This window comes from Burkholderia sp. E168m15 (assembly GCF_016586105.1).
GTDB classification, from domain to species: domain Bacteria; phylum Pseudomonadota; class Gammaproteobacteria; order Burkholderiales; family Burkholderiaceae; genus Burkholderia; species Burkholderia orbicola.
Genome location: NZ_BCPO01000015.1, coordinates 1 through 55,516 on the forward strand (window position 1 = coordinate 1; position 55,516 = coordinate 55,516).

Consider the following 55,516-nt stretch of genomic DNA (forward strand, 5'->3'; position numbering starts at 1 on the left):
AGATTCGGTCCCTGACCGAAGACCGCGTGGCCGCGATCCATGAAACAATTCGCCACGAACTCTGGAGGGCGGTCCGATGCGGGAAGTTCGACGTGATCTCGAATGTCGGTATTGCATCCGTTCACTGACCGACAGCGACCACCGACCCAGCCTAACGTGTCCGAAATTGGCATAATCGCGGCTCCCTTACGCGAGCGCTGTGGCAACGCAGGCACATTCGGGGCCTGCGACATTACCGCTCCTGCATTGACTTCAGTCCAGTTATAACCGCAATACCCCATGTCGACCACCCCCGCGACCATCGCGTCGCTGCAGCACATTCTCGAACATCCGGGCGACTTTTCCGGATGGCTTTGCCTGCCATCAACGCCATGGACGCTAGATACAGAGGGCGTATTCACCGAAGGCGCTGACAACACTGAAGTCGACACGCCGCCCGCCGCCGCCCCACAACCCGGCTGGCGCGTCACGCTGAACAGCGCGACGATCGAAGACATCGTGATCAACGCGCATGACCAGGTCGACGAACCGACCGTCGCGCAATTGTTCGACGCATTCGTGTTCTACGTCGACAACGACGAGTTCATTCTGCTCTGACGAGGCACGCGCCCCACGCCACAGCAAAAAAGGACCGCCGGTGCGGTCCTTTTTCATCAAGCGGCATTCGAAAAAAACACGCGCCTCTTACGGCAACGAAATCGTCAAATTAGCCGATTCCGGCCCGACCTTGATCACCTGCGAATACGGCGCCAACGCCTGCAGCGTCTTGTCCTTGAGATAGGTATTGAGCCCGAGATACCCAAGCAACGCAACGAGCGCGAACACGGTCCCGATCGCCCAAACCGGCACCTCCCGCTTCAACCGGTGCGCGATCTGATCCGGCAGCGGCCAATGTGGCGCAAACGCAGCCCGCTTGCCCTTCATATGCGCGATCTCGTCCCCAAGCCGCGCGGTCAGATACGCGAGCTTCTCCGGCCCTTCGAGCAGATACTTGCCCTGGAACCCGAGCAGCAGGCACATATGAAACACCTCGAGCGACTGCAGCCGCGCCGCACCCTGCGCACGACACTCCTCGAGATACTGGAAGAACTTCTCGCCCGCGAGTTGCTCGCCGAACAGTACGAGCTGCAGCGGCCGGCGTTCCCAATCCGCGCGGATCTTGAACTGCGACGACAGCACCATTTCGTCGATGGCCGCGCAGAACGCGAATTTCGCGCCGTACACGTCCTCGGCGGCGATATTCAGCTTCTTCGCGCCGCGCTCGAAATCCGACAGGAATTCCTGGATTCGCGTGCTGAACTCGCTGGCGCTGTCCGGCTCCCGCTTGTTCTTGAGCAGGAACAGCATGAAGAACCCGTCGTACAGCAAATCGAGCAGCGAGCGGGCCTGGAACGCGGCGTCCGTCGACGCCGGGCTATGCGAGGGCGGCGGCACGTTGTCGCCGAACAGGGAAGGCGCGTAGCTCATGATGTGACCGCGATCAGTTCGAATTTCAGGTCATTGATGCCAGTCGGCGCGTAGATCATCGCGGACTGGGCCTGCAGCATGCGCTCGTACAGCGGGCTGCGTGAATCGAGCGCGAAGTAGCACGCGCCGGGGCGCACCGGAATCGCGGGCGGCACCTGCGGCGTGTACGACAGCCGCACGCCGGGCATCGCCGACAGCACGAGCTTGTCGACGTCGTCAGGCGCGCCGACCTTGAAGCGGGCCGGCACCGCATCGACGAGCTCGACGCTCGGCATGTCCGCGGACACCGCGAGGTAGAACTCGGTCTTGTCGTCGATCTTGCCGGAATCGAGGCGGCCAAGGTGGAACGACGGGCGCACTTCGTCGAGCGTGATCGCGAAATAGCGCGTCGAGATCACGGTGTCGAGCAGTTCGCGCAGCATCAGGTCGAGGCGCGCGAAGCTCGGGCCCGGATCGTCGTGGCGGTACACGGGCAGGTCGGCGAGCGTATAGCCCTTCGAGAACGTCATCAACTGGCCCGCGAGGCGCAGCAGTTCCTGGAACAGCCGCTCCGGATGCAGCGCCGCGTGCTGGTGCAGGTGCGCGAGCGTCGCGAATGCGGCGTTCGCCGTATGCAGCAGCCAGAACGACGCGATGTCGCCCGAGCGGAATTCGATGATGTTCTTCGACGGCTCGCGGTGGAAGCCGTACAGCGCGTTCACTTTTGCCTGTAGTGCGTCGACCAGCTGGCGCAGCCGCTGGTGCAGGATCGGCGACGCTTCGATCGCGAGGCACGGTGGCACGAAGCTGTCGTCGATCTCGAAGCCGGACGTCGCGGTGCGGCGCACGCGTACGAGCGGCACCGACAGCAGCTGGTCGCGCGGCTCGCTGTGCGCGATCAGCTTGACCTGCGTCTTCAGGAACGTGATGTCGGCTTCGGCGGCGTCGGTGAAGTTGTCGGCGACGCTCGTCTGCTCGCTGACGAACCGCGTCATGAAGCCGGCGGCCGGATCGTCGCTGTAGTTGGTGCCGTTCTCGCGCAGCGGGTGCAGCGCGAGATAGAACACGAATTCGTTGATGCCGTCGGGCAACGTATCCAGCGCGATCGGCGGCGGCAGATCGTCTGCCTGCGGCGCGGCATACAGCGCGCCGTCCGGGAACACGAGCGCGAGCTCGGCGACCCGCAGCACGTTGCTGCCGAGCGCGTCGCGGTCGATGCGCACCGAGCGCACGCCCCAGTTGTACGGCTGGATCGCCTGGATGGACTCGAACAGGCGCGCCTCGTGGTACGCGTCCTGCCGTTGAAAGTGTTGAGGCCGGAGGAACAGCCCTTCCCCCCACAGCACCTTGGCCGAATAACTCATGTCAAATCCGGTTAATGTGGCGTTGCGATGTAATCGATTTGTTCGTGCCCGAATTAAATCGCCAAGTGTTAACTCTTGTTAATTGACATCCGTGCGTCATGTTTAACCGCAAGAGACCGAAGACAGCAAATTCAGCGGTTGCGAAGGCGCACCTTGTTGCGGTGCGATGACCGTGCCGTCGGTGACCGTCATCGCGCAATTATGCAGGCCGATGATTATGCCGGATTTCTCCGATTTCGCCGGATCGAATGTCAGTTTCCATCGTTGCAGTGCGGGATCGCGGAACAGCGCGACGATGCCGAATGCCTGGGCCTCGCGCGATACCTTCTCGGTTGCCGTATAGCGCTGGCCCGGAATCAGCGTGATTTCGCGCACATTCAGCAGATCGGCGCCGAGTGCGGCTTTTTCCTTGGTCGGATCGGTAAATGCGTCGAACGGCGCCTGCTGGAACGAGGTCGGGTCCTTCAGCGCATAAAGCCGGACGACGAGCGCGAGCGGCTTGTGGTCGGTCGCGGCATTCAGGTTCGGCGCGGCGGCCAGCGTGAGCCCGATGTTGCGCGGCGGCTTCTGCGCGTCGGGCACCTCGGGCTTGCCGATACCGGCCGCGGACATCACGGCGCTCGCGGCCGAGCCGAGCAGCGGGGCGGCCGCGCATCCGGCCAGAAGGGCGCAGGCAACCAGCGGCAGCGCGTAGCGAATCATGGACGATCTCATCGTTTTTCCGGCGTGCCGCCTTTATCCCTGTCAAAACTGCCGGGTATTGCCGCGTTCGCTGCGCCTCCCCGACATTGCACCGTTCAACTATTAAGCACGCCCGCGTCAGGCGAGCGCCCGGAAATTTTTTCCGCCGTCCGGGCGGCGCGTCGTGCGACCAGTAAAACTTGCGCATTCCGGCCCGAGGAAAAACCGCGGCGAGCCCGCAGCGATCGGCCATTCGAGGGGGTAGCGCCCGGTTTTAAAAGGAATTACTCTTCACACGACGATTGAATTATGAAAAATTGATCGGTACTATACCCGCGCGCTTCTTGCAAAGCAAAAGAACCAGATTCTCAACGATTTAAAACTCACGCGCCGGTGGATATAACGATGAAAGACCGTCTGTTCGCAAAACTGTCTGGGGTAGTGGTGGCTTGCGGCGTGATCGCCGGCTGTGCGAGCCAGCCTCCCGCGCCGCCGACTGCGGAAGTGTTCAACAAGTCGCTGGCCGATGCGGACGCCGTCGCGAAGGCGGGGGACCAGGACAAGGCGCTCGGCCTGTACCAGCAGCTCGCGAAGTCGGATCCGACGCGCGAGGAACCGTGGTCGCGCATCGCGCAAATCCAGTTCGCGCAAAACCATTACGGGCAGGCGATCGTCGCCGCCCAGGAAGCGCTGCAGCGCGACGCGACCGATCGTCAGGCGAAGAGCGTGCTGGCCGTCGCCGGCCTGCGGATCGCGACGCAGTCGCTCGGCGAGCTGCGCCAGGACGCATCGCTCGCGGGCGATGCGAAGTCCGACGCGCAGGCGCTCGCGAAGCAACTGCGCGATACGCTCGGCGAATCGGCGCTGTTTCCGCCGGAAACCAAGACCGTGAAACCGCGCCCGCCGCGCCGCGTCGTCCATCGCCCGAAGGGCGGGGCCGCACCGGCTGCCGATGCGGCTGCGCCGGCCGCACCGAGCGCGCCGACGCCGCCTGTGGCGCAAAAGGGCAGCGCGGACCCGTTCGGCGCACTGCGCAACTGAAACCGCAACTGACGCGATAACCACAACTAACCTGGGAGCCGTCGAGATGGCCAAGAAAGAAAGCATTCAGAAAAGCTTGCAGAAAATACGGCCGCCGCGCGTCCAGCTGACCTACGAGGTCGAGAAGGGCGATGCGATCGAGGTGAAGGAGCTGCCGTTCGTCGTCGGGGTCGTCGGCGATCTGGCGGGCCAGTCCGAGATCGAGCAGCCGAAGCTGCGCGATCGTAAATTCGTCAATATCGACCGCGATAATTTCGACGACGTGATGAAGGCGATCGAGCCGCGTGCCGCGTTCCAGGTGGAAAACCGCCTGAGCCCGGAAGGCGGCAAGTTCGCGGTCGACCTGAAGTTCCGCTCGCTGTCGGATTTCAGCCCGGACGAAGTCGTCGAACAGGTCGAGCCGCTGCGCCGCCTGCTCGAGGCGCGCTCGAAGCTCGCCGACCTGCGCAACAAGCTCGCCGGCAACGACAAGCTCGAGGATCTGCTGTCCGAGGTGCTGAAGAACACGCAGCAGCTGCAGGAGCTCGCGAAGGGCACCGGCGGCGACAAAGACGGCGAATGACGACGGAGTGTTGAGATGAACCAGCAAACGGCTGCGGCCCAAGCGAGCGGCGCGGAATACGCCGCGGGGACTTCGCTGCTCGACGACATCGTCGAGAAGAGCAAGGTCGCGAAATCCGATTCCGAGCATGCGCGTGCGAAGGACCTGATCGGCGAACTCGTGCACCAGGTGCTCGATGGCACGGTGATCGTGTCGGACAACCTGTCGGCCACGATCGACGCGCGCGTCGCGGAACTCGACCGCCTGATTTCCACGCAGCTTTCCGCCGTGATGCACGCGCCGGAATTCCAGCGCCTCGAAAGCACGTGGCGCGGGATGGATTATCTGGTCAAGGAAAGCAACACGGGCCAGACGATCAAGATCAAGGCGCTGCACGCGCCGAAGCGCGATCTCGTGCGCGATTTCAAGGGCGCGAGCGAGTTCGACCAGAGCGCGCTGTTCAAGAAGGTCTACGAAGAGGAATTCGGCACGTTCGGCGGCTCGCCGTTCGGTGCGCTGATCGGCGATTACGAGATCTCGCGCCAGCCGGAAGACATGTACTTCATCGAGCAGATGTCGCACGTCGCGGCGGCCGCGCATGCGCCGTTCATCGCGTCGGCGTCGCCGGAGCTGCTCGGCCTCGAGTCGTTCTCCGACCTCGGCAAGCCGCGCGACCTCGGCAAGGTGTTCGACACCGTCGAATACGCGAAGTGGAAGTCGTTCCGCGACGCCGAGGATTCGCGCTACGTCGGCCTGACGCTGCCGCGCTTTCTCGGCCGCTTGCCGTTCAATCCGAAGGACGGCCAGACCGCGGAGAACTTCAACTTCGTCGAGGACGTCGACGGCACCGATCACGACAAGTACCTGTGGTGCAACGCGGCATGGGCCTTCGCGGCCCGCCTGACGGCCGCGTTCGACGACTTCGGCTGGTGCGCGGCGATCCGCGGCGTCGAAGGCGGCGGCCTCGTCGAGGATCTGCCGACCCACACGTTCAAGACCGACGACGGTGAAGTCGCGCTGAAGTGCCCGACCGAAATCGCGATCACCGATCGCCGCGAGAAGGAGCTGAGCGATCTCGGCTTCATCCCGCTCGTCCATTGCAAGAACTCAGATTACGCCGCGTTCTTCGCTGCGCAGTCGGTGCAGAAGCCCAAGAAATACAGCACCGACAGCGCGAACGCGAACGCCGTCCTGTCCGCCCAGCTTCAGTACATCTTCTCGGTATCGCGCGTCGCGCACTACCTGAAGGCGATGATGCGGGACAAGATCGGCAGCTTCGCATCGGCGCAGAACGTGGAGACTTTCCTCAACCGGTGGATTTCGCAGTACGTCCTGCTCGACGACAACGCCTCGCAGGAACAGAAAGCGCAATTTCCGCTGCGCGAGGCATCCATACAAGTGTCGGAGATTCCGGGCAAGCCGGGCTCGTATCGTTCGGTCGCGTTCCTGCGCCCGCACTTTCAGCTCGACGAACTCTCGATTTCTCTGCGACTTGTCGCTGATCTGCCCAAACCGGCAAATTCATAAGCGAGTAAATCGCCCGGGCGGGCCGCCTGGGTAGGACGTTAAAACCACCTCTTTGGGGAGTCGAAGGGCCATGTTACATATGCACTTGCAGTTTGGTAGTCCCGCGGTGAAGGGCGAATCCGCGGATAAAGACCACCAGGGCTGGATCGAACTGAAATCGTGGGATCACTCGATCGTTCAGCCGCGTTCGGCAACCGCATCGACCGCTGGCGGTCACACGATGACGCGTTGCGAGCACGGCGACATGATCTTCACGAAGGAAATCGATTCGTCGAGCCCGCTGCTGTATCAGCACGCTTCGGGCGGTACCACGTTCGACGAAGTGACGGTCCATTTCTCGCGCGCTGACGGTGAAGGCAAGCGCGTGCAGTATCTGGAAGTCAAGCTCAAGTACGTGATCATCTCGAGCATCGCGCCGAGCGTTCGCGAGGAAGGTCTGCCGCTCGAGACGTTCTCGCTGAAGTACGCAGCCGTGCAGTGGAAGCAAACCCAGCAGAAGATCGGCGGCAACCAGGGCGGCAACACGCAAGGCGCCTGGAGTCTGACGAAGAACGACAAGACCTACGCGGTCTAAGGTCGGTTGCGGCAACGGGGCGCGTCGCGTCCCGTTGTCGTTTTCGCTGTCAACACCGGCCGATGAAACGATTCGAACCCAGTTTTCTCGACAAGCTGTTCGACGACGAACCGCATCTGCCGGCCTCGGCTGCGATGCGGCAATTGTCGCTGGACGAGCTCAAGAACACGGTCGCCCGCGACGTCGAGGCGATCCTCAACACCCGTATCGCGCACACCGAGAACGAACTGGCGGCGCTGCCGGAATGCCAGAAGTCGGTGCTGACCTACGGGCTGAACGATTTCGCGGGGTTGAGCCTCGCGAGCCACTACGACCGCGCATTCATCTGCAAGTCGATCCAGCAGGCCATCGCGCGCCACGAGCCGCGCCTGCAGCAGGTGCAGGTGACGTTCGAGTTGAACGAGCAAGCCACCAACGCGCTGTACTTCGCGATCCAGGCGCTGCTCGTCGTGCACCCGGCCGAGGAGCCGGTCAGTTTCGACGCGATGCTGCAACCGTCGACGCTGCAGTATTCGGTCACGCGCGCACGCGCGGCACGCATGCAGTAAATCAAGCCGCCGAGCGGGCCGGACCGCCCGGTGGTCAATCAGGTCCGGCAGGAAATATTGAGGTTCGGGGTCGTCGATGGAAGAATTGCTGCCGTATTACGAACGCGAATTATCGTTTTTGCGGCGCTATTCGCGAGATTTCGCCGAACGCTATCCGAAGATCGCCGCGCGTCTCGCGCTGTCCGGCGAGCATTGCGAGGATCCGCACGTCGAGCGGATGATCGAGTCGTTCGCGCTACTCGGCGCGCGCATCAACAAGAAGCTCGACGACGATTACCCGGAATTCACCGAAGCGCTGCTGGAAGTGCTGTATCCGCACTACCTGCGGCCGTTCCCGTCGTGCTCGATCGCGCAGTTCACGCCGGCTTCGCCCGGCCAGCAGACCGAACCGGTCGTGATCGATCGCGGCACCGAGCTGAAAAGCCGTCCGATCCGCGGCGTGCAATGCCGGTTCCGTACCGCCTACGACGTGACGCTTGCGCCGATCCGCATCTCGGAGGCGCGCTATACGCCGGTCGCGCTCGCGCCGAGCGCGACGGTGCTGCCGTCGAACGCGACGGGCGTGATCTCGATCACGTTCGAATCGCTCGCCGCGCAGCTCGATCTCGGCGCGCTGAAGCTGTCGACGCTGCGCGCGCACCTGCACGGCGAGCAGTCGTTCGTCGCCGCGCTGACCGACTGCCTGTTCGTCAACGTGCTCGGCGCGTACGTCGAGCCCGAACGCAACGGCCGCTGGACCGCGCTGCGCAAGCTGCCGATCGCGCAGGCCGGCTTCGCCGAGGACGACGCGCTGATCGACTATCCGGCGAAATCGCACCCCGCGTACCGGTTGCTCACCGAATACTTCGCGTTCCCCGACAAGTTCGATTTCGTCGACTTCGACCTTGCGGCGATCGCACGCGCGTCGGGCCGCTGCCAGCGCGCGACGCTGCATCTGGTGCTGCAGGACGTGCGCAGCGATTCGCATATCGCGCGCCTGCTCGAATTGCTGACGGCGAGCCATTTCCGGCTGTTCTGCACGCCGATCGTCAACCTGTTCCGCCAGCACGGCGAACCGATCCGCATCACGCACCGCGCGGTGTCGTATCCGGTGATCGCCGAGGCGCGGCGTGCGTTCGCGTACGAGGTGTACTCGATCGACTCGGTGAAGCTCGTCCGGCAGCAGGCGCACGAGGAATCGGTGATCGAGTTCCGGCCGTTTTATTCGCTGCATCACGGCGAATCGGCGCGCATCGGCCATTACTGGTTCGCGCGCCGCAACGACTGGGTCGCGCAGAAGAGCCCCGGCTATGAAACCGAGATCTCGATCGTCGACATCGACTTCGAGCCGACGTCGCCGCAGACCGACACGCTGAGCCTCGACCTCACCTGCACGAACCGCGACCTGCCTTCGATGCTGGCGTTCGGCCTCGAAGGCGGCGACCTGTTCCAGGAAGGCGGGGCGCAGACGAGCGGCATCTCGCTGCTGCGCCGCCCGACGCAGAGCGTGCGCTTCGAGCGCGGCCGCGCCGCGCACTGGCGGCTCGTGTCGCATCTCGCGCTCAACCACGTGTCGCTCGTCGCGCACGGCCTCGCGCCGCTGAAGGAAATGCTGACGCTGTACGACCTGCGGCGCACGGCCGTGTCGATGCGCCAGATCGACGGGCTGGCCGGCGTCGAGCAGCGCGGCGCCGTGCAGTGGCTGCCCGGCAAGCCGTTCGCGACCTTCGTGCGCGGCATCGAGATCCGGCTGACGATCGACGAGGAGCACTTCGTCGGCGCGAGCCTTGCGTCGTTCGTGCGCGTGCTCGACAGCTTCTTCGGGTTGTACGTCCACCTCAACAGTTTCGTTCAATTGGTCGTCGTGTCGAAGCGCACCGGCGAGGAGATCATCCGATGCAAGCCCCGAACCGGCGAATCGATCCTGGCGTAGTCGACGCGCTGCTCGACGAGCCGCATCGCTTCGAGTTCTTCCAGGCGGTGCGGGTGCTCGAAGGGTTGTTCGCGCGGCAGGCGTCGGATGCGCCCGGCGCGTGGCGGCAGGGCGACGTGGTCGCGCAGCACATCGCATTCCGCAACACGCTGTCGCTCGGCTTCCCGCCGAGCGAGATCGAAGGCGCGCGTTCGTTCGACGACGACGGCGCGCCGCTGAACTCGGACGAGCAGCGCGACACCGCGCTCGCTGCGGGCGAGCTCGGCCGCGTCGAGCTGACGCCCGCGTTCTTCGGGCTGCTCGGCGGGCAGGGCGCGCTGCCGCTGCACTACACCGAGCAGATCGTCGCGCGCGAGCACCTGCGGCGCGACCACGCGGCGCGCGCGTTCTTCGACGTGTTCTCGAACCGCGCGACCGCACTGTTCTATGCGGCGTGGAAGAAATACCGGCTGCCGTTCCATTACGAGCTCGACCGCGACGAGCGCTACCTGCCGCTGTTGCTCGCGATCGCGGGCGTGCCGAGCGACGAGGTGCGCGACAGCCTCGCGGCCGGCCCGGGCGGCGTGCTCGACGAAGCCGTGGCCGGCTATGCGCTCGCGGCGCGGCACCGGCCGATGTCGGCCGCCTACCTGCAACGCACGCTGTCCGATTACTTCCGCGTGCCGGTGAAGATCGACCAGTTCGTCGGCAAGTGGTACGACGTGCCGCCCGATCAGCTGAGCGTGCTCGGCGAAGTCAACGCGGTGCTCGGCGCGACGGCGCTCGTCGGCGAGCGCGTGTGGCAGCGCGACATGCGCGCGCGGATCGTCGTCGGCCCGCTGTCCAAGCGCGACTACGAGGCGTTCCTGCCCGGCGGCGCGCACGCCGTCGCGCTCGAGCGGATGCTGACGCTGCTCGCCGGCGTCACGCTCGAGTACGAGGTGAAGCTCGTGCTCAAGCGCACCGAGGTCGGCGCGAGCGTGCTCGGCGCGGGCTCGCGGCTCGGCTGGGATGCGTTCCTGTGCACGCGCGATGCGCTGGAGGATCGCTCGGACGCCCGCTACGAACTGCACGTGATTCACTGAGACCCTAACAACAACACGCAATCGAACCTGAGATCGACGCCATGAGCACGCCTCTGAAGACCCTGATCACGAAACTGAACCCGCTGTGCCGCCACGCGACCGAGCGTGCGGCGAGCGCGTGCCTGGCGCGCGGCCACTACGAGGTCGATCTGGAGCACCTGTTCCTCGCGTTGCTCGACGAAGCGACGGGCGATCTGCCGCTCGCCTTGCGCGCGAGCCGCGTCGATCCGCATGCGCTGCACGCCGATCTCGAACGCGAGCTCACGCGCCTGAAGACGGGCAACACGCGCACGCCGGTGTTCTCCGTGCACCTGATCGCGCTGTTCGAGCAGGCGTGGCTGATCGCGTCGCTCGATTCGCAGCTCGGCCGCATCCGTTCCGGGCACCTGCTGCTCGCGCTGCTGACCGCGCCGGATCTCGCGCAGTTCGCGCAACGGATGTCGTCGCGCTTCGCGGAAATGAACGTGACGGACCTGAAGCACAAGTTCGACGAAATCATGGCCGGTTCGAGCGAAGCCGAGCCGCGCCAGGCGGACGACGAAGGCAGCGACGTCGCGCCGGCCGCCGACGGCTTTGCGCCCGCGGCCGGCCCGTCGAAGACGCCCGCGCTCGACACCTATACGACCAACCTCACGCAGCGTGCGCGCGACGGCAAGATCGACCCGGTGATCGGCCGCGAGGCGGAGATCCGCCAGGCGATCGACATCCTGATGCGCCGCCGCCAGAACAACCCGATCATGACCGGCGAGGCCGGCGTCGGCAAAACGGCGGTCGTCGAAGGGCTCGCGCTGCGGATCGCGGCCGACGACGTGCCGCCGCCGTTGCGCGGCGTCGCGCTGCACGTGCTCGACATGGGGCTGCTGCAGGCCGGCGCGAGCGTGAAGGGCGAGTTCGAGAACCGGCTGAAGAGCGTGATCGACGAGGTGAAGAAGAGCGCGCACCCGATCATCCTGTTCATCGACGAGGCGCACACGATCATCGGCGCGGGCGGCCAGGCCGGCCAGAACGACGCGGCGAACCTGCTGAAGCCCGCACTCGCGCGCGGCGAACTGCGCACGATCGCCGCGACGACGTGGAGCGAATACAAGAAGTACTTCGAGAAGGATGCGGCGCTCGCGCGACGCTTCCAGGTCGTGAAGGTCGAGGAGCCGAGCGAGCCGCTGGCCGCCGCGATGCTGCGCGGGATGTCGGGCCTGATGGAGAAGCACTTCAACGTGCGGATTCTCGACGATGCGATCACGGAGGCCGTGCGCCTGTCGCACCGCTACATCAGCGGCCGCCAGCTGCCGGACAAGGCGATCAGCGTGCTCGACACCGCATGTGCGAAGGTCGCGCTCGCGCACAGCGCGACGCCGGCCGCGATCGACGATACGAAGAAGCGCATCGAGCGCATCGATGCGGAAATCGCGTCGCTGGAGCGCGAGGCGGCGGGCGGCGCGGCGCACGACGAGCGGCTCGGCGAGCTGCGCGGCGCGCGCGACACGGCGCTCGAACAACTGGCGAAGGATGAGGAACGCTACGAAGCCGAGCGCGTGATCGTCGCCGAGATCACCGAGCTGCGCGACGCGCTTGACAAGGCACGCGGCCCGTCGGAAGACGGCCAGCCGGTCGACGTGCAGGCCACCCGCGAGAAGCTCGCCGAACGCGTCGCGGCGCTGCATGCGCTGCAGGGCGGCGAGCCGATGGTGCCGCTGCAGGTCGACGGTCACGTCGTCGCGGAGATCGTCGCCGCGTGGACGGGCATTCCGCTCGGCCGGATGGTGAAGGACGAGATCGACACCGTGCTGAACCTGCAGCCGCTGCTGACCGCGCGCGTGATCGGCCAGGATCATGCGCTGGAGGCGATCGCCCAGCGTGTGCGTACCGCGACCGCGAACCTCGAGGACCCGAACAAGCCGCGCGGCGTGTTCATGTTCGTCGGGCCGTCGGGCGTCGGCAAGACCGAGACGGCGCTGGCGCTGGCCGACATCCTGTACGGCGGCGAGCGCAAGATGGTCACGATCAACATGAGCGAGTACCAGGAAGCGCACAGCGTGTCGGGCCTGAAAGGTTCGCCGCCGGGCTACGTCGGTTACGGCGAGGGCGGCGTGCTGACCGAGGCCGTGCGCCGCAACCCGTATTCCGTCGTGCTGCTCGACGAGGTCGAGAAGGCGCACCCGGACGTGCTCGAGATGTTCTTCCAGGTGTTCGACAAGGGCACGATGGACGATGCCGAAGGGCGCGAGATCGACTTCCGCAACACGCTGATCATCCTGACGTCCAACGTCGGCTCGGCCGCGGTGATGCAGGCCTGCCTGAACAAGCCGGCCGAGGAACTGCCCGATCCGGACGCGCTCGCCGAGACGCTGCGTCCGCAGCTGTACAAGACCTTCAAGCCGGCGTTCCTCGGCCGGATGAAGGTCGTGCCGTATTACCCGATTTCCGACGACGTGCTGGCCGAGATCATCGAGCTGAAGCTCGAACGCATCCGCCGCCGGATCGAGGCGAACCACAAAGCCGCGTTCGAATGGGACGAATCGCTTGTCGACGCGGTGCTCGCGCGCTGCACCGAGGTCGACTCGGGCGCCCGCAACGTCGACCACATCCTGAACGGCACGCTGCTGCCGGAGATCGCGGGCCACGTGCTCGGCCGGATCGCCGACGGCGCGGCGATCGCGCGCATCGCGGTGCGCGCGGACGAGGCCGGCGAATTTGCGTACACCGTCGAATGAGCCCCCGCACGCGACATCTGATGCATCAACGGATTCACTGAACCATGCCGATCAATCTCCCCGAGCTGCTGACGCCGATCAGCGATGCGTCGCCCAGCGGCGACGACCTGCTGTTTTCGAACGAATTCGACGCGATCCAGGACGCGCGGCGCTACGACGATCCGACGCTCGACCAGGGCGAATGGGTAACCGAGATCAAGGAGGCCGACTGGGGCTTCGTCGTCGACCATGCGGGCGAGCTGCTGCGCACGCGCACCAAGGACCTGCGGCTCGCCGTGTGGCTGACCGAGGCGCTCGCGCTCGAGGACGGCATCACGGGCCTCACCGAAGGCTATGCGCTGCTCGAAGGCCTGTGCCGCGACTTCTGGGACACCTTCCACCCGCTGCCCGAGGACGACGACATCGAGCACCGGCTCGGCAACGTCGCGTGGCTGTCCGGCCGCACGGCCGAGCTGCTGCGCGCGGTGCCGCTGACGGACGGCGCATCGAATGCGTTCAGCACGCTCGATTGGGAGGTCGCGCAGCACGTCGCGCAGTCGATCAAGCGCGACCCCGAACATGCCGACGACATCGCGCGCGGCAAGCCGTCAATCGACCAGATCGACGCGTCGCGGCGCGTGACGTCGATCGCGTTCTACACGGCGCTGCTGGCGAACCTGAAGGCGTTCGAATTCGCGCTCGATGCGTTCGAGGAGCGGCTCGTCGAGCGCGCGGGCGATTCGGCGCCGAGCTTCCGGCAGGCGCGCGACGCGTTCGAGACCGTGTACCGGCTCGCCGAGCGCTTTGCGCGCGAACAGGGCTATACGGGCAGCGCGCCGCACGCGCAGACGGCGCCGCAGGCCCAGCCCGAACGCATCGAGCCGGTATTCGGCCAGCCGATCCAGACCGAGGAGACTCACGTGCAGCAGCAGACCGCTTCGCGTCCGCCGGTGACGCAGATGATCGCCGGCATCCAGAACCGTGCGCAGGCCGTCGACCAGTTGCGCGCGGTGGCGCGCTATTTCCGTCAGACCGAGCCGCACAGCCCGGTCGCGTATCTTGCCGACAAGGCGGCCGAGTGGGCCGACATGCCGCTGCACAAGTGGCTCGAGAGCGTCGTGAAGGACGACGGCTCGCTGTCGCACATTCGCGAGCTGCTGGGGGTGAGGCCCGACGAGCAGGCGTGAACGATTGTTTTTTGACCTGAGAGCGCGGGCCCGGCGGGCTCGCGATGAACAAGAAGAAGGTGACGCATGAACGTGACCGAACTGGCCCAGGCGATTCGTGGCGGCCTGATCCAGCAGGATCGGCTGCTGAAGACGGACATCCCGTCGCTGCCGAACAATGCGCTCGTGCCGCGTCGCGCCGTAACCCGCTCGGAGCTCGGCCGTGATTTCAGCGTAACGCTCGATCTGGTGTCCACCGCGAGCGACGTCGAGCTCAAGACGCTGATCGCGCAGCCGATCACGCTGTGGATTCAGCAGGCGGACAGGTCGTATCAGCCGATCAACGGCTATATCCACACGGCGCGGCGGCTCGGTGCCGACGGCGGCCTGTCGAGTTACCAGCTGCGCTTCGCGTCGTGGATGCACTTCCTCAAGTTCCGTAGCGACATGCGGTACTGGCAGGACCAGCCGGTCGACGCGATCCTTGCCGACGTGTTCGACAGGCATCCGCAGGCCAGGGGCCAATACCGGTTCGCGCTGTCGAAGCCGCTGCCGTCCCGTTCGTACTGTCGCCAAAGCGAGACCGACTGGAACTTCGTGCACCGGCTGATGGAGGACGAAGGGCTGTTCGGCTTCTGGCGGCACAGTGAAGACGGGAAGGCGCACACGTTCGTCATCACCGACGATCTGCATACCGTCGACGCGCTGTCGCCGAATACCGTCAGGTTCGATCGCTCGGGCAGCGGCACCGAAACCGCCGGTTTCACGCAATGGACCGCGTCGCGGACCTTGCAAAGCACGCTGCATACGACGCGCACGTTCGACTACAAGTCGCCGTCGTCGGCGGGCAATCCGAACGGCACGTCGCTGCCGACGAAAAGCGGGCAGGGCGAGCTGCCCGATCAGGCGGAAATTTACGAATACACCGGCGCTTACACGTATCCGGCGCAGGACCGCGGCGAACACCTGTCGAAGATTCGCCTCGAGGAATGGGAGTCGCGTGCGAAGCGTTTCTTCGGCGTGGGCGGCGTGCGTTCGATCGACGCCGGCCGGCGTTTCACCCTCGTGGACCATCCGGAGCACGATCGCGATGCGGCGAGCGACCGCGAGTTCGCGGCCATCGGCGTCACGCGTTACATCGAGAACAATCTGCCGGCCTCTGACCACGAAGCAAGTTTCCCGCATAGCCTGCAGGACGCGCTGGCGCAGGTGAAGGCCGGGCACGGGAAAGGGGGCGCGTTCGAGGTCGGGCACGACGACGGCTCGGCCGGGTTCTATCTCGTCGCGGTCGAGGCGCAGCGCGCGAGCGTGCCGTATCGCAGCCCGTTCGAGCACCGCAAGCCCGCGATGCAGCTCGAGACGGCCGTCGTGGTCGGTCCGAAGGGCGAGGAGGTCTATACCGACGCGCTGAACCGGATCAAGGTCATGTTCGTGTGGGACCGCCAGAGCGAAGGCCGCGAGACGGCATCGTGCTGGATGCGCGTCGTGCAATCGGATACCGGCGGCGGTTACGGCGCGGTGCATATTCCGCGCGTCGGCGAGGAAGTGCTGATCGGCTACATCGGCGGCGACTGCGATCGGCCGATCGTCATGCATCGTGTCTACAACGGGGCGGCCAAGCCGCAATGGCATAGCGACGGGATACTGTCGGGCTTCCGGTCGAAGGAATATGCGGGATCGGGGCACAACGAGATGGTGCTCGACGACGCGACCGGGCAGAACCGCGCGCGCCTGTTCAGCAGCAGCGCGAATTCGCTGCTTCATCTCGGCTATCTGATCGAGCAGAACGGCAACACGCGTGGTGCGTATCTCGGCTCGGGTTTCGATCTGCGCACGGATGCGTACGGCGCGCTGCGTGCGGGCCAGGGCTTGTACGTGACGACGCATCCGAAGCAGGCGAACAGCCAGCCGCTCGACGCGAGCGAGGCAAAGCAGCAGCTTGGCAGTGCGGACGGGTTGATCGAGTCGATGTCGCAGGTCAGCGAGATGCATCAGGCGGAGAGTCTCGGTGCCGGTCGCGATGCGCTGAAGCAGTTCGCCGATGCGACGCAGAACAGCGTGGCGGGGGCGGCCTCGGGGGGCGGCAGGACGGCCGGCGGCGGAACGGGGAATGCCAATGCGTTCAAGGAACCCGTGATGCTGTTCGCGAGCCCGGCGGGGATCGGGATGGCTTCGCAGCAGTCGGTGCATCTGGCGAGCGAGCAGCAGACCAATATCGCCAGCGGGCAAAGCACGTTCGTGACCAGTGGGAAATCGCTGATCGCCGGCATCCGGGATCGCATCAGCCTGTTCGCGCAGAACGCCGGGATGAAGCTGTTTGCCGGGAAGGGCAAGGTCGAGGTCCAGGCGCACGCGGACAACGTCGAACTCACCGCGCAAAAGGCCGTGAAGATGGTGGCGGCGACCGAGGCTGTCGACGTGGCCGCGAAGCAGGAGATATTGCTGACGTCGGGCGGCGCTTACATCCGGATCAAGGGCGGCAAAATCGAGCTTCACGCACCTGGGAAAGTCGATTTCAAGGGGGCGCAGCACCAGTTCAGCGGACCGACGAGCATGCAGTATCCATTGCCCGCGATGCCGGGCGGCACGTGCAAGCAATGCGTGCTGAACGCGCACAGCGGTCGTGAGTCGATGGTCGAGGCGGATTGATGGATGAAGTCAACGATACGGTCGACCGGAACAACGCGGTCGGCGCGAGCGAAGCGGTTGACGCAGAACCGAATCCACGCGAGCCGAAGTGGCCGGCGTTTCTCGAGACGCTGAAGGCTTCGGTCACGCGTACGGACGATGCGGGCAGTGCGATGCGGCTTTACGCACTCGTCGATACGCGCGGCTATCAGGAGCTGGACGTGCAGCTCGCGGCGGTGCCCCGCCTGCGCTGTGCGTCGCTCTGGGCGGATACCGGGCTCGACGCTTATACGGATATTGCGCCGTACTTGATCGCGTTCGATCACGATGCGATCAACGACGAGAACGCCGAACAGCATCGGCTGCTGCGCCAGCTGTGGTTGGAGGCGGTCGACCTGCATGCGGTGACGTGGCTGTGGTCGACTTGGTCGTTCGATGCGCTCGATCAGCATTTGCGCCAATACGTGCAGTACAAGCTGCCCAACGGCCGCGCGTACTACCTGTTTTTTTCGACAACCATGTATTGGGGCGACTTCGACAGGTGTGGAGCGATACGCAGGCGCAGCAGTTCGTTGCGCCGTTCGGCGAGATCCGATATCGCGACAGGCGGCTCGACGAGGTCGTGTGGCGCAATGACATGCCGGCGAGTGAAGGTGCGGTACCGGTGGGTGATGCGCCGGGTCTCAGCGAGCGACAGCATGCGCAACTGATCGAGCTCGGATATCCGGACAAGCTCGTGCTGAAGTTCCGCGAGACGATGGGGGCGATGGTCGATCACCTGTCCGATGTGGGGCTGCATGATCTGGTTGTCGAGCAACTCGCTCGAGCGACGGCACACGGGATCGTCGAGGAAGCGGAATTGCAGTGCTACGTGGTGACGGCTGTGCTGGTTTCGCCGCGGTTCGACGAGCATCCGGTCGTGAAGCCGTGGCTCGAGGCGGCTTCGCGAGGAGAAACGAGCGTCGATGCGGCACTGGCCTCTATCGACGATGCGACGTGGGACACGATTCGCGATGCACACGAGCGGGAATTGCTGGAGGCGCGTAGTGACGTGGCGTAGATCCGGGCTCGTGGTGGGGCTGCTCGCGGTCGCTTTCAGCTTGAGCGCGTGCGGCAAGTCGGAGCCGGTGTATAGCGGAATTTCCGTGATGGGCCGGAATTATCTGCCGTACAACATGAGTGGTTTCACCATTACCGACGCATACGGGAATAAGGCGAGTGGCGGTGGCGATGATCCACCGGGAGCGGGTGGCGGGAGCTTGAGATGTTGCTACAAGCTCAAGGGGACGGAATTCACGGTCAGGTGGGAGTACTACGATGTCGACCAGTGGCACAAAGGGGACAAGCAGACGTTCCGTGCCGAGGCGAAGGTGTCGATGCCGCCGTCCCGGTCGCCGGACGATGTGGGTTCCCGGATTTTCGAAGCGCACTTCTTTCCGGACCGGCATGTCGAGTTCCAGTTTCCCGGCCAGATGCTTGATGATGCACGGCTACCGATCATCGAAGTCGTGAAATGGGTGAAGCAGTATCAAGGGCAACTGGACAAGCGATACGACGAGCGCGAGGACCAGCAGTTTCGTCGTGTTGCCCGGATCGTGGCGTCTGCATGGTTGAAATATCGTCTGACCGACCGTAACGATTTGGAGCAGTACGCCTACTTCAGTTTGCTCATCAACAGCCAATTCGATACGCATCCGGACGCTCAGCGCATATTGAAGACCGCAGCCAGCCAGCCGGGTGCATTTGCAAAGTGGGCTCTGTCGCTTTCGAATCAGGTGCGCTCCGAGATGGCAAGCGGGAAATTCGTGGCGGTAGCTGCACCGCCGATAGCTGACGGTTTGCTGCCGTTAGCGCGTGTGGACGAGGCTCTGCATGGTTGATTGTGCGGAGAACTGCTCGCGGAATGAAAGAAGGGCGGCTTGCGTGGCAGACGGAACAATACCGATGCGCCGATATGTCGGTAACGCATGCTGGACAATCTTCGGAAGGAAAATGTCAGTGAATAGAGCGACGAGATTTTCAGGTCTAGCGAACCGTGTTCTGGCAGGGTGTCTGCTCGTGACGGCCATGGCGGCGTGCGGCAAGTCAGAGCCGACATATAGTGGCGTTTCGGTTATCGCCCACAACTATCTGCCGTACAACCTGGACGGGTTTACCATCACCGATGCCCACGGAAACAAGGCAGGCGGAGGGAATAGTTTGCCGGGCGGTGGCGGCGGCGTGACGTGTTGCTACAAGCTCCAGGGAACCGAGTTCACGGTCAAATGGAATTATGTCGACGTCGACCAGTGGCACAAAGGCAACGAGGAAACGCTTCACGGAGAGGCAAAAGCGACGTTGTCTCCGTCACCGGTTCCCGAGAAGATAGGTGATCGAATTCTCGAGGTTCACTTCTATCCGGATCGCCACGTCGAGCTTCAGTTTCCCGGCGCGCTGATAGATGAATCGCGTGTTCCGATGATCGATGTGTCGCGCTGGATGGCGAGCCGGTATCAGGCGCAATTGAGCAAGCGGTACGACGAGCGTGAAGACCAGCAGTTTCGCCGTGTTGCGCGAGTTGTCGCAATGGCATGGCTGAAATACCGCCTCACCGATCTCGACGATCTGAAACAGTACGCTTACTACAATCTGCTCGTGAATAGTCGCTTTGACTCGCATCCGGAGATCCAGCGCATGTTGCAAGCGGATGCGGGCAAGCCGGGGGCCTTCGCGAAGTCTATGCAATCGTTGCCGAAAAACATCCAGGCCGAATTGACGAGTGACAAGTTCGAACCGGTTGCGGTGCCACCCATCCCTGATGGGCTGATTCCGCCGGCACGCGTGGAGGAGAAAAAGCATGGCTGATAAAGTCAAACTTGATCCAGATGATGCAACGCCGACCTCCGTCTACGCACAAATCGCCAAGCAGAACGCAACGATGTACCCGAAGGGTGATTGCATGCCGTGCGGGGCGACGATTCGGATGGGCTTTTTCTTCGATGCATTCGGACGCCATCGCGATATCGACGATCAGTCGAGTTCGCAGTATTCCAATATCGCCCGGCTTTGGGAGGCGCATCGGGACCTTGAGGATCCGAGGCGGCCCGCGAATCAGTTCTGGTTCCGCTTCTATTATTCCGGATTGGGCACGCCGCTCAACGAGTCAGCTAAAGCCAATGAATGGATCAATGCAGGCGTAGCCGCATGCAAGATGGCCGGCAAGAAGGCATTGAGCGGAGCGGAGTCGGCTGCCAAGTTGTTCACTCGTGTCAACACACCGATCGAACAGGCGAACGTAAAAAAGCGCGTCGACGGCGTCAAGAAGCAACTCCTTGATGGATTTCTGGATGGCGATTTTTCGCTTCGACCGATTGATAAGGCATTCCAGGATCTCAGGAAGGATATCGAGCACATTCCCGCTCAGGCGCGGCGTGTGATGAATGTGTTGAATGCATCGCAGGAGCGCTACTGGGAACGAACCAAGGCGATGGGAACGCTGCTGTGGCGCAACGCGAAAAACGACTTCAAGAACAATGTCAAAGGCGCTCCGATGAAGGCAGGCTGGGCGGTTGCGCGCAGTCTTTTTGTCGGTATAGCGATGGAAAATGTGCCGATCGTGCGCGACAATTCCGTCATGGCCAAGGCGTTTGGAACGGGTGTCGATACCCGGTTGATCGCAGCGAAGGACCAGTTCAAAGCCGCGTACGAGGCCGTGAAGAACCAGATGCCGAACGTTCGGGCCATCGAGGTATCGGTGTTCGGTGCGGACCGAGGGTGCGTGCTTGCACGCGCGTTCATCAACGATCTGGCTGAGAAGTACAAGCGTAGGGACGATACGGATCTCGCTATTGAAGGCGTGTCGATCCAGATCAAGTTCGTCGGATTGCTCGATGCCGTTTCGTCCGTCATGTCGGAGGAAGCCGGGGAACTGATCGGTATGGTGCCTTATCTGGGTATGCTGAAGACCAGCTTCAAGGATCGTCCTCTCGCGATACCGGCCAGCGTGCAGCGCTGCGTTCATTTCGCCGCAGCGCATGAGATGCGCTTCTATCAGCGTCTCGACAGTCTTGAGAAGACCCGTGGCGAGCAGTATCTCTACCCGGGTACGAGCTGCGATGTCGTCGGTGGCGCGCCGAGCGGGTCCCTGGGGGTCAACGCGGAGCTGATGCGAGTTCCGCTGCAAGACATGTTGCTGGAGGCGATCAAGGCGGGCGCCGCCATGGACACCATGGAAGATTTGTACCTGTACAACGCGCCGGTGTTCAAGCGCTTCAAACTCTCGGATCCGATCAAGTACGGTGGTAAGGAATTTCGAATCAAAGCGCTGGTCAATGCCTACCGCACGCTCGTCCCGCGCAAGTCCGGTGCCGATTTCATGGAACATTCGAAAGTCTTCATGCGCTGGATTGCAGCCCGCTACATGGATCCCGAATTCCGTCGCACGATTTCCGATCCCGTCGCCGACTGGAAGCGCAACATGGCCGACGCCGACCTGCAGCGCAAGACCGCGAAGTCGCAACTCGACTGGGAGCTTCAGCGAGAAGGCATCAATATGAGCATGCTGGCCAGCCGCAGCCAGGACGAGCAGGCGAAGCTTCGGGGCATGAAGGCGGCGAGCGACGCAGCGCAAAAGCGTTATGAGAAATTGATCGCGGAGGCACCGAAGGACTATTCGACGGTCTGGGAGCGTCTTGAGAAGGAAGCGGAAAAGAAGCTGCGCAGCGCGTCGTATCAGGAGGGCCTGAAGCAGTCCGTCGAGCGCATCCGCAACATGCCGGATTCGTGGGATTCCGATAACAAGGTCAGCGCGGATGCGGTCGAGGTAGCCATGCTTCCTGAAGCCGAGATGGAACTCGTGTCGGCCTGGAAAGAAGGGATCGAGGGCAAGCACCCGTTGCCGCCGGACGTGATGGCGCTGTTCGACATGCTCGTTCACGACACGTTGCTGACGAGCTGGCAGGACCATGTGCTCGCTCCGTCGCTGTACTTCCGCACGCGAGACAAGGACGAGTTCGGTTCGACCGATCTCGCCAAGGAAGCGAAGCAACGCCAGAAGGACGATCGCGTTGCTGCACGTATCGACCAGGCCGCCAAGCAGAGCCAGGAATGGGCGAAAAGCTATAAGGGTGGCGCGACGCCTCCCGTTCACTGACAACCAGCAGCCGCGCATGAAAAACGGGCGGTGACACGCGTGCCACCGCCCGTCGTGTGCCGCGCCGCTTCGCCGTTGAGCGAGCGACCGGCCGATTTCCCGCTACACCCGTTACTGCCCCACCCGGAACTCGATCCGCCGATTCCTAGCCCGCCCATCCGCCGTATCGTTCGGCGCAATAGGCTGATCCGGGCCCACCCCCGTCGTCGTCATCTGCTGCGGCGGAATGCTCTTCGTGATCAGATACCCCTTCACCGCATCCGCGCGCGCCTGGCTCAGCGCGATGTTCGACGTCCGGTTCCCCGAGTTGTCGGTGTGGCCGATGATGTCGACCGTGCGGTTCTGCATCTTCGCCAGCGCGGCCGCCATCTGGTCGAGGATCAGCTTGCCCTGCGGCGTCAGCGTCGCGCTGCCGGTCTCGAACTCGATCGTCCGGTTCGCGAGCGTCTGGTCGAGCACGCCCTGTTCGGACGCCGACACGCGCAGCCCGTTCTTGATCGTGTACGTCGGGTTCAGCGTGTTCGCCATGTCGCTCGCGAGTTGCTGGCGCTGCGCCTCGTTGTGCACCTCGCCCTTCATCTCGATCTGCGTGCCGTTGATCTTCAACTGGCCCTTGCTGATCTGCTTGAGCTGCGCGCCGAGCAGCTTCTGCACGTTCGCGCTCCAGTTCGGCGGCGTCGCGACGTCGCCCACCTCGACCTGGTCGACGACGTTCGTCGCGCCGTAGGTGTCGCGCAGCTTCTGCAGCACGGCGGCCTTGGTCGCCTCGTCGGGCACCTTGCCGCCGACCACCACCTGGCCGGGCGTCGCGTTCGCGGGCGGCGGCGCGATCGTGCCGGCGGTGCCGTGCACCACCGTGCCGGACGCGCCGCCGGCGTTCGGGTTCGCCTGCGGCAGCGCGGTCGTCGCGACCGTGCCGTTGCCGACCGGCGTGACGGTCGCGCCCGTGTTCTGCGCGAAGGCCGCGCCGCTCGCGACGAGGCCGGCCGCGAACAGCGCGGCGAGGGTGGGCGAGACGGCGGCCGACAGGCGCGCGCGCCGGACCTGAATCGTGCGATGCATGCCGTCAGCCTCCGATGAACGCTTCGCGGAACGCGTCGATGGCGACGCGCAGCGAGAGTTGCGGTTGTTCGAGGTAGCTGACGAGCTTGCTGATCTGCTGATCGTTTTGCGCATGGGCGTCGATCCACTCGGGATCGTCGATGTCGATGTTGTGGGCGGCGTAGGTCTGCGGGTCGACGACGCTCAGCAGCGTCTTCGCCGACGCGCCGTTGAAGCCGATGACGAGCCGTTCGCGTTCGGCGATCGTGCCGATGAAGATCGCAAGCTCGAAGTCGGCCTGCGCGACGAACGGCGCGATCAGTTCGAGCCAGAACGCGGCGACGAGGCTGCGGTAGAACGGGTCGACCGGCAGCGGCAGCGTGAGGCCGCGCTCGATGTGCGACGAGCCGCTCTGCATCACCGGGCGCAGCAGCGAGCCGAGCGCGAGCATCGCGCCGCGCAGCCGCACCGGATGACCGCTTTCGAGCAGCATCTCCTGCAGGCCGTACAGCGTCTGGTGTTCGACGAAATCGTTGAAGGTGCCGTCATGCGACGTGCCGGGGCCGCCGATGTCGATCGGCACCTGCGTGTCGCCGAGCGCCTGCAGCGCGCCGGGCGGCTCGTCCTTGCCGAGCAGCGGCGGGATCTGCGCGGCGACGCGCGACCACAGCCGCGCGAACGCGAGCGGGCTGCGCGCGAGGAACGCGAGCGGTCGGTCGACCTCGAGCGCGGTCGCGCCGAGGAACGGGAAGCGGCGCATCGACACGTCGTGGCTCGCGACCATGTGGCCCGCGATCGCGAGCTTGCTGCGCGAGCCGAGGAACGCGAAATGCATCGGCTTCGCATCCTCGTAGACGATCTTCCAGCGCGGATCCTCCGCGAGCAGCTCCAGCGCCTGCGCGATCCAGCGATCGAGCGTCTGCAGCAGTTGCGGATTGTGCGCGCTCTTCACGAAGTCGCCGCGCGACGGAATCTTGCCGAAGTAGGCGATTTGCGCCTGTACGGTTTGCGTCATTGCGCCCTCTGTGCATTCGTTGCGTTGGCGGCCGCGACGGCCGGCGCGGCGCCCGGCGTGCCGGTGCCGGCTTGCGTCGCGTTCTGCGCGGCGCCCGCGCTCGCGTCGGCGACCGACGACGGCAGCTGCAGGCCGCGCAGGCTCTGCTGCTGCGGCTGGTCGCCGCCACCGGCCGACGGTTGCGACGTGCTGATGATGCGCATCGTCACCGACACGTTCACGCTGCCCTGTGCCCACGTCAGGTCGAAGGTGCCGTCCGGACGGCGCTTGCGCTGCGCCGAGTTGATCAGCTTCTCGAGACCGTAGCGGCCCGGCTCGTTGACGAGCTGCACCGTGCGGCCGTCGAAGGTCGTCGCGGACAGCGTCGCGCCCGGCGCGCCCTGCGGGTTTGGCCACACGAAGTTGGTCCACTGCGGCGGCGTGTTGCGGTAGCGCAGCTGCTGGCCGTCGATCGCGATCGTGTATTCCGTCGTGCCCGTGCTCGGTTGCGGCAGGATCTGGAACACGGTCTGCGGTTCGGCCGACGCGGCCGCGCTGCCGGCGGCGCCGCCCGCGAGCGGCGCGACCCAGCGTGCGAAGCCGTTCGTGAAGTCCGGCGTGAGCCCGATGCCCATGTCGCCCCACGTGCGGGCGGCGAGCGTGTCGCCGCGGCGCACCGCGAGCGGCCCGAGCGTCGTGCCGACGAACTTCGCGATCGAGCCGTCCGGACCGAACACCTGCGCGATCTCGCCGGCGCCGGCCTCGACCTTCGCGTTCGCCGCGAACGGGTACTTGGTCGCGAGCGAGCTCTGGAACGGCTGGTAGACCTGCGCGTTCCACACCTTGTTGACTTCGGCGCTGGCCGGCTGGATCACGACCGCGAACGCCTGCATCAGCGGCCGCACCAGCAGCGGGCGCAGCGACTTGCGTTGCGAATCGGTCAGGCCCGTCAGCATCTGCTCGTCGACGAGCTTCAGCGAATCGGCGAGTTCCGACCCGTTGCCGTCGAGCGTCTGCTGCATCAGCTGGCGCGCGCCCGGTCCCGGATCGCCCTGATTCTTGATCACGTTGAAGCGCGTGCGGACCTTCGACAGCGACTCCATGTAGCCCTTGAGCATCGACGTGCCGTCATGCGTCGCGACGATCCGCGCGAGCCCGACGAATTCCTGGCCGATCGGACCCATCGGCACCTCGGCCGGATTGCCGTTGATGTCGATGTTGGCTGCCGCCATCTGGCCGGCCTGCGAGCGCGTGAACAGTTGCTTGACCCAGTTCACGACGCCCGTCTGCGCCTTCTTGATCGTCACGTTCGCGAGCGACGGGTTGTCCCACGACGTCTGGTCGTACGCGGTCTCGAGGATCTTGCGGATCGGCGAATCCTGCGGGTCGCCCAAACGGTTCATCCCGTCGACGGCCTGGCCGAAGCTGGTGAAGCCCTGTACCGCGATGCCCTGCATGAACTTCTGCCAGTGCTGCGCGTACTCGGTCTTGTACATGCCGACGAGCGTCTTCTGGATCTGCTCGGGGCTGCCCTCGAGCGTCAGGTCGTCCTGCGTCGACGTGTTGAGCACCCAGTCCTTCGCCTGCAGCTCCTTGGTCGCCGCATCGCGGATCGCCGGCTGCACGTAGTCGAACCACGCTTCGCGCGTGAACGTGCCCGGAATCGCATAGCTGCCTGCCACGAGCCCCTGGTTGCCGTCGCCGACGATGCGCGCGATGGTCATCGGCGCGAAGCGGGTCGATGCGCGGGCCTTGATCTCCTCGTAGACGCGCTGGCGGGCCGGCATGCCGCGCACGACGCGGCGCAGGTTCTCGCGGGTCTGGTCGACGAGCGCGAGGTTCGCGTCGATCATCGGCCAGTCGTCGTCGTTCACGCGCGACAGGTAGAACGAGATCATGCGCTCGGCGCTCCGGATCATCTCGTCGCGCGGCATGTTGCCGCGATTCGTCTCGAGCCAGCCGCGCCAGAAGCGGGCGAGCTGGTCGGTCAGGTGCGCCTGTTCGACGTGACGCTTGTCGGACAGCATCAGGTAGGTCTTCAGCGCGTTGTATGCGTCCTGCACGTTGGTCGGCGACGCGTCGCTGTAGAGGCCGCCCTGCGGCGCGGCCGCCTGTTGCGGGGCGGCGGCCGGCGCGGTGCCGGACGCGGCCAGCATCGCGCCCGCTTGCGGCGCGGCGCCTGCCGCGTTCGTCGAGACCGGCAGCGTGCCGCCCTGCACGGCGCCCGATTCGGGCGGGCGCGTCATCGGCACGAGTTGCTCGGGGTGCGCGTTCACGTCCTTCATGAACGACGCGAGGTTCTGCGACACCGGGGCCAGCAGGATCTGGCGCACGCCGTTGTAGTACTCGGTCAGCAGGTGCTGCTCGAGACGGTCGCCCTGGTACAGGCCGAGCGACACCGACAGCGGCTTGTCGCGGCGGAACTGTTCGAGCTGCTCGATCCGGTCCTCGATGATGTCCATCGCCTGCAGGCGCGACTGCAGGTCGTTGCGGCCCTGCTGCAGGCGCGTGACGTTGTCGAGGTCGGCCTGCACGTTCGCGACGAGCTGCTGGTTGCCGATCGTCGACCAGGTCCAGCCGCCCAACGCCAGCGCGAGCGCCGCGACGAAGCCGAAGAAGGTCGCGTAGCGCAGCCGCGTCTTGGTCGGGCTCGCGAACTGGCGCACCGTCTGGCGGTCCGCGAAGATCACCTTCGAGAACAGGTCGCGCAGGAAGAAGCCGTTCTTCGAGAACGCGCTGTGCGGTTTCGGCAGCGCGCTGCCGTCGAGGCCGAAGCGGTGCGCGATGCGCTGCGCGGCCGCGCTGTTGGTTTCGCCTTCCTGCAGTGCGCTGGTGAAGTAGAAGCCGCGGAAGATCGGCTTGTACTGGAACGGGTTGTTCTCGAACAGCGTCGCGAGGAACGCGCGCAGCGACGGCTTGATCGTCGAGAATTCGAGCGGAAAGCTCAACTGGCCCGGCGACAGCTGGTTGCCGCGCGACAGCGACAGCTGCGCGACGCTGATTTCCTTCAGCCCTTCGTAGAGTTCCTCGAAGTGCGTGTCGAACTGCGCGACGACGTCACGCTTGTCGTCGGGTTCGTAGGGCAGGGTGGCGCCCCACACGCGGTCGTACTCGTGCTTGTCGCTGCTGCTGAAGAATTCGGTGAAGCCGGTGATCAGGTCGGCCTTCGTGAACATCACGTAGACCGGCGCGAACACTTCCAGCTTTTCGGTCAGCTCCTGAACGCGCTGACGGAGGTTCTTCGCGAGGTTGATCGCGAATTCGGGGCGATTGCCGGTGAGTTCGGCGATGCTGGCCGTGACGATGATGCCGTTGATCGGCGCCTTCGGACGGTAGCGCTTGAGCAGCCCGAGGAAGCCGAGCCACTCGCTACGGTCTTCCTCGTGCACCGAATAGCGGCCGGCCGTATCGAGCAGGATCCCTTCGGTCGTGAAGAACCAGTCGCAGTTACGCGTGCCGCCGATGCCGTGGATCACGGCGCTGTTCTTGTCCGCGAATGGGAACTGCAGGCCGGAATTGAGCACGGCGCTGCTCTTGCCCGCGGCTGGGTTGCCGATCACGATGTACCACGGCAGTTCGTACAGCGCGGAGCCGCCCGACACCTGGCCGATCTTCGACGTCTTGATCGTCTTCACCGCATCCGACAGGCGCGTGCGCAGCACGTCGAGGTCGGCCGTCTTCGCGTCCGGCGCGAGCGCGGCGGCGGCCGGTGCGGCGATCTTGCCGGTTTCCGCCTGCTCTTCCAGCACCTGGCCGAGCTGCTGGTTCGCGCGCTTCACGCGCCAGCGGCGCCATAGCGCGACGACGAGCCACAGCGCGAGGACCGCCGCGAACGCGAGCGCCGCCCACAGGAGCGGCAGCTGCAGCATGTCGGCGACGATGAACAGAATGGCCGCTAGCGCGACGATCCCGACGATCGAGAGCGTACGCGGATGAGTCAGCACGTTGAGGATGCGTTGCATAGGACGTTCAGGTTCCGGTGCGATTCGGTGAGGCGACGCAGGCGCGCCGAGCGGCAAGGGTGGCGCCGCGATGTGTCGCCATGCTGTCAAACGGGGTGAAGGAGGCTGGCATCAATGCGCCCGCGGCATCGGAGAAGGCGCGCGCATTAACGAAAGGACGCTGTGAGATTTAAAACGGAAGCGGCGGCCGGAAAAAATCGCGCACCGGAATGCCCGATTGTTTGCGCCGCCCAAATCGTTTCCTGCCGGGTGATTAAAAAGCCCCATGCCGCCCTCATTATTTCTTGTCCGGCAGCCCTGACTAGCTGCCGCGTCCCAGTTTAAAACCGGGTTTATGGTATTCCACGTGCCCGAGATCCATCATTTTCCATCGGCCGCCCCAGGTCAGGCCGACTTGCTCGGCGACCTGGCCGTACAACTGGTAGCCGCGCATCGCCCACGGATCTTTCTCGGAAATGACCAGCTTGCCGTCGCGCAGGAATGCGTTGTCGGCCGCCAACCCGAACTGGTGATAACTCTGGAAGGCCGCGGCATTGGTCACGTTCGTGCCCATCTGCGCGAGCCGGTTCTGTCGTTCCGGGCTCCGGTAGCCTTCCAGCAGCGCCATTTCATAGCCATGTTGTTCGTGCATGATCTTGTAGACCAGCAGCAAACGCGTACGGAAATCCGGGTCCAGCAGGTTCCAGTCGCGGCTTGCATCCTTGAGCGCCGGGCGGATCTGTTCGACTTCCTTCGTGGCAAAGACTTCCGGCGGCAACGGCGGCGGCGGCACGAGTTGTTCGCCCTGCAACAGCGCGGCGATCTTCTCGTCGGGCACGCGCGCCGTGTCGTCGTACTGAAATAATTGCCGACCGCGTAACGCAATGGCCACCAATGGCGGCGTCGCAAGAATACCTGCCGACACCATAATCATCAAGCGCCGCCGAACCAGTAAATTTTGCACGTCGCTTAATGCGCCGCGCGTCACGGTTGCCGATTTAACAATTTGACTGCGCGTGCGTGCGGCGCGCTCGTTCGCACGGCGCGTCAGACGGCCGTGAAACTGGGCCACGGATTCGAAAACGGTCGCGCGGATACCCGGTAAAAGCAACAGTGCCGCAACGGCGACGGCGAGGGTGAAATAGGCGACGAGTGCGACGGCAATCAAAGAAATCCCCGGAAATTGGAATTGATTGTGTTTTGCAATGCTTGCTCTTAGAATCAGGCTGCTTCGAGAGGCCGGGCTATATTATCGCGGTGAATTAAACCAGGATTCAATGAGACGCTGAATGAGTGCGCCGGAAAATTCAAATTCGAAAACTCCGCCCAGCCTGCTGTCCGATACTAAACCGGCAGGCGAGGGAGGACCTCGGCAGTCGCGCATTCTCGCGGATCTGGAAGGGCGTGTCACGCCGCCCGCCGAGCCGCCGCGCCGTTCGCTGAAGGCGCCGATCGCCGCCGTGGTGGCGTTGGTCGTGGCCGTCGGCGGCTGGGGCGCGTGGCGCATGCAGCAGTCATCGGGCGAACCGCACGTCGCGGTGGCGGCCGCGACGGCACCCGCGGCGGCTGCGCCGGACAAGGCCGCGCCGGCCAGCGGCGCCGCCGTGCAGGTCGCGCAGAACGGCGCGTCCGCCGCATCGGCCGCGCAACCGGCCACGATCGTCAACGACGACTCGGCGTCCCAGACCGTTGCATCCGCATCGGCTTCCGCTGCCTCCGCGGCGGACAACAGCCGGCTGTCGCGCGCGCTCGCCAACGGCGCCGACGATGGCTCGGGCACGGCGGCCGCGGCTGGCGTCGCCGCAACCGCGGCCGCCGCAGCGGCGACGACCAAGACGGCGAAGGCCGACGCGTCGAAGAGCACGAAGGTCGCCGCTCACGGCAAGACCGACACGAAAACCGAGGCGAAGGCCGATACGAAGGCCGACACGAAGGCCGAAGCCCGCAAGCATCGCAAGGAACAGCAGGCCGAGCTCGCGCAGGCGAAGAAGCGCCGCGAAGCGACGCCGACCCGAACCGCGAAGGCGGCCGGGAAGGACGATCCGGATGCCGATCTGCTTGCCGCGCTCGTCGCGCGCACGAAGCCGGCCGACAAGAAACTCGCCGCCGAGAAGGCGCAGGCCGTGCCGACCAAGGCGTCGGCAACGACCGGCGGCTCGCTGGCGTCGCGCGTGAAGGCGTGTTCGGAGCGCGGTTTCTTCGAGGATCAGCTGTGCCGCTGGCGCGTGTGCGACGGCCACTGGGGCAAGGACCCCGCGTGCCCGAGCGCCGCGCAGTCGGAGACGCGGCAGTAACGCGTGCCGCGCGCGTCACGAGGGTCTTTCCTGTCAGCGCCGCCCAGTGGGCGGCGCGTTGTTTTTGGGGCAGGAGACGCTGCCGGTATGATGCCGTGTGACACTGTCACGAGCGCGTCACGCCCGTCGGGCATACGTCTCCTTTCTTTTCCCGGCGCGGGCCCGCGACCTGCGATGTGCGGCGCGCCGCGCGCCGCACCACCTTCGACACGATGGACCTGATCGTACAGACTTACGGCGCCGACACGTCCGGCATGGTGTGCGGATTCCGCTTCGATCCGGGCGGCGCCGGCGCGATGCTCGATGCCGACGCGGCCGCCGCATGGCTGCGCACCTGCCGCGAGCACGGCGCGGCCGCATCGGGCGATTTCGTCTGGCTGCATTTCAATCTGGCGCACGGCGCGAGCGAGCGCTGGATGCGCACGCATCTCGGGTTGCCCGACAGCTTCTTCGAATTCCTGCATGAAGGCTCGCGCTCGACGCGCATCGAGCAGGAAGACGGCGCGTTGCGCGCGATCGTCAACGACGTGATGTTCAACCTCGAGCTCACGCCGTCGGAGATCGCGACGCTGTTCGTCCACGTCGAGCGGCGCATCATGGTGACCGCGCGGCTCAAGCCGCTGCGCTCGGTCGACACGCTGCGCGCGTGCGTGCGCGACGGCGAGCAGTTCCGCTCGCCCGCGGAGCTGCTCGTGCACCTGCTGCGCGACCAGGCCGACCTGCTGATCCAGATCATGCGGCGCACGAGCGTCGACGTCGACCGCATCGAGGATCGCTTCCTGTCGCAGCGGCTCACGTCGAGCCGCATCGAGCTCGGCGCGATGCGCCGCACGCTGACGCGCCTGCAGCGCATGCTCGCGCCCGAGCCCGGCTCGATCTTCCGGCTGCTCGCGAAGCCGCCCGCGTGGCTGCATACCGAAGACGTGCAGGAGCTGCGCGAGTCGACCGAAGAGTTCTCGCTGGTGCTCGCCGATCTGGCGGGGCTCAACGAGCGCATCAAGCTGCTGCAGGAAGAGATCGGTTCGCGCCTCGACGAGCAGAACAACCGGACGCTGTTCACGCTGACGCTCGTCACCGTGATCGCGCTGCCGATCAACATCGTCGCCGGCTTCTTCGGGATGAACGTCGGCGGCGTGCCGTTCTCGGAGAACAAGCACGGCTTCTGGCTGATGGTGCTGCTCGTTGCCGGCTTCACCGCGCTGGCCGCGTGGTGGGCGTTCCGGCGCCGCGACGATCGCTAGCGCGCCATCGGGCGACGCATCAACGCATCAACGCAGCAGCGCATCAACGCAGCAGCGCGATCGCGCGTTCGCCGATCACCATCCCGAGCAGGCCGACGAGCGCAACGAGCGGCGGGGCCGGCGAGCGCACGTGCAGCAGCGCGTACAACACACCGACACCGACGCCCACCGCGAGCGAGGTCACGTAATCCATCATGGCGGTCTCCCGTAAGGTCCGGTGTCAGGGCTTGAGGATGACGCGCTCGCGCGCACCGGCCAGCACCGCGCGATACGCGTCGTGCGCATGCTCGAGCGGGTACACGTAGTCGTCGCCGATCGGGAACGGGCGCAGCGTCCCGTTGCCGAAGCCGGGCGCGAGCGTATCGAGGATCTGCGCGACCGCGGCCGGGCCGAGCTGCAGCGAATCGATGCCCACGAACGTGTGCTGGCCGCGATAGAACGCGAAGATGTCGAACGGCACGCTGCGCTCGATCGTCGAGATGAAGATCTGCCGCGCGCCGATCGCCATCGACGCGTTCGCCGCTTCGAAATACGGGCTGCCGACCGTGTTGTAGACGATGTCCGCGCCGTGGCCGCCGGTCAATTCGCGTACCGCGTCGGCCACCGTCCGGCTCGATGCGTCGATCATGGAAACGTCGCCTGACGCATGGCCGCGATAGTCGCCGGGCCCGCGCTCGACGCCGATCACGGTCGCGCCGCGCGCGGTGGCGAGCTGGATCGCGGCCTGGCCGACCTTGCCGTTCGCGCCGAACACGAGCACGACGTCGTCGGCCGTCGGCATGCCGGCCCGGCGCAGGCCCTCGTATGCGGTGACGAACGGCACGCCCACGCCGGCCGCCTCTTCGAGCGTCAGCACGCCCGGCTTGCGGCGCACGTGCGCGGCGTCCAGCACGAGCCATTCCGCATGCGAACCGTCGCGCCCGACGCCGAGATCGCCGCCCGAGCCCCACACCGGCGCGCCGATCCAGTTGTCGGGGCCGCTGCGCACGATGCCGGCCCAGTCGCGCCCCGGCGTGCGCGGCCACACCGCATGCGGCATGCGGCCGAGCGCGGCCTTCACGTCGCTCGGGTTCACGCCGGCCGCGCGCACCTCGATCAGCATCTGGCCGTCGGCCGGTACGGGCGGGGCGATGTCCCGCACGCGCGCGTCGAGCGACTCGATGTCGGCGGCGGGGGTGTCGAAGCGGATGCTGCGCATGATGATCTCCATGAACGATGGCGGCCGCCCGGCCCGGCGGGCCGGCGCGTGCGGCGGATGAAACCGGTGAATGCAGTCTAGTGGGCCCGGTTTGACGCGGAAACGTGCAAAGGCGGATGATTGCTTTGCGTTTTCCGCATAGCCAAAAATCGCAGGCTCACGAATGGACGACTTCCTTTCCCCGCATCTCGCGCTGTTCGTCGACGTGGTCGACCAGCAGAGCTTCTCGGCGGCCGCGCGCCGGCTCGGCGTTGCCGCGTCGTCGGTCACGCGGCGCATCGACCGGCTCGAGACGCAGCTCGGCATCCGTCTCCTGCATCGCACCACGCACGCGCTGCGGCCGACCGAGGCCGGGCAACTGCTGTACGGGCGCGCGACCCGGATGCTGGCTGAGCTGCGCGGCTTGCAGGAAGACCTGCACAGCCAGCACGATGAACCGGGCGGGCTGCTGCGTGTCGACTGTCCGGCGCCCTTCGGACGGCGGCACCTGATGGCCGCGCTGGCCGCGTTCATGCAGCGCTATCCGGCGCTGCAGGTCGACCTCGTGCTGACCGACAGCATGGTCGACCTGCAGGGCGCGCGGCTCGGCTCCGACGTCGATCTCGCGGTGCGCATCGGCCCGCTCGAGGACACGCGTTTCGTCGCGACGGTGCTGGCGCCGCAGCGGCGCGTGCTGTGCGCGAGCGCGGCCTATCTCGCACGGTGCGGGGAGCCCGCATCGCCCGACGCGCTCGGCGGCCACGACTGTCTCGCGTGGCATGGCGCGCCGCCGCCCGGCGCGTGGCGCTTCGGCGAGCGCCGTCACGTGCCGGCGCAACCGCGGTTTCGCAGCAATCATTCGGAAGCGTTGCTCGAGGCGGCCATCGACGGGCTCGGTCTCGCGCACCTGCCGACCTGGCTCGTGGCGGACGCGCTGCGCGACGGACGGTTGCGCGCGCTGCTGCCGCAGTACGCGGCGGCGCCCGAGCCGGCGACGATTCACGTGCTGCGCCAGCACGCGCGCGGCAGTGCGCGCACGTCGCGGCTCGTCGCGTTCCTCGCCACGTGGTTCGCGCAGCCGGCGTGGGACGCCGCGTGGGCGTGACGGCGGGCGCACGCCGCGCCCCATGAAAAAAGGGCCTCGCATGCGAGGCCCGTCAACAGGTCGGAGAAACCGGTACGCCGGCCGGCGCCGCGGGTCGCGCGGTACCGGCCGGACGCGCACCGTTACTGCGTCACTACCTTGCGCGGCTTGAAGAGGCCCTGGTATTGCCGTGCCGGACGTTCCTTCGTCACCGCTTCGATGCCGCCGAAGGTCGGCGTCTGGCGCAGCTTCATCGCGGCCGGCGAAGCGACCGAACCGATCGACGTCGAGCGCGAAGCCGGCGCGAGGTTGTTCGCGACGAGCAGCGCCGCTTCGCTCTTCAGGTTCGCCAGCAGCACCGGATCGGTCGAGCTGTTCACCTGCGTGAGCAGCCCGCTCCAGGCCGTGTCGCTGTAGTTCACGACGTAGTAATCGAGACCGCTCGGATCGGCGACCACGCCCGTGCAGCCTTCGATTCGCGTCTGCGCCTGCGTATCCTTCAGCGCGAGCGTCGTGCGTTTCGCGAGACCCTGACCGTACGCGAGCGTGATCGGCACCGTCCACTGCAGGCCCGGATACGCGTTCTTGTTCGGGAACGGCTGCTGTTTCAGCGTGACGACCGTCTGGTTCTTCGTCAGGTCGCACTGCGTGTCGAGCGAGATCAGCGGCACGCCGGTCTGACGCACGTAGCTATCGCCGATCGGGCCGACCGCCTGGCCGCTTTCCTTCGACAGCGCATCCCACAGACGCTTCGGCGTCCCGTTGCCGAACGAGTAGTCGACCAGGTACTGCTGCAGGCCCTTACGCAGCGTCTGCTCGCCGAGATAGTTCTCGAGCGTCTTCAGCACGTGGCCGCCCTTGTCGTACGTGAACGCGCTGGCGCTCAGCACGAAGTCGTTCGACGCCCAGTCGTTGAAGTTCGGCGCGACCGGGAACGCGTTCGGGCCGATGTCGCGATTGATCACGCGATACTTGTTCTTCACCTGGTCGAGCCAGCTGAACTCGTTGGGGAAGAACTGGATCGTCGTCTTCGTCTCGAAGAACGTCGCGAACGATTCGTTGAGCCACACGTTGTCCCACCAGTCGGTCGTCACGAGATCGCCGAACCACTGGTGCGCCACTTCGTGCGTCAGTACTTCGTTGCCGTAGTGCGACATCGGCTGGCCCGGCTGCGGCAGGATGTCGTCGGCGAACTCGAGGATCGAGCCCCAGTTCTCCATCCCGCCGAAGTTCAGGTCCTTCTGATCCTTGAACGCATCGTTCGCGGCTACCGTGTCGAACTTCGTGAGCGGCAGCGGGATGCCCGTGTAGCGGTAGTAGTAGTCGAGCGCCTGCTTGGTGCGGTCCATCGCCGGCTTCGCCCACTCGCTCATGCCCGGCGGCGTGAACACACGCAGGTGCAGGCCGCCCTTGCCGCCCGGCAGCGGGCTCGTGAAGTCGTCCTCGTAAGTGTCGAACAGGCCGCCGCCGAAGAACAGCAGGTACGACGGCATCGGCGGGGTCTTCTCGAACTGCACGAGCTTGTAGCCGCCGCCGACGTTGGTCGACGGCTTCTCGGCCGCGTTCGACACGACGCGCCAGCTTTGCGGCACTTCGGCCGTCACTTCATAGGTCGGGCGGAACGCCGGCTCGTCCCAGCCGGGGAACCACTGGCGCGACAGGTTGGTTTCGCCCTGCGTCAGGATCGCGCCGCTCGTCTTGCCGTCGGTGCCCTTCAGGTCGACGCGGAACACGCCTTCCGCGGCCGAGCAGCCCGGATACGGATCGTCGCCGCAGCTGCCGCCCGTCTGCGTGGCCGGATCGTCGTACGACTTGAAGTTGATGATGCCCGACCACTCCATGTGCAGCGAATAGTTGCCCGGCGCGATCGTGCCGGCGACGGGGCGCAACTGATAGAAGTCGCCCTTGTCCTGCGGCGTCGCGATCAGCTGAATGTTGCCCGGCTGCAGCGTGATGCGGCCGTTGGTGAACTTGATCCGGTGGCCGGCGATCACGATGTTGTTGACCGGCTTCAGCACCTTGATTTCGACGTCGGCGCGGCCGTCGAACGCGTTCAGCGCGTCGTTCGGGCGGAACCACAGCCGGTAGTTCACGGGCACCACGGTGTCCGGCAATTCGACAGGCGAGACGCTCTTGTCGACGTTCGATGCGCTCGGCGGCGCGGTGACGGCGGGCGACGAGCTGGTATGCGGCGCGCCGGCGGAGCTGAGCGCGGAAGCGGAGCCCGCACCGCCGTCGTCGCCGCCGCACCCGGCGAGCGCGAGTGCGGCGACGAGCGGCAGATAACGCATCTTGCGAATATGAATCGACATGACTGAAACCTCGATTGTTGAAAGAATCGTTCAGTGCTGCGAAAACGCCGGCAAAAGCAATCCCCTCGCCGTTTAATCAACAGCGAAAAAATGCCAATGACGGATTATTCGAAAAGACGGCGGCCGACTACGTAAAGGTAATCATGGTTTACTGCCCCCTCTGGATTTTCCGGATGTCGGTTAACTGGCCGGTTCAAAATGGCCGGGCGCGTGTTGTACTGAATTGATTTCGCGCGCACGACACGGGGCCGCACGCCCGACGCGGGCGCGCAATCCCTTTGAACCGACGACCTACGGGGCTGGCCGGGCCAGTCCGCAGGACGGAAGGACAGCGTGTCGCCATCCCGTAAATTCGCCGTCATGCGGCTTCAAGGTTTGTCGGCTTGCTCCAAGGATGCGTAAATATACTTGATGGTTTTGGGTAAAGGAAATGAAAAATTTAGAAAGAGCATCTATTGAATTCCGGGCGCTTCATTGAATGCTGAAAGTCATTAATGCGCTTTCCGTTTAGCCGGTAATTTCGTAGTTTTAATCTATTAACGATCTTGCGGTGCTGCAAAAACTACGAAACCCGGTGACGGTTGGCATGGTCGGTACAATGCATCGACGACCCGTTCACCGATTGCCGCGAGGAGACTGTCCCATGCCACGAGCCCTGTTCCATATCGCGCCGCTGCGCACCGTGTTGCTGCTGTTCGCGGCCGTGTTCCTGCTCGGCGGCTGTGCAGGGTTCACGCGCGAGCCGGTGCGCGTGTCGGTCGCCGGGCTCGACCCGCTCGTCGGGCAGGGCCTCGAGATGCGCTTCAGCCTGAAGTTGCGCGTGCAGAATCCGAACGATGCGCCGATCGACTACGACGGCATCTCGGTCGCGCTCGACCTGAACGGCACGCCGTTCGCGAGCGGCGTCAGCGATCGGGCGGGCACCGTGCCGCGGTTTGGCGAGGCCGTGCTCGACGTGCCGGTTTCGGTGTCGGCCTTCGCGGCCGCGCGGCAGGCGTGGAACCTGCCCGGCGCGGCCGCGAACGGCGAGCTGCCGTACGCGCTGCGCGGCCGGCTCGCCGGCAGCATGCTGGGCACCGTGCACTTCAACGATGCGGGCACGCTGCGCCTGCCGACCATGCCGGGGTGGGGCGGGTAGGCCGTTCGGTCTGAATTCAACGTCGGTCAAATGTGTCTGAAAATTCACTATTTGACAGTCTTTAATGCTTATTTCCGTGGAATCTCGATTTTGGTCGGCGCGTCCCCTTACACTTGTCGATGTCCGAGGGTCGGACATTCTTTTAGGGGAAATCCATGGCGGCAAAATTCGAGCTCAAGAAGGCCGTGAACGGCCAGTACTACTTCCACCTGAAGTCGGCGAACGGCGAGATCATCCTCGCGAGCGAGCGGTACGAGGAGAAAAGCGGCGCGAGGAACGGGATCGCGTCCGTGCGGGAAAATGCGCCGCTCGACGAGCGCTACGAGCGCACAACGGTGAACCGATGTTCAATCTGAAGGCAGCCAACCATCAGATCATCGGCACGAGCGAGACGTACAAAACCGTGCAAGGCCGCGAGAACGGCATCGCGGCCGTCAAGCGCGATGCGCCCATTGCGGAAACCGTCGATCTCGGCTGATCGACGATTGCGCCGCGGCGAACGCTCTCGGGCGGCCGTCGCGGCGCCCGTTTTGCCGGGTCGGGCAAAGCGCGGTATGGTGTGGTCCGCGCGGCGAATTCTCGCCGCCGCTGAAGCCAACCGTAACCGAGTTCGCGTGACCGATTCCCCCGTTTTCCACTGGACCGACGCCGACGGCGTCGATCATGCCGTGCGCTGGCGCTCCGAAGCCGGCGTGCAACCGCTGAAGCGCGCGGTGCCCGCCGACGACCGCCTCACCGCCGACGCGGCCTACCGTCTCGCCTGCGAGGGCACCGCGCTCGTCTGGCAGGGCGACTTTCAGAATGCGCGCCAGCTCGTGCAGGCGATGGCGCGCCGTGTCGAACGCAAGCCGAAGAAGGCGAAAGCCGCGGCCGGCGTCGAAGCATTCAACCTGCATCGTCTCGCGCAATCGCAGCGCGCCCGCACGCTCGGCATGCTGCTGATCCCGCTCGACGCCGATTACACGATCCCGCTGCGCCGTGCGCCCGACGTGCGTGCGGCCTGCGAGGAGGCGTACGGTCCCGGCGGCGCGCCGTCGGTCGTGTCGCTGCGCGAACTGCTTGGCCTCGTCGGCGCGCACGAGTGGCGCAAGAAGGGCGTGCCGATCCCGGCGCTCGGCGGCGCGCCGATCCATCCGCACTACGGCGTGTTTTCGCCGGTGCGCGGCGAATACGTGGAGCTCGTCGCGCGTGCGCCGCTGCCGGCGACGTCGCTCGCGTTCGATATCGGCACGGGCACCGGCGTGCTCGCGGCGGTGCTCGCGTCGCGCGGCGTCGAGCGTATCGTCGCGACCGACCAGGATTCGCGCGCGCTCGCCTGTGCGCGCGAGAACGTCGCGCGGCTCGGTCATGCGGGCCAGGTCGAGATCGTCGAGGCCGATCTGTTTCCGGCCGGCCGGGCGCCGCTCGTGGTCTGCAATCCGCCGTGGGTGCCGGCCCGGCCGAGCGCGCCGATCGAATACGCGGTCTACGATCCCGACAGCCGCATGCTGCGCGGTTTCCTAGCCGGGCTGGCCGCGCACCTGGAGCCGGGCGGTGAAGGCTGGCTGATCCTGTCCGATTTCGCCGAGCATCTCGGCCTGCGGCCGCGCGAAATCCTGCTGCAATGGATCGACGAAGCCGGCCTCGTCGTGCTCGGCCGCGACGACATCCGGCCCGCGCACCCGAAGTCGACGGACGCCGACGATCCGCTGCATGCGGCGCGTCGCGCCGAGGTCACGTCGCTGTGGCGGCTCGGCGCCCGGGCCTGACCGCGTATTTTCGGTAAACTGTCGCCATTCCTCACGAATTTCCGCCGCCGGGCCGTGGTCGACCGACCGTGGCCCGGCGGCGCTTCACGATGTCGAACAAGACCCACGAAATCCGCCCGGAGCAGTCCGTCGAGCTGCTGAAGGAACTGCACATCCTCACCCGCGACGGCAAGCTGAACCAGGACAGTCGCCGCAAGCTGAAGCAGGTCTATCACCTGTTCCAGTTCATCGAGCCGCTGCTCGCCGGCGTGCAGGCCGACAAAGGCCACGTGACGCTCGTCGATCACGGTGCCGGCAAGTCGTATCTCGGCTTCATCCTGTACGACCTGTTCTTCAAGCAGCAGCCGGGGCACGGCACGCCGGCGTTCGCGTCGCACGTGTACGGCATCGAGACGCGCGAGGAACTCGTCACGCGCTCGACCGAGCTCGCCGCGCGGCTCGGGTTCGGCGGCATGTCGTTCCTGAACCTGTCGGTCGCCGATTCGATCACGTCACCGCAACTGCCCGACACGGTCGACGTCGTCACCGCGCTGCACGCGTGCGACACGGCGACCGACGACGCGATCCGCTTTGCGCTCGCGAAGCGCGCGCAGCACATCGTGCTGGTGCCGTGCTGTCAGGCGGAAGTCGCGGGCGTGCTGCGCAAGAACAAGGGCAAGTCGCTCGCGAATGCGCTGACCGAGGTGTGGCGGCACCCGCTGCATACGCGCGAATTCGGCAGCCAGATCACCAACGTGCTGCGCTGCCTGCAGCTCGAGGCGCACGGCTACCAGGTCAGCGTGACCGAGCTGGTCGGCTGGGAGCATTCGATGAAGAACGAGCTGATCATCGCGCAGTACAAGAACCTGCCGCGCCGCAAGCCCGGCGAGCGGCTCAACGAGATCCTCGGGATGTTCGGGCTCGCCGAGCTGAACGAGCGCTTCTTCGTCGCGCAAGCCGCTGCGGCGGGCGACGCCGCCGTCGAGCCGGCCGAAGGCTGACGGCGCGGGTGCGCGGGCATGGCGCCCGCGCGGCACACGTCACACGTCGTCGCCCGGCCGGCGCATCCATTCGCGCCAGCCTTCGTGGCCGAGGCGGCGCAGCGTTTCCTGATTCTTTTCGTAGATCGCGGACGCGTCCGGGAACGCGTCGACCGCGCGCGCGATGCTGTCCTCGCGCAGCAGGTGCAGGATCGGATACGGCGCGCGGTTCGTGTAGTTCTCGATGTCGTCGGGTTCGGTGCCGTCGAACTGGTATTGCGGATGGAAGCTCGCGATCTGCAGCACGCCGTCGAGCCGCAATTGCTGAACGAGCCGCTCGGCGAAGAACAGCGCATCGTTGTAGTCGACGAAATCGGCGAACGCATGCGGGTAGATCACGAGCGTCGTATCGATCTGCTGCGGGTCCGCCGCGTCGAGCAAGCGCAGCTCGGTTTCGAGTTCGGCGAGCGCGTCCTCCAGGGTCGTCGCTTCGCTGATCGCGTAGCGCACCTGTTCCTTCACGTAGACGCTTTTCGCGAACGGGCACAGATTGAGCCCGATCACCGCGCGCGCGAGCCAGTGCCGCGTGGCGGCGAGGATGTCGTCGTGCGAGTCGGGGCGGGTGTCGGTCATCGTGATACCAGTCGGGCGGAAGGGCTATGAGGGCTGCATTGTAGCGGGGCGCGCCGCAGACGAACCCGCGCGGCCCGTCACGCGCAGGCGGCTTCGATCAACTGCGTGACGAGCGCGGGCGCGCTGCCGATCGGCGTTTCGCCGTGCCGGTAGGTCTGGCTCGCCGCGTAGATGCCTTCGACCACCAGCGCGAGCGCATCGGCGAGCGCCTTCGGCTGCCGTGCGCCGGCGCCTTCGCACAGCGCGACGAGCCGTTTCATCAGCTGTTCCTTGTTCTGCGCGACGCGTTCGCGCGCCGGGTGCGACGCATCCGGGAATTCGGCGGCGACGTTGACGAACGGGCAGCCGCGATAGTCCTTTTGCGTCGCGCGCTCGGCGAGATCGACGAAGTACTGGATCAACTGCGCCTTCGGCTGCCCCGGATGCTTCGCGGCGCTCGTGTCGAGCCGCTCGAAGAAGCACGCGTCCATGCGTTCCAGATACGCGAGGATCAGCTCGTCCTTCGACGAGAACTGCCGGTACAGGCTCATCTTGTTGACGCCCGCGCGTTCCACCACCGCCTCGACGCCGACCGTGCGCACGCCTTCCTTGTAAAACAGCTCCTCGGCGGCACGCAGCAGGTGCTCCTGCGCGGTCGCGCCGTCGATCGGCCGGCGTGTGCGCCGCGCCGGCGGTTTGGCGACCTCGATGCCCGACATGATGACCCTCGACTACGTAATGGATTGCTTGACATGTTACCGACTGGTAACTACGATCGCAACACACTTGTGACCGGTCGGTAACAATCGCGGCCGGATCAACAGACGAATGCCAAGCGTCGGCCCGGGTCAGCCGATGTTGAAATGCGCGGCGGAGGTGGCCTGGTCGGGGCGGGGCAGGTGCGATGGCACCGCAACCGCCAACTGGAGAACGCGAAGATGAACTGGGCAGTGACACGAATCAGAGGGCGCTTCCATTACGGATGGCTCGCGGCGGCGGTGGTATTCCTGATCCTGCTGGCGGCAGCCGGCACGCGCGCGACGCCGAGCGTGCTGATGGTGCCGCTCGAACGCGAGCTCGGCTGGAGCCGCGCGGCGATTTCGCTGGCGATTTCGGTGAACATCGCGCTGTATGGTCTGACGGGCCCGTTCGCGGCTGCCGCGATGCAGCGCTTCGGGCTGCGCCCGACGATCCTCACCGCGCTGGTGACGATGAGCGCGGGCGTCGCGCTGTCGTCGATGATGACGCAGAGCTGGCAGATGGTCGTGATCTGGGGGCTGATGGTCGGCTGCTCGACGGGCGTCGTCGCGCTGACGCTGTCCGCGACCTTCGTCACGCGCTGGTTCCATGCGCGGCGCGGCCTCGTGATGGGCATCCTGACCGCGAGCACGGCCACCGGCCAGCTCGTGTTCCTGCCGATGCTCGCGGCGATCGCGCAGCGCCACGGCTGGCGGCCGGTCGTGTTGGTCGTCGCGGTGGCGGCCGCGATCGTGATTCCGCTCGTCGCGTTCCTGCTGCCCGAGCGGCCGGCCGACGTGCGGTTGCGCCCGTACGGCGAGCCGGCCGATGCGCCGCCCGCGCCCGACGCGACCAAGGAGAACCCGCTCGCGGTCGCGTTCCGCACGCTGCTGATGGCGAGCCGCTCGCGCGATTTCTGGCTGCTGTTCTTCAGCTTCTTCATCTGCGGCGCGAGCACCAACGGCTATGTCGGCACGCACCTGATCGCGATGTGCAGCGACTACGGGATGACCGAAGTGCAGGGCGCGTCGCTGCTCGCGGCGATGGGCATCTTCGACCTGTTCGGCACGACACTGTCGGGATGGTTGTCGGACCGTTACGACAACCGCGTGCTGCTGTTCTGGTATTACGGGCTGCGCGGGCTGTCGCTGATCTATCTGCCGCATGCGTTCGGGATCGACTTCTTCGGGCTGCCGCTGTTCGCGATGTTCTACGGGCTCGATTGGATCGCAACCGTGCCGCCCACCGTGCGGCTCGCGACCGACGTGTTCGGCAAGGCCGCGGCGCCGGTCGTGTTCGGCTGGATCGTGGCCGGCCACCAGCTCGGCGCGGCATTCGCGGCGCTCGGCGCGGGGCTGCTGCGCGCGAGTCTCGGCACCTATACGATCGCGTCGATGATCTCGGGCGGGCTGTGCATCATCGGGGCGCTGATCGTGCTGCGGATCAACCGCGGCCCGTCGCGCGCGGCGGCGCAGGCAGCCTGATCGGGGCGCGTCCGACCGGCCGCCCACGCTGCGGCCGGCCATTGCACGCACGGAGATTTGCATAGCGCGGCAGGATCGGGCGCGCCGTCGCTCAAGCGGGTATGCTTGCGGTTTGCCGGGCGTTCGCGCCCCTTCATCGATGTCAGCGAGGAACCGCATGTCTGTCAAACCTGCTCCCACCACTGTTTCGATTCACGATCTGATCGCGGGCCGCTGGAGCCCGCGCGCGTATTCGGATGAAGCCGTCAGCGCCGGCGATCTTCACGCGGTGCTCGAAGCGGCACGCTGGGCCCCGTCCGCGTACAACGCGCAACCGTGGCGTTTCATCGTATTCGATCGCACCCAGGATGAAGACGCGTTCAAACGCGCGTTCGCGACGCTGGTGCCGTTCAACCAGGGCTGGAATGCACCGGCGCCGGTGCTGATCGCGGTCACCGCGCACACGCTCACGCCGAAGGGCGAGCCGGCGCCGACCGCGCTGTACGACGCCGGCGCCGCCGCGATGTCGCTGGTGCTGCAGGCGCACGCGCTCGGCCTCGCCGCGCACCAGATGAGCGGGTTCGACGCGAAGGCGTTCCGCGACGCGTTCGCGATTCCGGCGGACGTCGCGATCGCGTCGATCATCTCGCTCGGCCACTACGGCAACGTCGACAAGCTCGACCCCGTGCTGCGCGATCGCGAAAAGGCACCGCGCACGCGCCATGCGATCGGCGAAGTCGTCTACGCGGGTGCGTGGAAAAAGAGCTTCGACGCGGCAGCCTGACTCCGCAGGCGGGCAGGCTGCATCGCGCATCCTGTCCGCGCATGTTCCCGGTGCGCCACGCCGCGCGCCGTCGCCACGCCGCGCGCCGTCGCCACCGGCGCCCGTTGCGCGGCACCGGTGGCCGGCCCCGGTTGTGATCGCGCGGGCTTCATGTTAAAAAGCCCGTCCTTTCCGTTTTCGCGCCGGCCCTGCTGCGGCAATTTCCCATGACTTACTGCGCGATCGATTTCGGCACGTCCAATTCCGCCGTGGCGCTGCCCGACGGCGATGGCATGCGCCTCGCGCCCGTCGAGGGCGACCACCTGACGCTGCCCACCGCGATCTTCTTCAACAACGACGAAGAGACGGTCGAATACGGCCGGGCGGCGCTGGCTTCCTATATCGACGGTTTCGACGGCCGGCTGATGCGCTCAATGAAGAGCATCCTCGGCTCGCCGCTCGCGGAAACGACCACCGATCTCGGCGACGGCAGTGCGATCGCGTACACCGAAATCATCGCGCGCTTCCTGACGCACCTGAAACGCAAGGCCGAAGCGCGCGCACGCGCGCCGATCGGCCGCGCGGTGCTCGGCCGGCCGGTGTTCTTCGTCGACGACGATCCGCGCGCCGACCGTCTCGCGCAGGATCAGCTCGAGGCGGCCGCGCGATCGGTCGGCTTCGCGGACGTTCACTTCCAGTACGAACCGATCGCCGCCGCGTTCGACTACGAGTCGCGCCAGCCGGCCGAGCGTCTGGTACTCGTCGCCGACATCGGCGGCGGCACGTCCGACTTCTCGCTGGTGCGCGTCGGGCCGGAACGGATGGCGCGCCTCGAGCGCAAGGACGACGTGCTGGCGCACCACGGCGTGCACGTCGCGGGCACCGACTACGACCGGCGGGTCGAGCTGGCGGCGATCCTGCCCGCATTCGGCTACCGTTCGCTCGACCCGGAAGGGCGCGAGCTGCCGAACAAGATCTATTTCGATCTCGCGACCTGGCACCTGATCAACACCGTCTACACGCCGAAGCGCGTCGGCGAGCTCAAGCTGATGAAGCACCTGTACCAGGACGTGCGGCAGTACGACCGGCTCACGAGCGTGGTCGAGCAGCGGCTCGGGCATGCGCTGATGGCGCGCGCGGAAGAAGCGAAGATCGGCGTCGCGGCGGGCGGGGAGACGATGATCGACCTGAACGACGTGGAAGAGGATCTGCTGATCGCGTTCGACGCCGATCGTCTCGTCGACGCGAGTCGGGACGATACCGCACGCATCGTCGATGCCGCGCGCGAAACGGTGCGGCTCGCGGGCGTGGCGCCGCGCGATGTCGGGGCGCTGTATTTCACCGGCGGTTCGACGGGGCTCGCGTTCCTGTCGGGCGCGCTTGCCGGCGCGTTCCCGGATGCGCAGCCGGTGTTCGGCGATCGCCTCGCGAGTGTCGCGACGGGTCTCGGCATTCACGCGCAGCGATTGTTCGGCTGAATGGCGGGCGGCTGAAAGGTCGTCATGCCGGGCGGACGACCAACGCCCAAAAACAAAAAGCCCCGCCGAAGCGGGGCTTTTTTACACGAATGATCGCGCCAGCTTAGACCGGACGGATGTTCGCAGCTTGCAGACCCTTCGGGCCCGTCTTCACTTCGAATTCAACCTTCTGGTTTTCTTGCAGCGTCTTGAAGCCTTCGACGCGGATTTCCGAGAAGTGCGCGAACAGATCGTCGCCGCCGCCTTCCGGGGTGATGAAGCCGAAGCCCTTTGCGTCATTGAACCACTTGACGGTACCGGTTGCCATGTTACTTGTTCCTAAAAAGATAAAACGGGGCCGAAGCCCATGGGGTGCGGAAAATCAAGGAAGGGGTAATAGGACCAACCGGAGTACCGTTGATGGGCGAACTACGAAAGAACCAATTCACTCGCCACTTGAAATCCTGCGAAGTCCTTTATACGGCTAATCCGTCTGACGGTCAACCGTATTCCCATGCTCTCAGGGTTATTGCGGATATCTGGTTTACAAAGCTTGCAAGCGATGCGAATTTTTTGTAGGGGGCGATCGATTTTGGCGCCACGTTCGAGGTGCAACCGTTAAACTACGCGCCGCGTGGACGGGTTGCCCCGATCGGGTGACCCTCCCCCCAAGAATGCGTGCGCGGTGCTGTCCGAGCCGATCCCGGACTGCAGGCCGACCATGCTTTTTGAGACACAGGAGAGGATGTGAAGAGTTCTATTCAACGGAACATCGGCCCGTTTGCATTGATGCTGACGGGGCTGGGTTCGATTATCGGCTCGGGCTGGCTGTTCGGTGCCTGGAAAGCCGCGAAGATCGCCGGTCCGGCGGCGATCTGCGCCTGGATCATCGGCGCCGTCGTGATTCTGGCGATTGCGCTGACGTATGCGGAACTGGGCGCGATGTTCCCCGAGTCGGGCGGCATGGTGCGTTACGCGCGCTACTCGCACGGTTCGCTGGTGGGCTTCATCAGTGCATGGGCCAACTGGATCGCGATCGTATCCGTGATTCCGATCGAGGCCGAAGCGTCGATCCAGTACATGAGCACGTGGCCGTATCCGTGGGCGCACGCGTTGTTCGTGAACGGCGAATTGCAGACCCTCGGCCTGCTGCTGTCGGCCGTGCTGGTCGTCGTCTACTTCATGCTGAACTACTGGGGTGTGAAGGCCTTCGCGCGGGCGAACACCGCGATCACGATCTTCAAGTTCCTGATCCCCGGCCTCACGATCCTCGGCCTGATGCTGACGAGCTTCCACTCGGAGAACCTCGGCGTCGCATCGAATGCGAGCTTCGCGCCGTACGGCTGGTCGGCCGTGCTGACCGCGGTCGCGACGAGCGGCATCGTGTTCGCGTTCAACGGCTTCCAGAGCCCGGTGAACCTGGCCGGTGAAGCGCGCAATCCGTCGCGCAGCGTGCCGTTCGCGGTGATCACGTCGATCCTGCTGGCGCTCGTGATCTACGTGCTGCTGCAAATGGCCTATATCGGTTCGGTGAATCCGGCCGACGTCGCGAAGGGCTGGGCGCACTTCAACTTCTCGTCGCCGTTCGCGGAACTCGCGATCGCGCTGAACCTGAACTGGCTCGCGATCCTGCTGTACGTCGACGCGTTCATCAGCCCGAGCGGCACCGGTACGACCTACATGGCGACGACCACCCGCATGATCTATGCAATGGAGCGCAACAACACGATGCCGAAGATGTTCGGCAACGTGCATCCGATCTACGGCGTGCCGCGCCAGGCGATGTGGTTCAACCTGCTCGTGTCGTTCGTGTTCCTGTTCTTCTTCCGCGGCTGGAGCTCGCTCGCGGCGGTGATCTCGGTCGCGACGGTGATCTCGTACCTGACCGGCCCGATCAGCCTGATGGCGCTGCGCCGTTCGGCGACCGACATCGAGCGTCCGCTGTCGATTCCGCTGATGAAGCTGATCGCCCCGTTCGCGTTCGTGTGCGCCTCGCTGATCCTGTACTGGGCGAAGTGGCCGCTGACGGGCGAAATCATCCTGCTGATGATCGTCGCGCTGCCGGTGTATTTCTACTTCCAGGCGAAGTCGGGCTGGACCGGCTGGGGCGCCGACCTGAAGGCCGCATGGTGGCTGGTCGCGTACCTGCCGACGATGGCCGTGCTGTCGCTGATCGGCAGCAAGGAGTTCGGCGGTCATGGCTACCTGCCGTACGGCTGGGACATGCTGATCGTCGCGGCGATCTCGCTGGTGTTCTACTTCTGGGGCGTGAATACCGGTTACCGGACCCAGTATCTCGACGAGCGCGAGTCGCACGACGAGATCCTCGAAGGGATCGGTGCCTGACGCCTGACCTGCCGCCGGATTCGGCGGCGGCAGGATGCAGTGAAAAAAGCCCGCCCGGGCATGGCCCGGGCGGGCTTTTTGTTGGCCCGGCGGCGGCGCCGCCGTCCAGGCTCAGGCGCTGGCGCTCGCGAACACGTAGTTCGTCATCGCGAGCACGCGCTGATAGGTGCCGAGCGACTGGATGCCGAGTTGGTAGTCGTCGTCCGCCGCGCCGAGCGCCGTGAAGACCGGCAGCAAATGTTCGTCGGTCGGATGCATCAGCGCCGCGTGCGGCGCCTGCCGGCGGTAGTCGAGCAGCGCGTCGACGTCGCGGGCGGCCAGTTTCGCCTCGAACCAGTCGGTGAATTCCGCGACGCGCGGGTCCGCATCCTCGGGCGCCGCGCCGAAATCGGCGGCGCGCAGGTTGTGCGTGATCTGGCCCGAGCCGATCACCATCACGCCTTCGTCGCGCAGCGGTCGCAGCGCGCGGCCGAGCGCGAAGTGATGTGCGGCATCCGCGCGCGGCTGGATCGACAGTTGCGCGACCGGCACGTCGGCTTCCGGAAACATCAGCAGCATCGGCACCCATGCGCCATGATCGAGACCGTGTTCGGTCGTCGCGGTCGCGATGCCCGCCGCGTTCAGCAGCGCGGCCGCGCGCTCGGCGACGTCGGGTGCGCCCGGCGCCGGATAGCGGATGTCGTACAGCGCCTGCGGGAAACCGTAGAAGTCGTGAATCGTGTCCGGATGCGCGGCGACGCTCGCGACCGGTCGTTGCGTGCCCCAGTGCGCGGACAGCATCAGCACCGCGCGTGGGCGCGGCAGCTCGGCGCCGAGGTGCGTGAACGCGCCGGACGGCAGCGCCGGGTCGATCGGCAGCGTCGGGGCGCCGTGGGACAGGTACAGCGAAGGCAAGCGGTTCATGGTGGTGACCTGCAAAAGGATTTGCCTGTGACTATAGGCGTGTACCGTGCATTGATAAATCGACGCTACGGAATTTGATTGACGCTTGTTTGTTGATAATAGCGGCGAAGGCTGGCTTTCGGATGCCGAGTCGCATCAGAAGGCGTGAAATGGAAGGAGTTGCTGCGCGAATCGGTGGAGATCCGCGCAGAAGAGGCGTGGCTTACTGCGCGTGGCGGATGCCGGGCCACGGCGTCGTGAGCGGCGCGCTGAGGGCGAACAGGTCGAGGACGCGCGTGACGGTCTGGTCGACGAGTTCCTCGATCGTCTTCGGCATCGCGTAGAACGCGGGCAGCGGCGGAAAGACGATGCCGCCCATTTCGGTGACGGCGGTCATGTTGCGCAGATGCGCGAGATTGAACGGCGTCTCGCGCACCATCAGCACGAGACGGCGGCGTTCCTTCAGCGTGACGTCGGCCGCGCGGGTGATCAGGTTGTCGGACAGCCCGTGCGCGACGCTCGCGAGCGTCTTCATCGAGCAGGGCGCGATCACCATGCCGTCGGTCGCGAACGAGCCCGACGCGATCGTCGCGCCGACGTCGCGCACCGAATGCACGACGTCCGCACGGCTTTCGACATCGGCCTTCGGCAGCTTCAGTTCATGCTGGATGTTGAGCCAACCGGCGTTCGAAATCAGCAGATGCGTTTCGACGCCGCCGGCGGCGCGCAGCAGATCGAGCAGCCGCACACCGTAGATCACGCCGGTGGCGCCGGTGATCGCGACGATCAGCCGGCGCGGCGGCGCGCTGGGAGATGCCATCGAAAGGGGGCGGGTGCCGCGTGTTACGCGGCGGCGAACAGTTGCTGCAGTTCGCCCGACTGGTACATCTCCATCATGATGTCCGAGCCGCCGATGAATTCGCCCTTCACGTACAGCTGCGGGATGGTCGGCCAGTTCGAGAATGCCTTGATGCCCTGGCGGATTTCGTCGTCCTCGAGCACGTTGACCGTCTTGAACTGGTCGACGCCGCAGGCCTTCAGCACCTGCACGGCGCGGCCCGAGAAGCCGCACATCGGGAATTGCGCGTTGCCCTTCATGAAGAGCACGACCTGGTTTTCGTCGACGATTTGCTTGATACGTTGTTGGGTGTCCATGACTGACCTTGCGTTTGCGGGGCGTTAGATCGAAATGATAGCGGATTTCAACCGGGCGGGCCGGGCATCAGCCCGGCAGGCGGCCGCCGGTCGTGCGTTCGATGGCGGCGAGATCGGCGAGCGATTCGACCGCGACGAAGCCGTGCGACGCCAGTATCGCGCGGACGGCTTCGGCCTGGTCGTAGCCGTGCTCGATCCACAGCGTGCCGCCCGGTTTCAGATAGGCGCCGGCGCCCGCGACGATCGCGCGGATCGCGCTGAGGCCATCGGCGCCGTCGGTGAGCGCGCCGCGCGGCTCGAAACGCAGATCGCCTTGCGCGAGGTGCGGATCGTGCTGCGCGATGTACGGCGGGTTGCTGACGATCGCGTCGAACCCGAGCGCGGGATCGAGCGCCGCGTACCAGTCACTCTGCAGCCAGTGCAGCGGGCCGCCGGGGCGGTGCGCGTCGAGCAGCTTGTCGGCGTTGCGTTGCGCGACCGCGAGCGCGGCCGGCGAACGGTCGAGCGCCCAGACGCGCGCATCGGGGCGCTCGGCCGCGATCGACACGGCGATCGCGCCGCTGCCGGTGCCGAGATCGAGCACGGCCGCGTGCGGCAGCCCGTCGATCGCATCGAGCGCGGCTTCGACGAGCAGTTCGGTTTCGGGGCGCGGGATCAGCACGTCGGGCGTCACGTCGAACGGGCGGCCGAAGAACTCGCGCATCCCCACCAGCTGCGCGATGGGCTCGCCGGCGACGCGGCGCGCTTCGAGCGCGCGGTAGCGTTCGACCGCGGCGGCGTCGAGCGGCGCGTCGCCGCGCGTGATCAGTTGCGTGCGGGTCCAGCCGAGCGCGTGCGCGAGCAGCACGCGTGCATCGACCGGGTCGAGCGGCGAGGCGCGCAGCAGGGCGTCGGCGGTGGTGTCGGACATCGTGGCCTTAGTCGGCTTCGCCGAGCGACGCGAGCAACTCGGCCTGGTGCTCGGTGACGAGCGCGCCGATCAGTTCGTCGAGATCGCCGTCCATGATCGCCTCGAGCCGGTACAGCGTCAGGTTGATCCGGTGGTCGGTCATCCGGCCCTGCGGGAAGTTGTACGTGCGGATGCGCTCCGAGCGGTCGCCGGAGCCGATCAGGCTCTTGCGCGTCGCGGCTTCCTTCGCGTGCTGCTCGTGATACTGCTTGTCCTTGATGCGCGCGGCGAGCACCTTCAGCGCGCGATCCTTGTTCTTGTGCTGCGAGCGGTCGTCCTGGCATTCGACGACGATCCCGGTCGGGATGTGCGTGACGCGCACCGCCGAATCGGTCTTGTTGATGTGCTGACCGCCCGCGCCGGACGCGCGGAACGTGTCGATCCGCAGGTCGGCCGGATTGATCTCGACCTCGCCGATCTCGTCGGCTTCCGGCATCACGGCGACCGTGCACGCGGACGTATGGATGCGCCCCTGCGTCTCGGTGGCCGGCACGCGCTGCACGCGATGGCCGCCCGATTCGAACTTCAGGCGCGAATACGCACCCTGGCCCGCGATCCGCACGATCACTTCCTTGTAGCCGCCGAGATCCGACGCGCTCTCCGACATCATTTCGACCTGCCAGCGCTGGCGTTCCGCGAAGCGCAGGTACATGCGCAGCAGGTCGCCCGCGAATAGCGCCGATTCGTCGCCGCCCGTGCCCGCGCGGATTTCGAGGAAGATGTTGCGGTCGTCGTTCGGGTCCTTCGGCAGCAGCATCTTCTGCAGCTCGGTCTCGAGGCGCGCCATGCCCTCGCGCGCGCTGCGGATTTCGTCTTCCGCGAAATCGCGCATCGACGGATCGGCCAGCAGCTCCTGCGCGGCCGTTTCGTCGCTGCGCGACTGGCGCCATAACGCGTATTGTTCGACGACCGGGCCGAGTTCCGCATGTTCGCGCGTCAGCTTGCGGTACTGGTCGAGGTCGGCCGTGACGTTTTCGCGGCTCAGCAGGTCGTTCAGTTCGGCCAGCCGTGTGGACAGCTGGTCGAGCTTGCGTTGCATGCTCGTCTTCATGGTGTGGAGCGGCGCTCCCGGGCAAGGGGTATTCGGAAAGGATAGGCCGGCGGCAGGACAATGCGCGGCCGGCGGCAGGGCGACCGGGCGGCGCTAGTGGCCGGACTGGTCGTTCGAGCGCGGCGCGTGCTGGTAGAAGCCGCGCATCAGGTCGATCAGCGAATCGCGATCGGCGCCGTTGACGCGGTTGAGCGCGCTCGTCGGGCCGTGGATCAGCTTGTTGGTCAGCGCCTGCGACAGCGCTTCGAGCACGGCGGCCGGATCGTCACCGCGCGCGAGCAGCTTCTGCGCCTTTTCGACTTCGGCCCGGCGCAATGCGTCGGCCTGCGTGTGCATGTGACGGATCACCGGCACGACGCTGCGCGTGTCGAGCCATTGCATGAAATTCTGCACGCGCGTCTCGATGATCGCCTCGGCCTGGGCGACCGCGGCCTGGCGCGATGCGTTGCCTTCGCGCACGATCGCGCCGAGATCGTCGACGGTGTACAGGAACACGTCCTTCAGCTTGCCGACTTCGGGCTCGATGTCGCGCGGCACCGCGAGGTCGACCATGAAGATCGGCCGGTGGCGGCGCGCCTTCACCGCGCGCTCGACCGCGCCGAGACCGATGATCGGCAGCGTCGACGCGGTGCACGACACGATGATGTCGAATTCGTGCATGCGGGTGGGCAGGTCGGCCAGCGGCATCGCGCGGCCGTTGAAGCGTTCGGCGAGCCGCTGGCCGCGTTCGGCCGTGCGGTTCGCGACGACCAGTTCGCGCGGGCCTTGCGCGGCGAAGTGCGTCGCGCACAGCTCGATCATTTCGCCCGCGCCGATGAACAGCACGCGCTGATCCGACACCTTTTCGAAGATCCGCTGCGCGAGGCGCACCGCAGCCGCGGCCATCGACACCGACTGCGTGCCGATTTCGGTCGTGCCGCGCACTTCCTTCGCCACCGCGAACGTACGCTGGAACAGCTGGTTCAGATAAGTGCCGAGCGCGCCCGCTTCGGTCGCGGTGCGAACGGCATCCTTCATCTGGCCCAGAATCTGGGTTTCGCCGAGCACCATCGAATCGAGGCCGGACGCGACGCGAAACGCGTGCCGGACCGCTTCCGACTGCGGCAGTGCATAGACGTGCGGCGCGAGTTCGTCGACCGGAATCCGGTGATATTCCGACAGCCAGCGGACCGCGCCTTCACGGGCAGCACGATCGTCGGTCGCGCAATACAGCTCGGTGCGGTTGCAGGTGGAGAGGATCGCCGCCTCGGGCGTATTGGGCGCCTGCGGGCCGAGAAACACGTTCTTGAACGTGACGAGAGCCGGCTTGATTTGCTCGAGCGGAAACGCCACGCGTTCGCGCAGGGCGACAGGCGCAGTGTGGTGGTTGATTCCGATCGTGAGGAGTTGCATATCGAGGGCTATCGTTTAGGCCCATATTATAGCGTTTCAGCGATTTCCTCACTCGCGGCATACCGGGCATCGGCGTGGCGGGGCCGCGAATTTGGGGGCTCGATCGGCACGCGGTCGAGCTGGTAGCCGAAGCCATAGAGCGGCAACAGCCGGTAGCCGCGCTCCGGAAGCAACTGCAATTTGCTGCGCAGCCGGGACGCATGCGTGTCGAGCGTGCGCGACTTCATGTCGCGGCGGCGCGCCCATACCGTTTCGAGGATATGGGCGCGCGATACGGGCCGCGACAGGTTCGTGAACAGCAACTGTGCGAAACGGAACTCCTTCGGCGTGAGTGAAACGATTGCGTCGCCGAAACGGACGAGGCAATGCGTGGCGTCGAACGTGTATTCGCCATACATTTCGCGCGAGCGGGTGGGCAGCCGCCGGACGCCGGCGCGCCGGCTCAGCGCATTGACGCGCGCGAGCAGCTCGGGCCCGCTCACGGGCCGCACGAGACAATCGTCGGCGCCCGCGTGCAGGCACGAGACGATTTCGCTTTCGCGCGCCGACTGCATCACGGCGATGGCGGGCAACCCGGGCAGGACCGCCTGCGCGCGCGGAATGACTTCCTGCGCCGGCTGGTCGCCGGCCCAGTGGCCGGTGACCAGCATGTCGCAGGTGTTGTCGGCGGCGAGCCACTCGAAGAATGCGGCGCCGGACGGAAATGCGTGGCACACGTGACCGCCCGCGAAGAGCAGGCGGTTCAGGAGTGCGGTATGACGCGACTCCGGATCGATCAGAGCGATTCGCATGAGAATTTCTTCAATATGGCAGCCGGTGTGCGCTTGCCATAACGTCGAGTCGGCCCCTACACTCGAATGTTCGCGGCGCCCGGCTGGTCTCGGGTTCGATGGATGAATCGATGCTAGCCGCTGGTAACGTTCACGCCTATGGGACGAATCTGAATTTATAGAAGGCGTCGAATGAACTGGTTTGGAATCCTTGTCCTGGGAGCGGCCGTCGGGCTGTTCGGCCGCTGGCTGCATCCGATGCGGCGCACGGGCCGGCCCGCGTGGTGGATCGCGGTGCTCGTCGGCATCGTGGGCGCGGCCGCCGCCCGCATGGTCGGCAATCTCTCGGGACTGTTTTACGATGGCGAGACGCTCGAATGGCCGGTCTGCACCGGCGTCGCGTTCCTCGCCGTAGCCGTGACGGTCGCGCTGTCGGCCCGTCGCTGAATGCTCTCAGGTGAAATCATGAATGCCCGTCTCCCCGAAGTCTCGCCGGTGCCGGCCCGTCTCGCGCTGTTGCGCGACGCCATGGTCCGCGAGAACCTGGCCGCTTATCTCGTGCCGTCCGCCGATCCTCATCTGTCCGAATACCTGCCCGAACGCTGGCAGGCGCGCCGCTGGCTGTCCGGCTTCACGGGCTCGGTCGGCACGCTGGTCGTGACCGCGGATTTCGCGGGGTTGTGGGTCGACAGCCGCTACTGGGTGCAGGCCGACGCCGAGCTGGCGGGCACGGGCGTGCAGCTGATGAAGATGACGGGCGGGCAGCAGAGCGCACCGCACGTCGACTGGCTCGCGCAGAACGTGGCGGCCGGCGCGACGGTCGGGGTCGACGGCGCGGTGCTCGGCGTCGCGGCCGCACGCGGGCTGACGGCCGCGCTGAGCGCGCGCGGCATCGCGCTGCGTACCGACGTCGACCTGCTCGACGCGATCTGGCCCGAGCGGCCGGGGCTGCCCGGCGACGCGGTGTTCGAGCACGTGGCGCCGCAGGCCGACACGACGCGCGCGAGCAAGCTGGCCGAGGTGCGCCGCGCGATGCACGCGCACGGCGCGCAGTGGCATTTCGTGTCGACGCTCGACGATCTCGCATGGCTGTTCAACCTGCGCGGCGCCGACGTCAACTTCAATCCGGTGTTCGTTGCGCACGCAATGATCGGCGCCGAGCGCGCGACGCTGTTCGTCGCCGACGGCAAGGTGCCGCCTGCGCTGGCCGCGTCGCTCGCACAGGATGGCGTCGACGTCCGCGCCTACGACGCCGCGCGCGCGTCGCTCGCGGCGCTGCCCGACGGCGCGACGCTGCTGATCGACCCGCGCCGCGTGACGTTCGGCACGCTCGAGGCCGTGCCGGCCGGCGTGAAGCTCGTCGAGGCCGTGAATCCGTCGACGTTCGCGAAGTCGCGCAAGACGTCCGCCGAGATCGAGCACGTGCGCGTGACGATGGAGCACGACGGCGCCGCGCTCGCGGAATTCTTCGCGTGGTTCGAACAGGCGGTGAACCGCGAGACGATCACCGAGCTGACGATCGAGGAAAAGCTCACGGCCGCGCGCGCCCGACGCCCCGGCTATGTGTCGGCGAGCTTCGCGACGATCGCCGGCTTCAACGCGAACGGCGCGATGCCGCACTACCACGCGACGCGCGAGTCGCACGCGACGATCGCCGGCGATGGCCTGCTGCTGATCGATTCGGGCGGCCAGTACA

48 protein-coding genes and 2 pseudogenes are annotated in these 55,516 nt (G+C 65.8%); 30 read left to right on the top strand and 20 right to left on the bottom strand.

Features of this window, described 5'->3' with window-relative positions; all coding sequences use genetic code 11:
- Positions 1-279 precede the first annotated feature (279 nt).
- A complete protein-coding gene (locus JMF86_RS01905) occupies positions 280-597 on the top strand; it encodes a hypothetical protein (protein ID WP_027809805.1) in 318 nt (105 codons plus the stop codon).
- 87 nt (positions 598-684) lie between these two features.
- Here JMF86_RS01905 and icmH read toward each other — a convergent pair whose 3' ends face one another.
- The 3 genes from icmH to tssJ all read right to left on the bottom strand — a co-directional run bounded on the left by icmH (position 685) and on the right by tssJ (position 3,524).
- Positions 685-1,467, bottom strand: coding sequence for a type IVB secretion system protein IcmH/DotU (gene icmH / locus JMF86_RS01910; protein ID WP_012327796.1), 783 nt, complete (start codon positions 1,465-1,467; stop codon positions 685-687).
- Entirely contained in the window at positions 1,464-2,810 is a 1,347-nt protein-coding gene (gene tssK, locus JMF86_RS01915; RefSeq protein ID WP_006477098.1) for a type VI secretion system baseplate subunit TssK, read from the bottom strand. The genes icmH and tssK overlap by 4 nt, the downstream gene beginning before the upstream one ends.
- A 102-nt stretch (positions 2,811-2,912) precedes the next feature.
- The gene (gene tssJ, locus JMF86_RS01920; RefSeq protein WP_006477097.1) at positions 2,913-3,524 is read right to left on the bottom strand and encodes a type VI secretion system lipoprotein TssJ; all 612 of its coding nucleotides are present in this window, start codon (positions 3,522-3,524) and stop codon (positions 2,913-2,915) included.
- Between the two features lie 372 nt (positions 3,525-3,896).
- On the opposite strand from tssJ, the gene JMF86_RS01925 reads away from it, so the two are divergent.
- The 15 genes from JMF86_RS01925 to JMF86_RS01990 all read left to right on the top strand — a co-directional run bounded on the left by JMF86_RS01925 (position 3,897) and on the right by JMF86_RS01990 (position 22,313).
- On the top strand, positions 3,897-4,532 hold the full coding sequence (locus JMF86_RS01925) for a M48 family metallopeptidase (protein WP_011546581.1): 636 nt from the start codon (positions 3,897-3,899) through the stop codon (positions 4,530-4,532).
- A 46-nt stretch (positions 4,533-4,578) separates the two neighbouring features.
- Entirely contained in the window at positions 4,579-5,094 is a 516-nt protein-coding gene (gene tssB, locus JMF86_RS01930; RefSeq protein WP_006484395.1) for a type VI secretion system contractile sheath small subunit, read from the top strand.
- Positions 5,095-5,109: 15 nt separating this feature from the next.
- Entirely contained in the window at positions 5,110-6,600 is a 1,491-nt protein-coding gene (tssC, locus tag JMF86_RS01935; protein WP_006477094.1) for a type VI secretion system contractile sheath large subunit, read from the top strand.
- Between the two features lie 70 nt (positions 6,601-6,670).
- Positions 6,671-7,174, top strand: coding sequence for a type VI secretion system tube protein Hcp (locus tag JMF86_RS01940; protein ID WP_006477093.1), 504 nt, complete (start codon positions 6,671-6,673; stop codon positions 7,172-7,174).
- Between the two features lie 62 nt (positions 7,175-7,236).
- Complete coding sequence (gene tssE, locus JMF86_RS01945; protein ID WP_006477092.1) at positions 7,237-7,722, top strand: type VI secretion system baseplate subunit TssE; 486 nt, start codon at positions 7,237-7,239, stop codon at positions 7,720-7,722.
- Positions 7,723-7,798: 76 nt separating this feature from the next.
- Complete coding sequence (tssF, locus tag JMF86_RS01950) at positions 7,799-9,634, top strand: type VI secretion system baseplate subunit TssF (protein WP_006477091.1); 1,836 nt, start codon at positions 7,799-7,801, stop codon at positions 9,632-9,634.
- Positions 9,598-10,698: a type VI secretion system baseplate subunit TssG gene (gene tssG / locus JMF86_RS01955; protein WP_054928305.1), complete on the top strand. Its 1,101-nt coding sequence runs from the start codon at positions 9,598-9,600 to the stop codon at positions 10,696-10,698. Before tssF ends, tssG begins: the two co-directional genes overlap by 37 nt.
- 41 nt (positions 10,699-10,739) lie before the next feature.
- Positions 10,740-13,409, top strand: coding sequence for a type VI secretion system ATPase TssH (gene tssH / locus JMF86_RS01960; protein ID WP_054928306.1), 2,670 nt, complete (start codon positions 10,740-10,742; stop codon positions 13,407-13,409).
- 44 nt (positions 13,410-13,453) lie between these two features.
- Complete coding sequence (gene tssA / locus JMF86_RS01965) at positions 13,454-14,575, top strand: type VI secretion system protein TssA (RefSeq protein WP_054928307.1); 1,122 nt, start codon at positions 13,454-13,456, stop codon at positions 14,573-14,575.
- A gap of 66 nt (positions 14,576-14,641) precedes the next feature.
- Positions 14,642-17,203, top strand: coding sequence for a type VI secretion system Vgr family protein (locus tag JMF86_RS01970; RefSeq protein ID WP_054928308.1), 2,562 nt, complete (start codon positions 14,642-14,644; stop codon positions 17,201-17,203).
- Positions 17,203-17,892 carry a DUF4123 domain-containing protein gene (locus tag JMF86_RS01975; protein WP_236592996.1) on the top strand — a complete coding sequence of 230 codons (690 nt, stop codon included), beginning with the start codon at positions 17,203-17,205 and terminating at the stop codon, positions 17,890-17,892. The genes JMF86_RS01970 and JMF86_RS01975 overlap by 1 nt, the downstream gene beginning before the upstream one ends.
- A gap of 26 nt (positions 17,893-17,918) precedes the next feature.
- The gene (locus JMF86_RS34950) at positions 17,919-18,242 is read left to right on the top strand and encodes a hypothetical protein (RefSeq protein WP_236592997.1); all 324 of its coding nucleotides are present in this window, start codon (positions 17,919-17,921) and stop codon (positions 18,240-18,242) included.
- Positions 18,229-19,062: a DUF3304 domain-containing protein gene (locus JMF86_RS01980; RefSeq protein ID WP_054928310.1), complete on the top strand. Its 834-nt coding sequence runs from the start codon at positions 18,229-18,231 to the stop codon at positions 19,060-19,062. The genes JMF86_RS34950 and JMF86_RS01980 overlap by 14 nt, the downstream gene beginning before the upstream one ends.
- A 112-nt stretch (positions 19,063-19,174) precedes the next feature.
- Complete coding sequence (locus tag JMF86_RS01985) at positions 19,175-20,026, top strand: DUF3304 domain-containing protein (RefSeq protein WP_054928311.1); 852 nt, start codon at positions 19,175-19,177, stop codon at positions 20,024-20,026.
- On the top strand, positions 20,019-22,313 hold the full coding sequence (locus JMF86_RS01990) for a DUF2235 domain-containing protein (RefSeq protein WP_175809243.1): 2,295 nt from the start codon (positions 20,019-20,021) through the stop codon (positions 22,311-22,313). The genes JMF86_RS01985 and JMF86_RS01990 overlap by 8 nt, the downstream gene beginning before the upstream one ends.
- 111 nt (positions 22,314-22,424) lie before the next feature.
- On the opposite strand, the gene JMF86_RS01995 is transcribed toward JMF86_RS01990, so the two are convergent.
- The 4 genes from JMF86_RS01995 to JMF86_RS02010 all read right to left on the bottom strand — a co-directional run bounded on the left by JMF86_RS01995 (position 22,425) and on the right by JMF86_RS02010 (position 29,457).
- Positions 22,425-23,375 (bottom strand): OmpA family protein, encoded by a 951-nt coding sequence (locus JMF86_RS01995; RefSeq protein ID WP_054928313.1) that lies wholly within the window; start codon positions 23,373-23,375, stop codon positions 22,425-22,427.
- A 4-nt stretch (positions 23,376-23,379) separates the two neighbouring features.
- Positions 23,380-24,369: a type VI secretion system-associated protein TagF gene (gene tagF / locus JMF86_RS02000; RefSeq protein WP_054928314.1), complete on the bottom strand. Its 990-nt coding sequence runs from the start codon at positions 24,367-24,369 to the stop codon at positions 23,380-23,382.
- On the bottom strand, positions 24,366-28,310 hold the full coding sequence (gene tssM, locus JMF86_RS02005; protein WP_011546567.1) for a type VI secretion system membrane subunit TssM: 3,945 nt from the start codon (positions 28,308-28,310) through the stop codon (positions 24,366-24,368). Before tssM ends, tagF begins: the two co-directional genes overlap by 4 nt.
- Before the next feature lie 301 nt (positions 28,311-28,611).
- Entirely contained in the window at positions 28,612-29,457 is an 846-nt protein-coding gene (locus tag JMF86_RS02010; protein WP_011546566.1) for a M15 family metallopeptidase, read from the bottom strand.
- Between the two features lie 121 nt (positions 29,458-29,578).
- Here JMF86_RS02010 and JMF86_RS02015 point away from each other — a divergent pair, with 121 nt between their 5' ends.
- Entirely contained in the window at positions 29,579-30,583 is a 1,005-nt protein-coding gene (locus tag JMF86_RS02015) for a hypothetical protein (RefSeq protein WP_054928315.1), read from the top strand.
- Positions 30,584-30,795: 212 nt separating this feature from the next.
- Positions 30,796-31,824, top strand: coding sequence for a transporter (locus tag JMF86_RS02020; RefSeq protein WP_011546564.1), 1,029 nt, complete (start codon positions 30,796-30,798; stop codon positions 31,822-31,824).
- Between the two features lie 46 nt (positions 31,825-31,870).
- Here the strand turns inward: JMF86_RS02020 and JMF86_RS02025 are convergent.
- Both JMF86_RS02025 and JMF86_RS02030 read right to left on the bottom strand, forming a co-directional pair.
- Positions 31,871-32,017 (bottom strand): annotated as a pseudogene (locus JMF86_RS02025) (DUF1427 family protein); the annotation flags it as partial.
- 27 nt (positions 32,018-32,044) lie between these two features.
- Positions 32,045-33,022: a zinc-binding alcohol dehydrogenase family protein gene (locus JMF86_RS02030; protein ID WP_011694129.1), complete on the bottom strand. Its 978-nt coding sequence runs from the start codon at positions 33,020-33,022 to the stop codon at positions 32,045-32,047.
- Between the two features lie 163 nt (positions 33,023-33,185).
- On the opposite strand from JMF86_RS02030, the gene JMF86_RS02035 reads away from it, so the two are divergent.
- Positions 33,186-34,106, top strand: a complete 921-nt coding sequence (locus JMF86_RS02035) for a LysR family transcriptional regulator (RefSeq protein WP_011546561.1) — start codon at positions 33,186-33,188, stop codon at positions 34,104-34,106.
- Positions 34,107-34,228: 122 nt separating this feature from the next.
- On the opposite strand, the gene JMF86_RS02040 is transcribed toward JMF86_RS02035, so the two are convergent.
- Positions 34,229-36,397, bottom strand: a complete 2,169-nt coding sequence (locus JMF86_RS02040; protein ID WP_011694130.1) for a M1 family metallopeptidase — start codon at positions 36,395-36,397, stop codon at positions 34,229-34,231.
- 17 nt (positions 36,398-36,414) lie between these two features.
- On the opposite strand from JMF86_RS02040, the gene JMF86_RS02045 reads away from it, so the two are divergent.
- From JMF86_RS02045 to JMF86_RS02065, 5 genes and pseudogenes are all read left to right on the top strand, one after another.
- A complete protein-coding gene (locus JMF86_RS02045; RefSeq protein WP_154233672.1) occupies positions 36,415-36,624 on the top strand; it encodes a hypothetical protein in 210 nt (69 codons plus the stop codon).
- Between the two features lie 416 nt (positions 36,625-37,040).
- Positions 37,041-37,535, top strand: coding sequence for an LEA type 2 family protein (locus tag JMF86_RS02050; RefSeq protein ID WP_011546558.1), 495 nt, complete (start codon positions 37,041-37,043; stop codon positions 37,533-37,535).
- Between the two features lie 155 nt (positions 37,536-37,690).
- Positions 37,691-38,013 (top strand): annotated as a pseudogene (locus tag JMF86_RS02055) (YegP family protein).
- A 136-nt stretch (positions 38,014-38,149) separates the two neighbouring features.
- Positions 38,150-39,283 carry a class I SAM-dependent methyltransferase gene (locus JMF86_RS02060; protein ID WP_054928316.1) on the top strand — a complete coding sequence of 378 codons (1,134 nt, stop codon included), beginning with the start codon at positions 38,150-38,152 and terminating at the stop codon, positions 39,281-39,283.
- Positions 39,284-39,372: 89 nt separating this feature from the next.
- Positions 39,373-40,263, top strand: a complete 891-nt coding sequence (locus JMF86_RS02065) for an SAM-dependent methyltransferase (RefSeq protein ID WP_011546555.1) — start codon at positions 39,373-39,375, stop codon at positions 40,261-40,263.
- A gap of 39 nt (positions 40,264-40,302) precedes the next feature.
- Here JMF86_RS02065 and JMF86_RS02070 read toward each other — a convergent pair whose 3' ends face one another.
- Together JMF86_RS02070 and JMF86_RS02075 are read right to left on the bottom strand one after the other, a co-directional pair.
- Positions 40,303-40,875, bottom strand: coding sequence for a DUF1415 domain-containing protein (locus JMF86_RS02070; protein WP_006477075.1), 573 nt, complete (start codon positions 40,873-40,875; stop codon positions 40,303-40,305).
- A 77-nt stretch (positions 40,876-40,952) separates the two neighbouring features.
- Positions 40,953-41,573: a TetR/AcrR family transcriptional regulator gene (locus JMF86_RS02075; RefSeq protein ID WP_011546554.1), complete on the bottom strand. Its 621-nt coding sequence runs from the start codon at positions 41,571-41,573 to the stop codon at positions 40,953-40,955.
- Positions 41,574-41,792: 219 nt separating this feature from the next.
- Between JMF86_RS02075 and JMF86_RS02080 the strand changes: the two genes are divergently transcribed.
- The 3 genes from JMF86_RS02080 to JMF86_RS02090 all read left to right on the top strand — a co-directional run bounded on the left by JMF86_RS02080 (position 41,793) and on the right by JMF86_RS02090 (position 45,296).
- Complete coding sequence (locus JMF86_RS02080; RefSeq protein WP_011694131.1) at positions 41,793-43,076, top strand: MFS transporter; 1,284 nt, start codon at positions 41,793-41,795, stop codon at positions 43,074-43,076.
- A 157-nt stretch (positions 43,077-43,233) separates the two neighbouring features.
- A complete protein-coding gene (locus JMF86_RS02085) occupies positions 43,234-43,839 on the top strand; it encodes a nitroreductase family protein (protein WP_011546552.1) in 606 nt (201 codons plus the stop codon).
- A gap of 206 nt (positions 43,840-44,045) precedes the next feature.
- Positions 44,046-45,296: an Hsp70 family protein gene (locus tag JMF86_RS02090; RefSeq protein ID WP_053524791.1), complete on the top strand. Its 1,251-nt coding sequence runs from the start codon at positions 44,046-44,048 to the stop codon at positions 45,294-45,296.
- Positions 45,297-45,399: 103 nt separating this feature from the next.
- On the opposite strand, the gene JMF86_RS02095 is transcribed toward JMF86_RS02090, so the two are convergent.
- Positions 45,400-45,603 carry a cold-shock protein gene (locus JMF86_RS02095; protein WP_006477070.1) on the bottom strand — a complete coding sequence of 68 codons (204 nt, stop codon included), beginning with the start codon at positions 45,601-45,603 and terminating at the stop codon, positions 45,400-45,402.
- A 419-nt stretch (positions 45,604-46,022) separates the two neighbouring features.
- Here JMF86_RS02095 and JMF86_RS02100 point away from each other — a divergent pair, with 419 nt between their 5' ends.
- Positions 46,023-47,621 (top strand): APC family permease, encoded by a 1,599-nt coding sequence (locus JMF86_RS02100; RefSeq protein ID WP_011546550.1) that lies wholly within the window; start codon positions 46,023-46,025, stop codon positions 47,619-47,621.
- 111 nt (positions 47,622-47,732) lie between these two features.
- Here JMF86_RS02100 and JMF86_RS02105 read toward each other — a convergent pair whose 3' ends face one another.
- The 7 genes from JMF86_RS02105 to JMF86_RS02135 all read right to left on the bottom strand — a co-directional run bounded on the left by JMF86_RS02105 (position 47,733) and on the right by JMF86_RS02135 (position 53,841).
- The gene (locus JMF86_RS02105; RefSeq protein WP_054928317.1) at positions 47,733-48,524 is read right to left on the bottom strand and encodes a class III extradiol ring-cleavage dioxygenase; all 792 of its coding nucleotides are present in this window, start codon (positions 48,522-48,524) and stop codon (positions 47,733-47,735) included.
- Between the two features lie 202 nt (positions 48,525-48,726).
- On the bottom strand, positions 48,727-49,323 hold the full coding sequence (locus JMF86_RS02110; RefSeq protein WP_006477067.1) for a UbiX family flavin prenyltransferase: 597 nt from the start codon (positions 49,321-49,323) through the stop codon (positions 48,727-48,729).
- A gap of 23 nt (positions 49,324-49,346) precedes the next feature.
- Positions 49,347-49,658 carry a Grx4 family monothiol glutaredoxin gene (grxD, locus tag JMF86_RS02115; protein WP_006477066.1) on the bottom strand — a complete coding sequence of 104 codons (312 nt, stop codon included), beginning with the start codon at positions 49,656-49,658 and terminating at the stop codon, positions 49,347-49,349.
- 67 nt (positions 49,659-49,725) lie between these two features.
- Complete coding sequence (gene prmC, locus JMF86_RS02120; protein ID WP_054928318.1) at positions 49,726-50,568, bottom strand: peptide chain release factor N(5)-glutamine methyltransferase; 843 nt, start codon at positions 50,566-50,568, stop codon at positions 49,726-49,728.
- Positions 50,569-50,575: 7 nt separating this feature from the next.
- A complete protein-coding gene (gene prfA, locus JMF86_RS02125; protein ID WP_006477064.1) occupies positions 50,576-51,658 on the bottom strand; it encodes a peptide chain release factor 1 in 1,083 nt (360 codons plus the stop codon).
- Positions 51,659-51,751: 93 nt separating this feature from the next.
- Complete coding sequence (gene hemA, locus JMF86_RS02130) at positions 51,752-53,050, bottom strand: glutamyl-tRNA reductase (protein ID WP_006477063.1); 1,299 nt, start codon at positions 53,048-53,050, stop codon at positions 51,752-51,754.
- Positions 53,051-53,076: 26 nt separating this feature from the next.
- Positions 53,077-53,841 (bottom strand): response regulator transcription factor, encoded by a 765-nt coding sequence (locus JMF86_RS02135; RefSeq protein ID WP_011546546.1) that lies wholly within the window; start codon positions 53,839-53,841, stop codon positions 53,077-53,079.
- Positions 53,842-54,012: 171 nt separating this feature from the next.
- Here JMF86_RS02135 and JMF86_RS02140 point away from each other — a divergent pair, with 171 nt between their 5' ends.
- Both JMF86_RS02140 and JMF86_RS02145 read left to right on the top strand, forming a co-directional pair.
- A complete protein-coding gene (locus JMF86_RS02140) occupies positions 54,013-54,267 on the top strand; it encodes a hypothetical protein (protein ID WP_006477062.1) in 255 nt (84 codons plus the stop codon).
- An 18-nt stretch (positions 54,268-54,285) separates the two neighbouring features.
- A partial coding sequence (locus JMF86_RS02145; protein WP_201316687.1) for an aminopeptidase P family N-terminal domain-containing protein occupies positions 54,286-55,516 on the top strand: 1,231 nt, incomplete at its 3' end.

Excerpts from the sequence above, each read along its gene's own strand:
- JMF86_RS01905 (WP_027809805.1), top strand. The coding sequence starts at position 280 with ATGTCGACCACCCCCGCGACCATCGCGTCGCTGCAGCACATTCTCGAA.
- icmH (WP_012327796.1), bottom strand. The coding sequence starts at position 1,467 with ATGAGCTACGCGCCTTCCCTGTTCGGCGACAACGTGCCGCCGCCCTCG.
- tssK (WP_006477098.1), bottom strand. The coding sequence starts at position 2,810 with ATGAGTTATTCGGCCAAGGTGCTGTGGGGGGAAGGGCTGTTCCTCCGG.
- tssJ (WP_006477097.1), bottom strand. The coding sequence starts at position 3,524 with ATGAGATCGTCCATGATTCGCTACGCGCTGCCGCTGGTTGCCTGCGCC.
- JMF86_RS01925 (WP_011546581.1), top strand. The coding sequence starts at position 3,897 with ATGAAAGACCGTCTGTTCGCAAAACTGTCTGGGGTAGTGGTGGCTTGC.
- tssB (WP_006484395.1), top strand. The coding sequence starts at position 4,579 with ATGGCCAAGAAAGAAAGCATTCAGAAAAGCTTGCAGAAAATACGGCCG.
- tssC (WP_006477094.1), top strand. The coding sequence starts at position 5,110 with ATGAACCAGCAAACGGCTGCGGCCCAAGCGAGCGGCGCGGAATACGCC.
- JMF86_RS01940 (WP_006477093.1), top strand. The coding sequence starts at position 6,671 with ATGTTACATATGCACTTGCAGTTTGGTAGTCCCGCGGTGAAGGGCGAA.
- tssE (WP_006477092.1), top strand. The coding sequence starts at position 7,237 with ATGAAACGATTCGAACCCAGTTTTCTCGACAAGCTGTTCGACGACGAA.
- tssF (WP_006477091.1), top strand. The coding sequence starts at position 7,799 with ATGGAAGAATTGCTGCCGTATTACGAACGCGAATTATCGTTTTTGCGG.
- tssG (WP_054928305.1), top strand. The coding sequence starts at position 9,598 with ATGCAAGCCCCGAACCGGCGAATCGATCCTGGCGTAGTCGACGCGCTG.
- tssH (WP_054928306.1), top strand. The coding sequence starts at position 10,740 with ATGAGCACGCCTCTGAAGACCCTGATCACGAAACTGAACCCGCTGTGC.
- tssA (WP_054928307.1), top strand. The coding sequence starts at position 13,454 with ATGCCGATCAATCTCCCCGAGCTGCTGACGCCGATCAGCGATGCGTCG.
- JMF86_RS01970 (WP_054928308.1), top strand. The coding sequence starts at position 14,642 with ATGAACGTGACCGAACTGGCCCAGGCGATTCGTGGCGGCCTGATCCAG.
- JMF86_RS01975 (WP_236592996.1), top strand. The coding sequence starts at position 17,203 with ATGGATGAAGTCAACGATACGGTCGACCGGAACAACGCGGTCGGCGCG.
- JMF86_RS01985 (WP_054928311.1), top strand. The coding sequence starts at position 19,175 with ATGTCAGTGAATAGAGCGACGAGATTTTCAGGTCTAGCGAACCGTGTT.
- JMF86_RS01990 (WP_175809243.1), top strand. The coding sequence starts at position 20,019 with ATGGCTGATAAAGTCAAACTTGATCCAGATGATGCAACGCCGACCTCC.
- JMF86_RS01995 (WP_054928313.1), bottom strand. The coding sequence starts at position 23,375 with ATGCATCGCACGATTCAGGTCCGGCGCGCGCGCCTGTCGGCCGCCGTC.
- tagF (WP_054928314.1), bottom strand. The coding sequence starts at position 24,369 with ATGACGCAAACCGTACAGGCGCAAATCGCCTACTTCGGCAAGATTCCG.
- tssM (WP_011546567.1), bottom strand. The coding sequence starts at position 28,310 with ATGCAACGCATCCTCAACGTGCTGACTCATCCGCGTACGCTCTCGATC.
- JMF86_RS02015 (WP_054928315.1), top strand. The coding sequence starts at position 29,579 with ATGAGTGCGCCGGAAAATTCAAATTCGAAAACTCCGCCCAGCCTGCTG.
- JMF86_RS02020 (WP_011546564.1), top strand. The coding sequence starts at position 30,796 with ATGGACCTGATCGTACAGACTTACGGCGCCGACACGTCCGGCATGGTG.
- JMF86_RS02030 (WP_011694129.1), bottom strand. The coding sequence starts at position 33,022 with ATGCGCAGCATCCGCTTCGACACCCCCGCCGCCGACATCGAGTCGCTC.
- JMF86_RS02035 (WP_011546561.1), top strand. The coding sequence starts at position 33,186 with ATGGACGACTTCCTTTCCCCGCATCTCGCGCTGTTCGTCGACGTGGTC.
- JMF86_RS02040 (WP_011694130.1), bottom strand. The coding sequence starts at position 36,397 with ATGTCGATTCATATTCGCAAGATGCGTTATCTGCCGCTCGTCGCCGCA.
- JMF86_RS02050 (WP_011546558.1), top strand. The coding sequence starts at position 37,041 with ATGCCACGAGCCCTGTTCCATATCGCGCCGCTGCGCACCGTGTTGCTG.
- JMF86_RS02065 (WP_011546555.1), top strand. The coding sequence starts at position 39,373 with ATGTCGAACAAGACCCACGAAATCCGCCCGGAGCAGTCCGTCGAGCTG.
- JMF86_RS02070 (WP_006477075.1), bottom strand. The coding sequence starts at position 40,875 with ATGACCGACACCCGCCCCGACTCGCACGACGACATCCTCGCCGCCACG.
- JMF86_RS02075 (WP_011546554.1), bottom strand. The coding sequence starts at position 41,573 with ATGTCGGGCATCGAGGTCGCCAAACCGCCGGCGCGGCGCACACGCCGG.
- JMF86_RS02080 (WP_011694131.1), top strand. The coding sequence starts at position 41,793 with ATGAACTGGGCAGTGACACGAATCAGAGGGCGCTTCCATTACGGATGG.
- JMF86_RS02085 (WP_011546552.1), top strand. The coding sequence starts at position 43,234 with ATGTCTGTCAAACCTGCTCCCACCACTGTTTCGATTCACGATCTGATC.
- JMF86_RS02090 (WP_053524791.1), top strand. The coding sequence starts at position 44,046 with ATGACTTACTGCGCGATCGATTTCGGCACGTCCAATTCCGCCGTGGCG.
- JMF86_RS02095 (WP_006477070.1), bottom strand. The coding sequence starts at position 45,603 with ATGGCAACCGGTACCGTCAAGTGGTTCAATGACGCAAAGGGCTTCGGC.
- JMF86_RS02105 (WP_054928317.1), bottom strand. The coding sequence starts at position 48,524 with ATGAACCGCTTGCCTTCGCTGTACCTGTCCCACGGCGCCCCGACGCTG.
- JMF86_RS02110 (WP_006477067.1), bottom strand. The coding sequence starts at position 49,323 with ATGGCATCTCCCAGCGCGCCGCCGCGCCGGCTGATCGTCGCGATCACC.
- grxD (WP_006477066.1), bottom strand. The coding sequence starts at position 49,658 with ATGGACACCCAACAACGTATCAAGCAAATCGTCGACGAAAACCAGGTC.
- prmC (WP_054928318.1), bottom strand. The coding sequence starts at position 50,568 with ATGTCCGACACCACCGCCGACGCCCTGCTGCGCGCCTCGCCGCTCGAC.
- prfA (WP_006477064.1), bottom strand. The coding sequence starts at position 51,658 with ATGAAGACGAGCATGCAACGCAAGCTCGACCAGCTGTCCACACGGCTG.
- hemA (WP_006477063.1), bottom strand. The coding sequence starts at position 53,050 with ATGCAACTCCTCACGATCGGAATCAACCACCACACTGCGCCTGTCGCC.
- JMF86_RS02135 (WP_011546546.1), bottom strand. The coding sequence starts at position 53,841 with ATGCGAATCGCTCTGATCGATCCGGAGTCGCGTCATACCGCACTCCTG.
- JMF86_RS02140 (WP_006477062.1), top strand. The coding sequence starts at position 54,013 with ATGAACTGGTTTGGAATCCTTGTCCTGGGAGCGGCCGTCGGGCTGTTC.